Annotated in this window: 46 protein-coding genes and 1 tRNA gene (1 of these 47 running past the window's edge); 26 read left to right on the forward strand and 21 right to left on the reverse strand. The window is 66.3% G+C overall.

Annotated features, from left to right (window positions below):
• The first annotated feature begins 329 nt into the window (after window positions 1–329).
• On the forward strand, window positions 330–2,693 hold the full coding sequence (locus OXU42_11925) for a DUF1998 domain-containing protein (GenBank protein MDE0030096.1): 2,364 nt from the start codon (window positions 330–332) through the stop codon (window positions 2,691–2,693).
• Window positions 2,694–2,806: 113 nt separating this feature from the next.
• Here the strand turns inward: OXU42_11925 and trxB are convergent, their stop codons facing one another.
• Window positions 2,807–3,763, reverse strand: a complete 957-nt coding sequence (gene trxB / locus OXU42_11930) for a thioredoxin-disulfide reductase (GenBank protein ID MDE0030097.1) — start codon at window positions 3,761–3,763, stop codon at window positions 2,807–2,809.
• A gap of 112 nt (window positions 3,764–3,875) precedes the next feature.
• Between trxB and moaC the strand changes: the two genes are divergently transcribed.
• From moaC to OXU42_11955, 5 genes are all read left to right on the forward strand, one after another.
• A complete protein-coding gene (gene moaC / locus OXU42_11935) occupies window positions 3,876–4,352 on the forward strand; it encodes a cyclic pyranopterin monophosphate synthase MoaC (protein MDE0030098.1) in 477 nt (158 codons plus the stop codon).
• A gap of 139 nt (window positions 4,353–4,491) precedes the next feature.
• On the forward strand, window positions 4,492–5,178 hold the full coding sequence (radC, locus tag OXU42_11940) for a DNA repair protein RadC (GenBank protein ID MDE0030099.1): 687 nt from the start codon (window positions 4,492–4,494) through the stop codon (window positions 5,176–5,178).
• 141 nt (window positions 5,179–5,319) lie between these two features.
• Window positions 5,320–6,795: an FAD-binding protein gene (locus OXU42_11945; GenBank protein ID MDE0030100.1), complete on the forward strand. Its 1,476-nt coding sequence runs from the start codon at window positions 5,320–5,322 to the stop codon at window positions 6,793–6,795.
• Window positions 6,796–6,831: 36 nt separating this feature from the next.
• Window positions 6,832–9,297: a molybdopterin-dependent oxidoreductase gene (locus tag OXU42_11950; GenBank protein MDE0030101.1), complete on the forward strand. Its 2,466-nt coding sequence runs from the start codon at window positions 6,832–6,834 to the stop codon at window positions 9,295–9,297.
• Between the two features lie 9 nt (window positions 9,298–9,306).
• Window positions 9,307–10,380: an ornithine cyclodeaminase family protein gene (locus OXU42_11955; protein ID MDE0030102.1), complete on the forward strand. Its 1,074-nt coding sequence runs from the start codon at window positions 9,307–9,309 to the stop codon at window positions 10,378–10,380.
• On the opposite strand, the gene OXU42_11960 is transcribed toward OXU42_11955, so the two are convergent.
• The 8 genes from OXU42_11960 to OXU42_11995 form a co-directional block, all read right to left on the reverse strand.
• Window positions 10,368–10,883, reverse strand: a complete 516-nt coding sequence (locus tag OXU42_11960) for a hypothetical protein (protein MDE0030103.1) — start codon at window positions 10,881–10,883, stop codon at window positions 10,368–10,370. The two genes, OXU42_11955 and OXU42_11960, sit on opposite strands and share 13 nt — an antisense overlap.
• A 285-nt stretch (window positions 10,884–11,168) precedes the next feature.
• Window positions 11,169–13,133 (reverse strand): S9 family peptidase, encoded by a 1,965-nt coding sequence (locus OXU42_11965; GenBank protein MDE0030104.1) that lies wholly within the window; start codon window positions 13,131–13,133, stop codon window positions 11,169–11,171.
• 370 nt (window positions 13,134–13,503) lie between these two features.
• Window positions 13,504–14,001 (reverse strand): hypothetical protein, encoded by a 498-nt coding sequence (locus tag OXU42_11970; GenBank protein ID MDE0030105.1) that lies wholly within the window; start codon window positions 13,999–14,001, stop codon window positions 13,504–13,506.
• A gap of 132 nt (window positions 14,002–14,133) precedes the next feature.
• Complete coding sequence (locus tag OXU42_11975) at window positions 14,134–14,634, reverse strand: hypothetical protein (protein MDE0030106.1); 501 nt, start codon at window positions 14,632–14,634, stop codon at window positions 14,134–14,136.
• Between the two features lie 140 nt (window positions 14,635–14,774).
• Window positions 14,775–16,055, reverse strand: a complete 1,281-nt coding sequence (locus OXU42_11980; protein ID MDE0030107.1) for an MFS transporter — start codon at window positions 16,053–16,055, stop codon at window positions 14,775–14,777.
• 2 nt (window positions 16,056–16,057) lie between these two features.
• Window positions 16,058–17,371, reverse strand: coding sequence for an MFS transporter (locus OXU42_11985; GenBank protein MDE0030108.1), 1,314 nt, complete (start codon window positions 17,369–17,371; stop codon window positions 16,058–16,060).
• 48 nt (window positions 17,372–17,419) lie between these two features.
• Window positions 17,420–18,679, reverse strand: a complete 1,260-nt coding sequence (locus tag OXU42_11990) for an MFS transporter (protein MDE0030109.1) — start codon at window positions 18,677–18,679, stop codon at window positions 17,420–17,422.
• Window positions 18,680–18,682: 3 nt separating this feature from the next.
• Window positions 18,683–19,981, reverse strand: a complete 1,299-nt coding sequence (locus tag OXU42_11995) for an MFS transporter (GenBank protein MDE0030110.1) — start codon at window positions 19,979–19,981, stop codon at window positions 18,683–18,685.
• A gap of 278 nt (window positions 19,982–20,259) precedes the next feature.
• Between OXU42_11995 and OXU42_12000 the strand changes: the two genes are divergently transcribed.
• Window positions 20,260–20,694: a hypothetical protein gene (locus OXU42_12000; protein MDE0030111.1), complete on the forward strand. Its 435-nt coding sequence runs from the start codon at window positions 20,260–20,262 to the stop codon at window positions 20,692–20,694.
• A gap of 29 nt (window positions 20,695–20,723) precedes the next feature.
• Here OXU42_12000 and OXU42_12005 read toward each other — a convergent pair whose 3' ends face one another.
• Window positions 20,724–22,370 carry an FAD-dependent thymidylate synthase gene (locus OXU42_12005; protein ID MDE0030112.1) on the reverse strand — a complete coding sequence of 549 codons (1,647 nt, stop codon included), beginning with the start codon at window positions 22,368–22,370 and terminating at the stop codon, window positions 20,724–20,726.
• Window positions 22,371–22,543: 173 nt separating this feature from the next.
• On the opposite strand from OXU42_12005, the gene tkt reads away from it, so the two are divergent.
• The 3 genes from tkt to rpe are packed head-to-tail and all read left to right on the forward strand — an operon-like array spanning window position 22,544 to window position 26,466.
• Window positions 22,544–24,610, forward strand: coding sequence for a transketolase (tkt, locus tag OXU42_12010; protein ID MDE0030113.1), 2,067 nt, complete (start codon window positions 22,544–22,546; stop codon window positions 24,608–24,610).
• On the forward strand, window positions 24,607–25,752 hold the full coding sequence (gene tal, locus OXU42_12015) for a transaldolase (GenBank protein ID MDE0030114.1): 1,146 nt from the start codon (window positions 24,607–24,609) through the stop codon (window positions 25,750–25,752). The genes tkt and tal overlap by 4 nt, the downstream gene beginning before the upstream one ends.
• Window positions 25,753–25,794: 42 nt before the next feature.
• A complete protein-coding gene (gene rpe, locus OXU42_12020) occupies window positions 25,795–26,466 on the forward strand; it encodes a ribulose-phosphate 3-epimerase (protein ID MDE0030115.1) in 672 nt (223 codons plus the stop codon).
• 25 nt (window positions 26,467–26,491) lie between these two features.
• Here rpe and OXU42_12025 read toward each other — a convergent pair whose 3' ends face one another.
• Together OXU42_12025 and OXU42_12030 are read right to left on the reverse strand one after the other, a co-directional pair.
• Window positions 26,492–27,166: a carboxypeptidase regulatory-like domain-containing protein gene (locus OXU42_12025; GenBank protein ID MDE0030116.1), complete on the reverse strand. Its 675-nt coding sequence runs from the start codon at window positions 27,164–27,166 to the stop codon at window positions 26,492–26,494.
• Between the two features lie 177 nt (window positions 27,167–27,343).
• Entirely contained in the window at window positions 27,344–28,267 is a 924-nt protein-coding gene (locus OXU42_12030; protein ID MDE0030117.1) for a hypothetical protein, read from the reverse strand.
• 165 nt (window positions 28,268–28,432) lie between these two features.
• Here OXU42_12030 and OXU42_12035 point away from each other — a divergent pair, with 165 nt between their 5' ends.
• The 7 genes from OXU42_12035 to OXU42_12065 all read left to right on the forward strand — a co-directional run bounded on the left by OXU42_12035 (window position 28,433) and on the right by OXU42_12065 (window position 35,780).
• Window positions 28,433–29,761: an MFS transporter gene (locus OXU42_12035; GenBank protein ID MDE0030118.1), complete on the forward strand. Its 1,329-nt coding sequence runs from the start codon at window positions 28,433–28,435 to the stop codon at window positions 29,759–29,761.
• A gap of 73 nt (window positions 29,762–29,834) precedes the next feature.
• Window positions 29,835–30,335 carry a nucleoside 2-deoxyribosyltransferase gene (locus tag OXU42_12040; GenBank protein MDE0030119.1) on the forward strand — a complete coding sequence of 167 codons (501 nt, stop codon included), beginning with the start codon at window positions 29,835–29,837 and terminating at the stop codon, window positions 30,333–30,335.
• A gap of 89 nt (window positions 30,336–30,424) precedes the next feature.
• Window positions 30,425–30,865, forward strand: coding sequence for an ATP-binding protein (locus OXU42_12045; protein MDE0030120.1), 441 nt, complete (start codon window positions 30,425–30,427; stop codon window positions 30,863–30,865).
• The gene (locus OXU42_12050; protein MDE0030121.1) at window positions 30,865–31,215 is read left to right on the forward strand and encodes an STAS domain-containing protein; all 351 of its coding nucleotides are present in this window, start codon (window positions 30,865–30,867) and stop codon (window positions 31,213–31,215) included. The genes OXU42_12045 and OXU42_12050 overlap by 1 nt, the downstream gene beginning before the upstream one ends.
• Window positions 31,205–32,413, forward strand: a complete 1,209-nt coding sequence (locus tag OXU42_12055) for a SpoIIE family protein phosphatase (protein ID MDE0030122.1) — start codon at window positions 31,205–31,207, stop codon at window positions 32,411–32,413. Before OXU42_12050 ends, OXU42_12055 begins: the two co-directional genes overlap by 11 nt.
• A gap of 8 nt (window positions 32,414–32,421) precedes the next feature.
• Window positions 32,422–33,630 carry an ABC transporter substrate-binding protein gene (locus OXU42_12060; GenBank protein ID MDE0030123.1) on the forward strand — a complete coding sequence of 403 codons (1,209 nt, stop codon included), beginning with the start codon at window positions 32,422–32,424 and terminating at the stop codon, window positions 33,628–33,630.
• Complete coding sequence (locus OXU42_12065) at window positions 33,627–35,780, forward strand: ATP-binding protein (protein MDE0030124.1); 2,154 nt, start codon at window positions 33,627–33,629, stop codon at window positions 35,778–35,780. The genes OXU42_12060 and OXU42_12065 overlap by 4 nt, the downstream gene beginning before the upstream one ends.
• Window positions 35,781–35,864: 84 nt before the next feature.
• Here the strand turns inward: OXU42_12065 and OXU42_12070 are convergent, their stop codons facing one another.
• The 8 genes from OXU42_12070 to OXU42_12105 all read right to left on the reverse strand — a co-directional run bounded on the left by OXU42_12070 (window position 35,865) and on the right by OXU42_12105 (window position 44,982).
• On the reverse strand, window positions 35,865–37,295 hold the full coding sequence (locus tag OXU42_12070) for an ammonium transporter (protein MDE0030125.1): 1,431 nt from the start codon (window positions 37,293–37,295) through the stop codon (window positions 35,865–35,867).
• Window positions 37,296–37,385: 90 nt separating this feature from the next.
• The gene (gene glnA, locus OXU42_12075) at window positions 37,386–38,801 is read right to left on the reverse strand and encodes a type I glutamate--ammonia ligase (protein MDE0030126.1); all 1,416 of its coding nucleotides are present in this window, start codon (window positions 38,799–38,801) and stop codon (window positions 37,386–37,388) included.
• Window positions 38,802–38,816: 15 nt separating this feature from the next.
• The gene (locus OXU42_12080; protein ID MDE0030127.1) at window positions 38,817–39,701 is read right to left on the reverse strand and encodes a transglutaminase family protein; all 885 of its coding nucleotides are present in this window, start codon (window positions 39,699–39,701) and stop codon (window positions 38,817–38,819) included.
• Entirely contained in the window at window positions 39,698–40,669 is a 972-nt protein-coding gene (locus tag OXU42_12085) for an alpha-E domain-containing protein (GenBank protein ID MDE0030128.1), read from the reverse strand. Before OXU42_12085 ends, OXU42_12080 begins: the two co-directional genes overlap by 4 nt.
• 26 nt (window positions 40,670–40,695) lie before the next feature.
• Complete coding sequence (locus OXU42_12090) at window positions 40,696–42,084, reverse strand: circularly permuted type 2 ATP-grasp protein (protein ID MDE0030129.1); 1,389 nt, start codon at window positions 42,082–42,084, stop codon at window positions 40,696–40,698.
• Between the two features lie 101 nt (window positions 42,085–42,185).
• Window positions 42,186–42,261 (reverse strand) — tRNA-Ala (locus tag OXU42_12095).
• A 123-nt stretch (window positions 42,262–42,384) separates the two neighbouring features.
• Window positions 42,385–44,094, reverse strand: a complete 1,710-nt coding sequence (gene recN / locus OXU42_12100) for a DNA repair protein RecN (protein MDE0030130.1) — start codon at window positions 44,092–44,094, stop codon at window positions 42,385–42,387.
• Between the two features lie 36 nt (window positions 44,095–44,130).
• Entirely contained in the window at window positions 44,131–44,982 is an 852-nt protein-coding gene (locus OXU42_12105) for an NAD(+)/NADH kinase (GenBank protein ID MDE0030131.1), read from the reverse strand.
• A 144-nt stretch (window positions 44,983–45,126) separates the two neighbouring features.
• On the opposite strand from OXU42_12105, the gene OXU42_12110 reads away from it, so the two are divergent.
• Window positions 45,127–45,777 (forward strand): nitroreductase family protein, encoded by a 651-nt coding sequence (locus tag OXU42_12110; GenBank protein MDE0030132.1) that lies wholly within the window; start codon window positions 45,127–45,129, stop codon window positions 45,775–45,777.
• 30 nt (window positions 45,778–45,807) lie between these two features.
• Here OXU42_12110 and OXU42_12115 read toward each other — a convergent pair whose 3' ends face one another.
• A complete protein-coding gene (locus tag OXU42_12115; protein ID MDE0030133.1) occupies window positions 45,808–48,024 on the reverse strand; it encodes a xanthine dehydrogenase family protein molybdopterin-binding subunit in 2,217 nt (738 codons plus the stop codon).
• 293 nt (window positions 48,025–48,317) lie between these two features.
• On the opposite strand from OXU42_12115, the gene OXU42_12120 reads away from it, so the two are divergent.
• From OXU42_12120 to OXU42_12155, 8 genes are all read left to right on the forward strand, one after another.
• Window positions 48,318–50,018 (forward strand): amidohydrolase family protein, encoded by a 1,701-nt coding sequence (locus tag OXU42_12120; GenBank protein MDE0030134.1) that lies wholly within the window; start codon window positions 48,318–48,320, stop codon window positions 50,016–50,018.
• 204 nt (window positions 50,019–50,222) lie between these two features.
• Window positions 50,223–50,540 (forward strand): Rieske (2Fe-2S) protein, encoded by a 318-nt coding sequence (locus OXU42_12125; protein MDE0030135.1) that lies wholly within the window; start codon window positions 50,223–50,225, stop codon window positions 50,538–50,540.
• A 71-nt stretch (window positions 50,541–50,611) separates the two neighbouring features.
• Window positions 50,612–51,526 carry a ferrochelatase gene (hemH, locus tag OXU42_12130; GenBank protein ID MDE0030136.1) on the forward strand — a complete coding sequence of 305 codons (915 nt, stop codon included), beginning with the start codon at window positions 50,612–50,614 and terminating at the stop codon, window positions 51,524–51,526.
• A gap of 99 nt (window positions 51,527–51,625) precedes the next feature.
• Window positions 51,626–52,630: an ABC transporter substrate-binding protein gene (locus OXU42_12135; protein MDE0030137.1), complete on the forward strand. Its 1,005-nt coding sequence runs from the start codon at window positions 51,626–51,628 to the stop codon at window positions 52,628–52,630.
• A gap of 103 nt (window positions 52,631–52,733) precedes the next feature.
• Window positions 52,734–53,477, forward strand: coding sequence for a lysophospholipid acyltransferase family protein (locus tag OXU42_12140; GenBank protein MDE0030138.1), 744 nt, complete (start codon window positions 52,734–52,736; stop codon window positions 53,475–53,477).
• On the forward strand, window positions 53,478–55,133 hold the full coding sequence (locus tag OXU42_12145; GenBank protein ID MDE0030139.1) for a ribonuclease J: 1,656 nt from the start codon (window positions 53,478–53,480) through the stop codon (window positions 55,131–55,133).
• 27 nt (window positions 55,134–55,160) lie between these two features.
• Window positions 55,161–57,419, forward strand: coding sequence for a DNA translocase FtsK 4TM domain-containing protein (locus OXU42_12150; protein MDE0030140.1), 2,259 nt, complete (start codon window positions 55,161–55,163; stop codon window positions 57,417–57,419).
• A 24-nt stretch (window positions 57,420–57,443) separates the two neighbouring features.
• Window positions 57,444–57,671, forward strand: partial view of an outer membrane lipoprotein carrier protein LolA gene (locus tag OXU42_12155; GenBank protein ID MDE0030141.1) — the 5' end (the start) only. Its footprint extends 480 nt past the window's final position; the window shows 228 of its 708 coding nt (coding positions 1–228); its start codon is at window positions 57,444–57,446; its stop codon lies off the right edge, out of view.

Below are 57,671 nucleotides of genomic sequence, written 5' to 3' on the forward strand. Positions count from 1 at the left end.
CACAGGCGAGCTCTTCAGGTCCTCCTTCATTCGTATTTTTGTGGGACAGCAGTGAGACGGTTCAGAGAACGTTTCAGGATCAATGGCTGCCGAAGCTCCTTTCCCTCTTTACGGAGGATTCGGACAGCGGCTTCAAACGCCTGCGAGGTAGCGAGTTGACCCTAATCTTTGGCGGCAAATGGACTCACTGCGTGAGTTGCAAGTCCGTACATCGTCCCGTGACTAGCATCGGGCACTGTCTCGACTGCGGAAGTCGAGACATCAGGGAACTTGAGCCAGATGCAGACCCCGTTTTTCTCGCTCGCAAGGGATTCTACCGCAAGCCAGTCGTGGGAGCGCTGAGCGAACCACCGCGGGAACCACTGGCGCTTGTTGCGGCGGAACACACCGCTCAATTGAATGCGCCGCAAAACGAAGAGGTTTTCTCCAAGGCGGAAGAAAACGAATTACTCTTTCAGGACATAGAGCTGGGCGACCGAAGCAAGGGAACGACTGCTATAGACGTGTTATCGAGCACGACTACGATGGAGGTCGGCATCGATATCGGAGCGTTGTCGGGTGTCGCCCTGCGAAATATGCCACCGGGCCGTGCAAACTATCAACAGCGCTCGGGGCGGGCAGGCCGTCGTGGCAACGCTGTTGCCACAGTCGTAGCGTTCGGCAGCGCAGACAGCCATGATGAGCATTACTTCACTGAACCCGACGGCATGATCCGCGGCAGCGTGGTCGATCCAAGATTGACTTTGGATAATCCCGAGATCGTTCGCCGGCATATCCGCGCATTCTTGTTGCAAAACTACCACCAAGATCGACTCCCCGAAGTTGATCCAAGTCAGCGACACGACCTGTTTGCAGTACTCGGTACAGTATCCGACTTCCGGAATGGTACAGCTATCCTCAATAGGGATGACTTCGCTAGCTGGCTAGATGACAACGGGGAGCAGTTGCGTGATCGGGTATCGTCCTGGATTCCACAAGAACTCTCGGTCCACGATCGAGGCCGTCTTCTTGACGAGATGACAGTTGACTGTCTCAAGGCAGTAGACGACGCGATCAGGCTGGGGCCGGAGGAGTCCGACATCCCGAGCGGCGATGAGGATACGCAGGCGGAAGACGTTCCGGAAGAAGGCGAGGACTTTCCGCAGCGGGCCTCGAACTCCGGTAAACTCCTGGACCGTCTTCTCTACTGTGGCGTGTTGCCTCGTTATGCATTCCCGACCGATGTTGCGACTTTTCACGTTTTTGATCGTGATCGATCTTCACGATTTCGTCCGATCATGCGCTTTGCACCTCAGCAGGGCCTTCCTGTTGCGCTAACACAGTATGCTCCGAGCAAGCAGGTATGGATTTCCGGCAAATGCTATACGTCGGGTGCCATCTATTCGGTCAACTCAGATGAGCGATACTCCGCTTGGGATTCCAAACGGATTTACATGGAATGTGGCGTATGCGGTTTTGCGAAAACCTATGCCGTCGGCGAGGTGGCTAGGAACGACACGCGTGACTGTGAAGCATGCGGCGCCGAAGAAGCATTCGGTCCTGGACGGTATTGGCTCCGGCCGCCGGGTTTTGCGCATCCGATCGAGGTCCAAGAGGTTACTTCACCAGACGATGTGCCGGAAACGAGCTATGCAACTCGGGCTAAACTGTCGATGGGGACGCCGGACGAAGGGGCTGGGTGGGTACCGGTCAATGGTCGTGTTCGGGTGCTGCGATCGCGCGAGTATCTGCTGGTGTCGAATACTGGGCCAAAAAAAGAGGGTTATACCTACTGTACAAATTGCGGGCGCATCGAAGCGAGTACCGATCCTTCGCGAGTCCTGATGGGTGCCCATCGCAAGCCGTTTCCTGATGACGATGACAAACAGATCTGCGAAGGCATCAGCCCTACACGACATATCGTTCTCGGCACAGACTTCATCACGGACATCGCCCTCTTTTCGATGCGCGTTGCCCCGCCGCTGAGCCTACGGCCTGATCATTCCTCGACAGCAGCAGCTCTCAGAACGGTGAGCGAGGCTTTTGCAAGTGCGGCGTGCCAGTTGCTGGAGATCGAACCGGGCGAATTGATGGCCGAATTCCGGCCAGCGTTGACGCCGGGCGGTATGAGGGGTCTTGAGGCAGAAGTGTTCCTCTACGATACCCTTCCGGGAGGAGCAGGATTCGCCAGCCAACTCGCCGGTCGCGGACTTGATTTGATTCAATTGGCGCTTCGCGTAATGAAGTCTTGCCCCGAAAATTGTGGCGCATCCTGCTACCGTTGCCTGAGAAGCTTCAAGAACAGATTCGAGCACAGTCTTCTCGATCGGCATGTGGGCGCGGAGTTGTTGGACTATCTTCTAACCGGTGAACGGCCTCAATTCAGCCGTGAGCGGTTGCATTCGTCGACCACACTCCTCTACCACGACCTGTGCCGCCAGTCTCCCGATGGAGTGCAACTCGGAACGGGTGTTACGGTACGCGTCAGCGGTGCAACGTTAACTGCACCTATCCTTGCCGAGACTGCCGCAGGCCGGAGGTTCATTGTTGCCTTGTCGGGGCCCCTTACCCCCGACTATCCCGCCGATCCGGCGGTTGCCGGCCTTCGCTCGGACGACAAGGACATCGCCCTCGTCGTCGAAAATGAGTTCGTCGTGCGCCACAATCTTCCCGCAGCCACCCGCAATGTGCTCCAGAAGCTCAACCAATTGTAGAGGTGCCCATCCGTCGGTTCTGTGACTGGCCGGAGTACCAATCCCATCAGCCACAGACGCAGGCGCCAGCGGGAGATCTCAAGGCCATGACATGTGGGGTGTGGTTCTGCTTTCTATCCCGACTGGTGTGCGCTCTCCATCTCGGTGAGAAACCGTTCGGCGTCGATGGCGGCCATGCAGCCGCTACCCGCCGCAGTGACGGCCTGACGGTAGATGCGGTCCTGGACGTCGCCGCACGCGAAGACGCCTTCCAGGGTGGTCCGGGTGCCGTCGTGGGTCTTGATGTAGCCTAGTTCGTCCATCTCCAGGACGCCCTCGAAGAGTTGCGAGTTGGGCTGGTGGCCGATGGCGATGAAGACGCCGTCGCAGGCGAAGCTCTCGTCCTTGCCCGTCTTCACGTTCCGCAGGGTGACGCCGATGACGCCTCCGTCCTGCGCGTCGCCGTGGATGTCCGCGACGGTGGTGTCCCAGATGAAATCGATCTTGGGGTTGGCCCGGGCGCGGTCCTGCATGATCCTGGAGGCGCGCAACTCGTCGCGGCGGTGCACGATGAAGACCTTGCTGGCGAACTTGGTGAGGAAGGTGGCCTCTTCCATGGCGGTGTCGCCGCCGCCCACCACGATGAGTTCCTTGTCCCTGAAGAAGAAGCCGTCGCAGGTGGCGCAGGCGGAGACGCCGTGGCCCATGAGCCGGTTCTCGGCTTCGAGCCCCAGCAGCTTGGCGGTGGCGCCGGTGGCGATGATCAGGGCGTCGCAGGTGTAGCGGTCCTTGCCGGCTTGCAGCGCGATGGGCCGCGTGCCCAGCTCCACGGCGGTGACGTCGCCGAAGATGATTTTTGTGCCGAAGCGTTCTGCCTGTTTGCGGAACTGGTCCATCATGTCCGGGCCCATGATGCCTTCCGGGAAGCCGGGATAGTTCTCGACGTCGGTGGTGATGGTGAGTTGGCCGCCGGGCTGGGAGCCCTCGACCACCAGCGGTTCCAGGTTGGCGCGGGCCGTGTAGAGGGCGGCGGTGAGTCCGGCCGCCCCGGAACCGAGGATGATGACGCGGTAGTGGGTCTGGTCTGCCATGGGTTGCTTCTTACCATATGGTCTGTTGGCCTTGAAGGTCGGACAGCCGCGCCGGCTTGCTTTCGCGACCCCGGACGATACACTGTCCGGCGGACGGTTCGGAGGATTCATGATGGCGAAGTTGTCTCACGTCGATGAGCAGGGCCGGGTACGGATGGTGGACGTCACCGGCAAGGACGTGACCCAGCGCGTGGCGGTGGCCCGCGGCGTGGTGACCATGCGCTCGGAGACCCTGGCGGCCATCGCCGAGGGGCAGATTCCCAAGGGCGACGTCCTCACGGTGGCGCGCATCGCCGGTATCATGGCGGCCAAGAAGACCTCCGAGCTCATTCCCATGTGCCATCCCCTCAACATCAGCGGGGTCGAGGTGAAGCTGACCCCCCGGCAGGAGCCGCCGTCCGTGGAGATGGAGGCCACCGTCCGCATCGCCGGCCGGACCGGCGTGGAGATGGAGGCGCTCACCGCGGTCTCGGTGGCCGGGCTCACCATCTACGACATGTGCAAGGCCGTGGACCGGGATATGACCGTCGGCGAGATCCGGCTGATGCACAAGAGCGGCGGCAAGAGCGGCACGTTCGAGAGGCTATAGGCCGCGTCCCGCGCTCATTTCTCCTAAAGTTTCCCCCAAACACGCCGAAATATTTCATGAGCGCGGGTACCGGTGCGCCCGCTCGCCGGGACTTCCCGCTTGGACGGGTGTCCGTCTTGTGTTCGTCAACCCGGGGTTCATGATGACGCGAATCAACCAATGGCCGCTGGAGGACCGCCCGCGGGAGAAGCTGCTCGAACGGGGGGCGGAGCATCTGACGGAGGCGGAGCTGCTGGCGATCCTGCTGGGTACCGGCAGCGCCGGGCAGCAGCAGAGCGCCCTGGATCATGCCCGGCTCCTGTTGATGCATTTCGGCGGGCTTCAGGGCATCGACGATGCCTCCGTCTCCGAGCTCACGGGGCTCAAGGGCATGGGGCACGCCAAGGCCGCGCGTCTCAAGGCGTGCCTGGAGCTGGGGCGCCGGCGCGAGGACCTGCGCTGCGAGACCGGCCAGTTGCTCAGCTCGCCGGAGGAAGTGTTCCGCCACTTCCGGCCCCGGTGCGTCAACGCCAAGCGCGAGTCGTTCTACGTCGTCATGCTGAACAACCGGAACCGCAAGATCCGCGAAGTGAAGATCTCCGAGGGTTCGCTTACCGGGTCCGTGGTGCACCCGCGCGAGGTGTACAACCCCGTCATCCGCGAATCCGCCGCCGGCGTCATCTTCGTCCACAACCATCCCAGCGGCGATCCCTCGCCGAGCCGTGAGGACGTGGAGATCACGCACCGCCTCCGCCAGGTGGGCGAGGTGCTCGGCGTGCGCGTGCACGATCACGTGGTGGTGGGGCACGATCGCTTCTTCAGCTTCAACCGGGAGGGGCTTCTGTGAAGCGGCTTGACCGCTCACCGCGCTACGGAGTACGTTAACCTGTCCATTTCGTTGAGGGAAAGGCTTCGCGCCCACGCACCCTGCGGCCCTTGACGGAATAGACGGGTTCATCCGCAATAGCGTTCAGGGAGGCCAAGCAGCATGTCACAGACCAAGCATTTCTCCACGGATGTCGCCATCATCGGTTCCGGCGGAGCCGGCATCGCCGCGGGCATCGAGGCCCGCGAAGCCGGCGCTGGCGCCATCGCCTTCGAGAAAGCGGCGGACCTGGGCGGCGCCGCCATCATCTCCGGCGGCGGCTGCCTCATCGTGGGCACGCCGATCCAGAAGGAAAACGGCATCATCGACACGCCGGACCTTGCCTTCAACGACTGGGTCAAGTGGGGCGGCCCCTCGGTGGACGAGGTATGGGCGCGCTACTACATCGAGCACTCGCTCCACGACCTCTACTTCTGGGGCGAGCGCATGGGCGTCAAGTGGGTGGACATGAAGCAGCAGGAAGGCAACACGGTGGTGCGCTGGACCCGGGCGCAGAACAGCGGCCTCGGCCTGATGACGAACCTCATCGCGGCCTTCCGCGAGCGCGGCGGCGAGATCGTGCCCAACACCGAGATCGTCGAGCTCAAGCGCGACAACGGCCGGGTCACCGGCTTCGTGGGCAAGGACGCGGCCACGGGCGAGGATGTGGAGGTGGATAGCAAGGTGGTGGTGGTGGCCACCGGCGGGTTCAACTCGAACCTCGACATGGTGCTGGAGGCCAACCCCAGGCTCAAGGGCGAGCGGGTCATGGAAGGCTCCGGCCGGGGCTCCACCGGCACCGGCCACCGGCTGGTGCGGCAGGCCGGCGGCTACCTGACCCACATGGACCACATCTGGTTCTATGTCTACGCCACCCCGGACTACCGCGACCCGAATGGTCGGCGCGGTCTGGTCTTCCGCCAGGCGCCGGGCTACATCTGGATCAACCAGCAGGGCCGTCGCTTCCACAACGAGGCACTGTCCGGCGGCAACTCGGCCACGCCGGCGTTGATGGCCCAGGAACCGCGCCATGCCTGGGCCGTGGTGGACACCCCGATTGTCGCCAAGATCGAGATCGCCGACCCTTACTACCGCGCCGGCGACAAGGTGGACCGGGACAAGGTGCAGGAACTGCTCGACAACTCGCCGTTCATCAAGAAGGCGGATTCCCTGGAGGACTTGGGCCGGCGCATGGAAGTGGACGTGCCGGTCTTCCTCGACACGGTGGAGCGCTACAACCAGGCGTGCGAGCAGGGTCTGGAGAAAGAGCCCGAGTTCGGCAAGCCGCTGAAGCTCTCCAAGAAGTTCGACACCCCGCCTTACTACGCCATCCAGATCTTCCCGCTGGCGCGCAAGAACTTCGGCGGGGTCAAGACCGACATCCGCTGCCGGGTGCTGAACAAGCACTTCGAGCCGATCCCGGGCCTCTACGCCGCCGGAGAGGTGGCGGGCATGGCCGGCGGCCACATCAACGGCCGCGCGGGCCTCGAAGGGACCATGCTCGGACCATCCATCTTCAGCGGCAGGGTGGCCGGCGGCTGGGCGGCCCACGAGGCTGGCTGCGGCGACGGCTTCGTCGGCGTGCCCAACCGGGACTGACCAGCCGCGGCCAGGCGCCAACCACGGGTCACTGAAATGAGGACGGAACCACGAATCGAGAAGGTGCGGGGCTACTGCGTGCTGTGCACCGCCCACTGCGCCACCGTCGCCACGGTGGAGGACGGGCGCGTGACGCGGCTGGACCCCGACCACGATCATCCCAACGGCGGCGCCATCTGCGTCAAGGGCAAGGCGGCGCCGGAGTTGGTCTACAACGGCGAGCGCCTGGACTATCCCTTGCGGCGCACGAAACCCAAGGGCGCGGAGGATCCGGGCTGGGAACGCGTGAGTTGGGACGAGGCCCTGGATGACATCGCGACGCGGCTGCTGAGCATCCGGGAGCGCTACGGCGCCGAGGCCATCGCCATGGCCCGGGGCACCGCCAGCGGCACCTCGGTGGACGACGTGAACCAATGGTCCACGCGGTTGCTCAACCGCATCGGCAGCCCCAACTCGCTTTCCACCACCCACGTGTGCAACTGGCACAAGGATACCGTGTTCAGCTACACGTTCGGCGTGCCGCAGCCGTCGCCGGACGTGCTTCACAGCGGCGCCTTCCTCCTGTGGGGCCACAACCCGAGCTCCACGCAACTGATGCTCGCCACGGACGTCGTCACCGCTCGCAAGCGCGGCATGAAGATCGTGGTGGTGGACCCGCGCAGGGTCGGCCTCGGCAGCCAGGCCGATGTGCTGTTGCAGGTGCGCCCGGGCGCCGACGGGGCTCTGGCCCTGGCCCTCGTCCACGTCATGATCGAGGAAGGGCGGTACGACGAGGCCTTCGTGCGCGACTGGACCAACGGCCCATTCCTGCTGCGCACGGACACCGGAGAGCCGCTGACCGAGGCGGAGGTGGCGGCCGGAGGCAGCCCGGACCGGTACCTGGTATGGGACGAAGCGTCGAATCGGGCGGTGGTCTACGACCCGCGCGTCAAAGCGTTCGAGGCGGACGGCTTCCGGCCGATGGCCGCCACCGGGCCGGCGCCGAGCGATCGCTCCGGCGCGGGCAACGCAGCCGGCGTGCGGCCTGCGATTCTCGGGAGCTTTGCCGTGCCAACGAAGGACGGCGGCACAATCTCGTGCGAGCCGGCGTTCGCCGCCCTGGCGCGGCTCGCGTCGACCCACGCGCCGGAACGGTCGGAGAGCGTCACCCTTGTTCCCGCGGACAAGGTCCGCGAGGCCGCCCGCGTCCTCGGCGACAACCGGCCGGTGAGCATGTTCATGTGGAACGGCGTCGGCCAGCATACCAACGCGAGCCAGACCAGCCGGGCCATATCCATCCTGTACGCGTTGCTGGGGGACATCGACGCGCCCGGGGGCAACCTGATGCTGCCCATGGCGCCGTTTCGCGGGGTGGACGGCAAGGAGTTCCTTCCCGCCGAGGCGGCGGCCAGGCGCATCGGCCGCGACGAGAAGCCGTTGGGTCCGCCGGCCACCGTGGGCGCGTGCGCGGCCCACGACGTCTACACCGCCATCCTCGAAGACCGTCCGTATCCGGTCCGCGCCTTGATCAACCTGGGTTCCAACACCGTGCTTTCCAACGGCGACCCGGGACGAGGGCGGGAGGCCTTGTGCGCCCTGGAACTGGGGGTGGCCACCGAGCTGTTCATGACCCCCACCGCCCAGCTCTGCGACTACGTGCTGCCGGCCACGAGCTTCCTGGAGATGGAGCACCTCTGCGGCGGGTTCCGCCACCGCGTGGATGCCCGCACCCACGTCCAGTACCGGCCGAAAGCCGTGGAACCGCTGGCGGAGCGGCGCTCGGACACCTGGGTGATATTCGAGCTGGCCATGCGCATGGGCTTCGGCGACGACTTCTGGGGCGGCGACGTGGAGGCGGCCTTTGCCTACCAGTTGGAACCCACCGGCATGACCCTGGACGAGCTCAAGTCGCACGCCGGCGGGGTGACCCTGGAGAGCCCCCGGCGGTATCGGAAATATGCGGATGCCGACGGAGAGGGCCATCCGAAGGGCTTCAACAATCCTTCCGGCCGGGTGGAGATCTACTCGCACCGCATGGCGCGGCACGGGTTCCCGCCGCTGCCGGAATACCATGAGCCGGCCGTGAGCCCCGCGAGCCGGCCGGACGTCGCCGCCGAGTATCCGCTGGTCCTCACCAACGCCAAGTTCACGACGTTCGTCCACAGCCAGCACCGGACGCTGCCGAGCCTGCGCAAGGCCGCGCCGGAGCCCACCGCCGAGCTCCACCCGGATACCGCGGGCGAACACGGCGTCGAACACAAGCAGTGGATGGTCGTGGAGAGCCCCAAGGGCGCGGTCAAGGTGCGGGCCAACCTCACCGCGCGGATCATCCCCGGCGTGGTCTGCCTGCAGCACGGCTGGTGGCAACCCTGCCGGGAGCTGGAGCTTCCGGGCCACGATCCCTTCAGCGGAATCGGCGCCAATCCCAACGGGCTCGTGGACGCGGAGCACCGCGACCCCATCAGCGGCTCGCTGCCGCACCGGTCGTCCCTATGCCGGGTACGGCCGGCGGTTGACGCATAAGGAAGACACATGGTCCTCGTACTCAAGAATGAACAACTGGAAGACTTGGTGCCCATGGCGGAGGAGATCGACGCCATCGAGCAGGCCTATCGGGAGATGGGCGAGGGCGCCGCGGTCAATTCGCCCCGCGCCCGGATCCGGGTGCAGGCTCCGGGCAAGAAGCCCGGCTTCCAGTACTACTTCAACAACATCATGGGCCTCGTCCCCGGCATGAAGTCCATGGGACTCCGCATCGACTCGACCTTTTCCGACGAAGAGGAGGTGGCCGGCACCAAGCGGCGGATTTACCCCGGGGACTACGTGGGCCTTGTCTTCCTGTTCGACATGGAAGACTGCTCGCTGCTGTCCATCATGGACGACCACTACATCTCCATCTTCCGCGTGGGCGCCACCAGCGGCGTGGCGGCCAAGCACCTGGCGCGCAAGGACGCCCGGATCATGGGTCTCGTGGGCTCGGGCGAGCAGGCCAAGACGCAGCTCCTGGCGACCTGCGCCGTGCGCCAGCTCGACAAGGTAAAGGTCTACAGCCCCACCCGGGCCAACCGCGAGCGGTTCGCCGAGGAGATGACCGAGAAGGCCGGAGTGGAGATCGTGCCGGTGCACTCCGCGGAAGAAGCCGTGCGCGGCAGCGACATCGTCACCGCCGCCACCAACACGGTGGACCCCGTCATCAACGGCGAGTGGCTCGAGAAGGGCGCCTTCGTCAACAGCATCGTGGGCGGGGACAGCTACCTGTCGCGCCACGAGCTCGACGACGCCGTGATCGAGCGCGCCGGCCTGATCGTGGTGGGTTTTCGCAGGCAGGTCTTTCTCGACAAACAGGCCGAGCTGTTCCCCCGCATCGAGCGCGGCCTCATCAAGGAGGAGGACCTGCACGAGCTGGGCGAGCTCCTCACCGGCCAGTGCCGTGGCCGCGAAAACGACGACGAGATCATCGTCTTCAAGAACAACACCGGCATGGGCATCCAGTTCGCCGCCACGGCCCGCATCCTCTACGAAGCCGCCCGCAAGCAGGGCATCGGCACCGAGCTCCCCTCCGAACTGTTCATCACCGACCGCAAGGGGAAGACCTACTCGCCGTAGGCGGTGTCCCGTCCTTTTGCCGTTCGTAGCCTGTCAACCCAGAATTCGGCGGTCCAGGCCAGCGTCGAGGCCGCCATTGCGATCAGCAGACTGGCGCGCCACCATACGAGCACCGCTTCCGCGTCCCACTCGGTGAAAAGCGGCGCCGCCTCTGCCCCGATCCAGAGTAACCCTAGAGGCAGCAATAGTCGATCGGGTTTGGTCGACGGCTCAAGGAATGTCGTGTCCCCTTCCCAGGACAGCAGCAGCACGACCGTGAGGAGGTAGTAGAACAGGATTCTGATGGGAGGCTCGGCAGACGGTTCACCGGACTCTACGAGTGCCAGTCCCGACTCCACAAGTGCCAGCCCTGACTCGATGATCCATCCCACTGCCAGCAGATAGGCCGCAAGATGGGCGGCGCGCTCCAATCGCAGAAACTTTTCGTACCGATCCCGGTCGTAGGGCCTTTGTCGAAAACCCGCCATGAGCCGGAAGCACAACGGTTCTCCAGGAATAGACACCTTGACTCTCCTCGCAAGTCCGGGGCCATGCCCCAGGAGTCACACGCCCACGTCGAATGGTGAGCGTGAACCGCACCGGTGTTGTCGAACGAGCGGGAACAACTGCACGAACACCCGCACGAACCACATCCACGGTCGCCGCACCCACAGCCGCAACCATCAACCTCCAGGTCGAAGTCCTCGTGCTCGCGATCCAGGATCCATGGGATCACGACGGACCGGTTTTCCTCAGATAGGCCAACATTGCTGTTTTGTACTTCTCCTTCCTGTACTTTGAAAGCGCCATCAGTCCAGGGGTGCCGCCCGGCCGCCGAGATGCTGGGCGAGGAACCGCTCGACCCGCTGAGCGTATTTGAGCTTGTTGACAGTTTTCCTTATGCTGTGCCGCTCGTCTTGAAAGACAAGGTAGTCTAGGGGAGCGCTTCCCTTCCGAAGTTCCACGAGGAGCCGGTCGAAGTGTTCTTTCGGGACTCTCGGATCCTTGGCGCCGTGGAAGAGCAACAGGGGACGTTGGATTCGCCGGGCGTGAGTGACCGGTGAATACTGCTTGAGCTCTTGATAATCGGCCTCATTGTGCGTGTCGCCGGCGAAATGGAGCCACCAAGCCAACCTCTTAGGGTGTGTGCGGAAACCGTCTACAAGCAGGGTCAGGTCGGTCGGCGCCATGGCGCTGACGCCCGCAGCAAACTTGTGGGGCGCCTGCGCCATGGCCATCAGCGCGGCGTAGCCGCCGTAGCTGTGACCAAACACCGCGATCCGCTCAGGATCGGCATGGCCCTCGGCGATGGCCCAGTCCACCGCATCGATCAGGTCCTCCTGCATCTTCCTGCCCAATTGCCGGCGTCCCCGTTCCAGGAAACTCTTGCCGAAACCCATGGAGCCCCTGAAGTTCACTCTCAGCACCGCGTAGCCGCGATTGGCGAGAAATTGGGTCTCGGCGTCGAACCCCCACACGTCCAACAGCCACGGACCGCCGTGGATCTTGAGGACCATGGGGAGACGCTTGCCGTCGGTACCGTTCGGGACGGTCAGGAGGCCGCTGATCGCGAGTCCATCGCGCGCGTTGAAGCGCACGAGTCGTGTCTCCGAAAAAATGTTTGCGTATTTGCGCAGCCGGTGTTCGACCAGGATCTCCTTGGTTCCAGACGGCCGGTCCACGAGGTAGGTGACGGCCGCCTGTCGGTCGGTTTCGACAGCGACTATGAGGCGGGTGTGGTCCAGACTCCCGTTGGAGAATGCATGCAGAATCGGGGCCGAGCCCAAGAGGTCCTCAAAGTCCTGTTGCAACCGTTGGTCAAAGAAATGATAGGAAGGAAGTGGGTCAAAATACAGGACACCCAACGCGTCGTAACGTCGAATGTCCGTCCAAAGTTTCGCCACGTCCACGTCCGGTGCCTCGAAGACGACGCTCTGCTCCCCCGTGTCTACGTCAAGCTCAATGACCGCAGCCGTGTCCCTGCCAGCGTTGGTCAGCACGCGTATCCAGGTGGCGTCTTCTGGGTTATTCTGGACAGGCACCAGCTTGTCCCTGAACGTTCCGGTCAGCAGCGTCTTCCAATTGGCGTCCCCGCGGGCCGCCTGGAGTTTCCAGGCGCCGTCTGTGGTTTCCTGCACCCGTGCCACGACCTTGCCGCTTCGACTAACCAACCAATACGTTGTGTCTCCTTGATTTGTCGCCCGCAGGTCGTAGTCGCCGGTGTTGATATCGACTTCGTAAAGGTCGTATACGTTGTTCCGTCGGCGGTCCATCCGCACCAATACGGATCCGGGTTTGTCCAGCAACGTCAAATACCAATCAACATTGACGCCAGCGAACGGCGTGAGATCACGACCAGCATCCTGTGGCGAAAATGTATCGACCACGAACAGGTGTATCCTGAAGGGTATGTCCACGAGACGTCGCAAAAACACGTGCCTGCTGTCTAGCGCCCAGTGGAACCCGACAACGTGTTTGAGCATGTGCATGACGTAAGTATGGCCGCTACCGATCACCCGGATGTGTAGCTTGGTTTCGCCTTCGATGCGTTCAAACCACGCCAGCCGTTCTCCGTCGGGAGACAATTGGTGCCCCCAGCGCTGGACATGGTAAGTGTAGAACTCTTCGGCGGAAACGAGTCTGGGGAGTGGGGCGGCGCGAAGGGACGAATGGGTGGGCATCTCTGCAGCAGTGCCGCCGTGGCCGGAGAGTGTGAGAAGCAGAAAAATCATATAGGGAAGACGAAAAACGTGTTTCGTGACTACCGACGTCATCTCGGTACCTCCGTCGATCGCACCATTGTCAATCGAGGCTATTCAATGACAATTTTAAGGATGAAACCGCAATTTTCTTTGCCGTAAAACAGATTGGAGTGTGCCGCACGCGGAGAGGCATCAAACCCGAGATGCCGGAGTTGGCTGCGTAGTCTGGTGTCCGCTTGACGGAGACGAGCGGTGAGCCTCCCTTATGTGACCGCGATTCGTCCCACGTGGCGGGGCGGCGTGACACAGATCCCTCAGGCAACCCTGATCTGCGGTCCGGCGGGTACGAAGTAGCCGTCACGGCGGAACATGTGGATTCAGCGGCAGCACTGCACTTCACCATCAACAGGGCCACCTCAAAGATTCCTCTTGTCTCAGACCGTCATCGTCTGGGCAAAACGGTCTCGGGTTTGGAGTGAATGGCGTAGATAAATTTTTCCACCACGTAGAGAAGTAACCAACCGGAGAACAAGACAATAACAGCACCGCGCCACCAGACCAGCAGGTTCCCGAGGCGCCAGTCATTAACGAATGTTGCGGTTTCGGCCACCAATAGCAGGATCGTCAATGCGGATACGCTCAGTACAACCGAGAGGGAAAGGCTTACGAGATTCGTGTTTGCGTCCGATCTGACCGTAGGGGGCATTTTGGCCAGCGAACTGAGAACCACAAACATGACTAGCGCCGGGAGTAAAACCCGGAACGGGGCGTAGTCGAAAACCTGCCCTTTGTAACCGACGTACCAAGCAGACCACAACATCACGAAGACAGATGTAAAGAGAGTTGTGCGGTACGTTGTAACTATAACAACCCGCAATTTGTTAAGGGCCTCTTCATCATCGGGTATTCGTCGTAAGGCCGGTATAATCCTGAGTTTCATCGTTGTGTCTCGTTTCGTTACATGACGTGAAAAGGTAGTGCAATCTCTGTCATCGTAGTAGTGAAGGGGTCATCAGTGGGTAGGGGTTGGAAACAGCGTCATAAGCGGTTGACGCTGTTTCCAAAGGTGAGGTCAGTCGACTAACCCATTGGCAATGTCAGATCCGACCTCCTTGCAATCTTCGTTGGTCATGGCGGTGGCCACAACTCCGGTGGTTGCGGTGGCAATGGCGCCAATTGCAGCGCCGATGGCCGCTCCGGGACCCGTAACTGATCCAGCGAGGGCTCCACCGATGGCGCCAGAAATACCGCCGACCGTGGAAGCCTCCTGCAGCGCTGCTGCGCACTCGTCCAAGGCTGACGGCTCTTCGTCGCGACCATCGCTAGCCGATGCGCTGGCATCGTCGTCGCCCGACGACCCGTGTTCGCCGGTATCATCTCCATTGGCACCGGTGCTGTCGCACGAGCACGAACAACTGCACGACGTGCACGAACACCCGCACGAACCACATCCACCGTCGCCGCACCCACAGCCACAACCATCAACCTCCAGGTCGAAGTCCTCGTGCTCGAGATCCAGGATCCATGGGATCACGACGGACCGGTTTTCCTCTGAATAAGCCAACATTTCCATTTTGTACTCCTCCTTCCTGTATTTTGAAAGCGGACGGAACCGCCCTCACAAGTATAATCGCGGGGTGGAGCCCCGACTTTAGGAGGAGATCGCGATTTTTCCGAGAATCACGGGACGCTGTTCCACGAAGCAGCGGGAGCTCAGCCCGCCTTCACCGGCCTCCTCACCAGCAGCGTCAGCCCCGCGCACAGAACCTGTACTCCGATGAACAGGACCAGCGACAGGTCGTAGTTGCCGGTGTAGTCGTAGAGGTAGCCGAAGAACGGGGCGCCGATGGCGGCGCAGAGCAGGAGGATGGGGAGGCTGAGGCCGCGGACGGTGCCGAGGGAGATGCGCCCGAAGTAGTTGGCCCACATGACTTCCTGGAGCACGTGGGCGCCGCCGAGGCCGGAGCCGTAGAGGAAGAACGCGACGTACAGCCACAGGAGGCCGCCGGTGTTCATGGCCACCACCAGGCCCACGGCCTGGACCACGAACATGAGCGCGGTGGCCCGGCGCACGCTCACCCGCTCGCTGATGAAGCCCCACAGGAGGCCGGAGCCGAGTTGGGTGGCGGCCATGACCGTGGCCACGGACGCCGCCGCCACCATGGAGTGGCCCAGGTCCGAGATGTAGGCGAGGACGTGCAGGTTGAAGCCGGCGATGCCGATGTCGACGGTGCTGAAGATGAAGGTGATAAGCCAGAACGTGGGGGTGTGAAGGGCCTCCTGGCGGGTCCAGGTGACGTCCTCGGGGGCCGGGCCAACGGGCCGGGAGGCGGTCCGGCCGCGCCTGTCCGGGGCCGGAGCCGCGGCATAGTCGGGATCGCCGTCGGGGCGCAGCCCCATGTCCTCGGGGCTCCGGCGCATCCACAGCGCCGCCGGGATCAGGGCGAGGACGACCACAAGCCCGCCGAAGAGGATCCACACCGAACGCCAGCCGATGACCGTCAGCAGGTAGGCGACCGCGAGCGCGATGGTGGTCTTGGAAACGCCTTGGCCCACGTGGGCGATGGCCAGCGCCCGTCCGCGCCGGCGTATGAACCAGCGGGAGATGGCGACGTTGACCACGAAGTAGCAGACGAAAGCGTGGCCGATGGACACCAGGGCGACGCGTACGGCCGCGAACTCCCAGAAGTTCCGGGCGTAGCCCAGCAGCACGAAACCCGCCACCGAGATGATCGAGCCGATGACCATGAGCCGGCGCGCGCCGTGGCGGTCCAGCAGCGAGCCGATCCAGGGCGTGACCCCGGCGTAGGCTACCAGCTCGACGGAGCGCATCAGCGAGAACGTGCCCCGGGAGACCCCCATCTCGGCGGTAATGGCCTTGAGCATGACGCCCAGGGTGCTGGAGAGATAGAACGCGCACGCCACCTGCACGAGAAAACCGGTGGCGACGATGTACCAGCCGTAGAAGATCCTGGGTCTTGCCGGTGTCTGCATGCTCACGCCGCCGCTTCGGCCCCGGCCGGCGGCCGCGGCCGCCTTATCGTCAGCGTCAACATGGACGAGACCAGCAGCATGCCGATGAAAATATAGAAGGAGATCGTGTAGGACCCGGTGTAGTCATTCACGAAACCGAAGAACGGCGGACCGCAGACGCCGCACAGCAGGACGATCTGCAGGGCGGCGCCGCGCACCGTGCCCAGCGAGACCCGGCCAAAGTAGTTGGCCCACATGACCTCCTCCAGCACTTGCGCGCCGCCCAGCCCGAGTCCGTAGAAGAAGAACCCGAGGTAGATCGTGGAGAGGTCCTGCGCGTTCGCCGCCACGTACAGCCCAGCGGCCTCCACCAGGAACAGGAACGAGACGACTTTGCGGACGGTGACGCGCTCGCCGACGAAGCCCCACAGCAACCCGGAGGCCGCCTGGGTGCCGGCGATGACGGTCATGGTCAAGGCGGCCTGAAAGCCGCCGTATCCCAGGTCCGAGACGTAGGAGACGACGTGGAGGTTGAGGCCGGTGATGCCGATGTCCACCATGCCGAATGCGACGATGATCAGCCAGAAGGTGGACGTGCGCCGCACCTCGTGCCGCGTCCAGCGGACTTCGGGTTCCGGCTCATTCCCGGTACCCGCCGTCCATCCCTGCGCGCCGCCCGCGGTCCCCATCGGCTCGCGGACGGGGGCGCCGTCCGGATGAAGGCCCATGTCCTCCGGGCTCCGGCGCATGAAGATCGCCACCGGGATGACCGCGAGCAATACCACGAGCCCGCCGAACAGGGTCCACACCTGGCGCCAGGCGATGAACGTCAGCAACCAGCCCACCACCGCCGAGATGGCGATCTTGGCGATGCCGTGCCCCAGATGGGAAATGGCCAGGGCGCGCCCGCGCATCCGCACGAACCACCGGGCCACCGTGACGTTCACCACGAAGTAGCATACCAGTGCGTGGCCCACGGCCATCAGCGTCATGCGCACGGATGCGAACTGCGTGAAGGAAGCCACCTGCCCCAGCAGCAGGAATCCGATGGCCGAGAGGACGGCGCCGGTGACCATCATGCGCCGCGGTCCGTATTGGTCCAGCTTGGCCCCGATCCAGGGCGCCATGACCGCGTACAGGAGGTGTTCGCCCGAGCGCAGGAGCGAGAAAATGCCCCGGGAGACACCGAGATCGGTGGTGATGGGCTTCAGGAAGACGCTGAGGGTGCTGGAGAGGAAGAAAGCGCAGGAGATATTGGCCAGGAAACCGGCGGCGACGATGTACCAGCCATAGAAGAGGCGCGGTTTCCCGCCGGGATAGGTGGAATCAGAGGTCACGGTGCATGCATCTCTCCGAGAGTTTACTAGGCAATCGCCTCCCCGGAGTCAATCATTTCCCTTCGCCACGGCGGGGTCGTCCGGCCACAGCCGCCGGTCGAAGCGGCGCATCCAGTCGAGGCCCGTCACCCAGACCGCCACCACCGAGGAGATCAGGAGCCCGTTGGCGACGTTGAACGAGGCAACGTAGTCGCCCGTGAGATCATGCAGCGCACCGCCCAGCCAGGCCCCGGCGGCCCCGCCGAAGCCCACGCTGGCGACGGAAAGGCCGAAGATGGTTCCGAAGCCCCGGCCGGAGAAGATGTCGGCGGTGATGGCGGAGAGGATCACGGCGCGGGAACCGAAGGCGATGCCGAAGCCGCCGACGTAGACGTAAAGCAGCCACGGGTGCGCCGTGTCCGTGGCCAGGGTGAGGGCGGTGACGCCGACGGACGCGCAAACGATGTTGAGGGTGTAGGCCGCCCGCTTGGTGAAGGCGTCCGCGATGTAACCGAAGGTCACGCGGCCGGCCGCGCTGACGAACGCCATCACGCCGAAGACGCCGGCGGCCCAGATGTGACCGTAGCCGATGTCCACCACGTGGGCGACCTGATGGGTAATGACCAGCACGGTGCCGATGGACCCCAGCAAACGCGAGACGAAAAGGCTCCAGAACTGGATGCTCCTCAACGCCAGGCGCACCGACCACTGGCCGGCCGACGCGCCGCCGCTTCCCGTCGCCGCCCGCGCATCGTGCGGGCTCGGGCGGTAGGTGCTCCACACGAGCGGCACCACGGCGATGAGGATGGCCGCCGCCAGCACCTGGAACACCCGCGGCCAGCCCCAAAGGGAGATCAGCCACTGACTGAGGGGAGAGAGGATGAGGGTTCCCACTCCCACCGCGCCGTAGACGATGCCCAGCACCAGCCCGCGGCGGGTGGGGAACCACTCCGACACCACCACTACGTGGGGCACCACGCCGCTGGCCGCGAATCCCAGCGACATCACCACCCCGAAATAGAGATACAGCTCCCACGCGGTGCTCACTTGGCTACAGAGGACCAGGCCGGCCGCCAGGAGGACGCCCCCGGCGGCCACGACGCGGCGCGGTCCCAGGCGGTCCGTGAGCCGTCCGATGAACGGCGACACCAGGGCATCCATGATGAGGCTCGCGGACTGAAGCCCGGCGGTGACGCCCCGGCTCCACTGAAACGTATCGAGAAGGGCCACGAAGAAGACGGCGAAGGACGTGTGCAGGCCGCGGACGAAGCCGAAAGTCAACGAGGCGGCGCCGGCGACGATCCACGATGGGTCGGGTTTTCGTAGCATGAACTATCTCACGGACTCCCGCCGTCCCGGGTGGTCCGGCGGGGTCCCCGGCTTCCGCGGATGGCGGAGCAGCAGGACCAGGAACGCCGAGACCAGCAGGCCGGCGATGAAGGAGCTGAAAGACAGGAAGTAACTGCCGGTGTAGTCGTAGAAGAATCCGAAGAAGGGCGGGCCGGCGGTGGTGAACACGCGCGTGATCAGGAAGCCCAGTCCGCGCACCCGGCCCAGGGAGATGCGGCCGAAGTAGCTGGCCCACAGGAGCTCGCGGATCACCAGGCTTCCCCCCAGGCCGAATCCGTAGAGGAGGAACCCCAGGTACACCGAGGTGATGCCCGACGCCGACAGCGCCAGGCCGAGTCCGCACGCCTGCACCGCGAACTGGGCGACGGCGGCCTTGCGCACGTCGATGCGGTCCGCGGTGAGGCCCCAGAAGAGCGTCGCGCCCATCTGCGTCAGGGCCATCATCCCCATGACCGTGGCGGCCACCTCGGGCGAGTAGCCGATGTCCGTGATGTAGGGATAGACGTGGAGGTTCAGTCCGATGATGCCGACGCTGACGATGCCGAAGGAGAAGACCAACAGCCAGAAGGTGCTCGTGCGGACGGCTTCCTTGCGCGTCCAGGGGATGTCCACGGTGGGTGCCGGGAGGCTCTGCCGTTCCGGTGTCCGCCCGTGGGGAGGCTCGTAGGGGGCAAGGGCGCCGTCCGGCAGAAGCCCCATGTCCTCGGGACTGCGCCGGACCACCAGGAACGCCGGCAGCACCACCATGGCCCAGGTGAGGAGTCCGAACACGAGCCAGGTGTGGCGCCACCCCACCAGCGCGAAGAGCCACACGGCGAGGAGCGGCATGGTCGACTTGGCGATGCCGTTGCCGGTGTTGGCGATGGAGATGGCGCGCCCGCGCTTGCGCACGAACCATCGCGAGATCATCACATTGACCACCATGTAGCTGATGAGGGTGTCGCCCATGGTGACCGGGAGCCAGCGCAAGACCATGAACTGCCAGAACTCCTGCACTTGGCTCAGCAGGACGAAGCCGGCGCCTCCCACCAGCGCGCCCGTGATGATGAGCCAGCGCGCGCCGTAACGGTCGATGAGGGGGCCCACCAGGGCGGCCACCACCGAGGACAGCATGACCTCGCCGCTGCGGATGAAGGAGAAGACGCCCCGGGAGATACCGAACTCCGCGGTCAGGGGCTTGAGAAAAACGCTGAGGGTGCTGGAGAGGGCGAAGGACGAGCCCAGGTAGCAGATGAAGCCGACGCCGACGATGTACCAGCCGTAGAAGATCTTGCGCGTCACGATATCGAGTGGTTCGAGGCAGCCTTTGAAACGGATAGTTCCCGTTTACTGGTGCGCTTGGGGAATGGCAAACGGCGCGCTCGCGCACATCCCGAGTACCGTTCACGTAAACGGGCGCCGGCGGATGTACGGTCCACGAAAAAAGGCATGGTTCCAGGTGAAATGGCGCAGAATTTCTTGACTTGGGTCGTGTCGCGCCTTAACCTTAAACCGAGAACAAATAGTTGGAAAAAGAAAAGGGAACCGGTCTCGGTCTAATGAGGAAGGACGGTACCGAGATGAGGGAAGAAACGAAAACCACGGAGGTTGCCGGAACGGCCGCGGAGGCTCGGGAACAGCCCCGGGAACGCCTCGCGGCGGAAGCGTTCGACGCGGTCATGCTGTTCGACGCCGACGGTGTGGACGCGGCACAATACGCGGAGACCATCCAGCGCAAGACGCCGCTGGAGCCCGAGAAGCTCCTGCTGCTGGCTCTGCTCGAGGACGCCCTCTCCTGCTACCGCAAGTACCTGTTCGCCCGGACCGCCAAGAGGCAGACGGAGTTCCGGGAAGCCGAGGAATGGATCTTCGATACGGAGGACACCCGCTTCGTCTCCTTCGACAACGTCTGCGGCATTCTGGGCATCGAGCCCAGCTACCTGCGCCGGGGGCTTCGGGAGTGGAAGGCGGACAAGGTCGCGGCGCGCGCCAGCGCCATGGGCGAAGCCGCGTGACACACCCGACCGGGGCGAGCGCGCGTCCGCTACCGCCCGGATTTCTTGAATTCCGTGCGCAGCTCGGAAGCGAGCCGCCCCAGCCGGTAGGTCTTCCAGTCGATGAACTTGGCGTAACCCGCCAGTCGCGGGTGCACCCTTCCGATCTCACGCCACATCTTCTGCGTGATGTCCCGGTAGTCGGGATGCCCCTGGGGCAGCGTCCGCAGCTCGCCGATGTGCACCGCCTCCCGCAGGTTCATCTTCATGTACCAGCGCACCCGATAGGCGAACGGCACCACGTACTGGGCCTCGCGCGGGTGGTCCGCATGAATGCGGTGGTGGACTTCCGCCGCCCGCTCCATGCAGCGCCGGTACGCATCGCCGAAGCCGGCCTCGACGATCTCGGGCGGCGTGTCGTAGCCGTGCGCGGTGGTGAAGTCCTGGCGTTCCTGGGTGAGCAGCCGGTGCCGCTGCAGGTCCCGGTAGATGCCCAGGTTGCCGATGATGTCGAAGGTGTAGAAGACCTGCTCCAGCGCGCGTCCCGGCTTCTCGCGCCGGTGCCGGCGGTCCTTCATGTAGGCGTCGAGCACCGCCTGCCGCCGTTCCTCCGGCATGTCCGCCGCCAGCTCGCGCAACCGTGACAGGGGTTCGCGCGTGTGCGGGTACAGGATGGCGGCGATGACCCGCTCCTCCGCCTGGCGGTCGTAGTCCACGAGCGTCACGTTCCCGGTTTCCCGCGCCGTCTCCGTGACCAGTTCCCGCGCCAACGCGCGCGTCCCGCTGAAAGTTTCCGACAGCCAAGCGCTCGCCCGCGCCCGCTTGACGAACGACGGGATGAGCGCGTCGAGCTCCCCGCGCATGGCGGAGCCGAGGTCGCGTATTTCGGCGAGGTCACTGGAGTAGCACTTCGACAGCAGGTACTCGTAGGCCTGTCCGACGCCGAAGAGCCCGACGTTGGTGCGTGTGGCCGCCGGCAGGTAGCCCCGCAGGATGTCGCACGCATGGGCGCGCACGGTGGAACGGTAGGCGCTCTCGGCCCACCTGGCGAGCTTCTCGTCCTTCCGCGCGTCGGCGTAGGAGATGGGGTCGCCGGTTCGCGGGTTGCGCAGTTCCGTCTCCTCCAGCGGCAGGGACTTGCGCACGTGCTCGATCACCGGCTCCATCTGGCGCGAGTACGAGTCGAACAGAAGCTCCATGAGCTCCAGGTAGTCGCGCCGGTGCGGCGAAGCGTCCAGGGTCGGCTCGACGTAGTACAGGTAGCGGCCGGAGGCGTCCTTGCGGTCGAAGCGCACGTAGCGGGTGGACTTCTCCAGCGGCGCCATGCCGATGCGCGCGTCCTCCAGGACCTTGGCGGCCACGTTGGAGATGTCCTCGCAAGCCACGTGGGCGCCGCCGAGCTGCGCCACCGAGTCGTCGCCGTAACCCACGAGCACCCGGTCGTAGAAGGCGCGGGCGCGCCGCACCGCCGGGTCGTCGGGTGCCGCGGGCTCCGGTACCCCGAGGGCGGGGGAGAGGTCGGCGTCTCCCAGGAACTCGTCCAGGAACGTGCGCCGGAGGTCCCTGGCCGAGCGGCTGTAGCGGGAAAACAGCGCTCCGGCCACCTCCTGGGGCAGGCGCAGGCCGAAGACCGGCCGGTCCACGTTGGTGAAGAAGGGCGCGAGCCGCTCGCGCTCCGCGGGACTGAAGGGTTCCATGGATGTCGGGCTCGATCGGAAAGAATTGAGTTAACAGTTGCGGATCGGCCAGATCAAGTGAAAAGCTGGTGAAATGGCGCCCGAAGGCACCGGTCCGCATTGTGCGCGGCCCGGATCATCTGGCACACTTGAGTTGAGAACAAGAAGCTCACGCGCCAAGGAGTCCATCGTCCATGAGCGACGCCCGTCTCGACGAATTGTGCATCAACACCATCCGCACCCTGTCCATCGACGGAGTCCAGCAGGCCAATTCCGGTCATCCGGGCACGCCCATGGCCATGGCACCGGTGGCCTACTGCCTGTGGCAGCGCTTCCTTCGTTTCGATCCCGACGATCCCATCTGGCCCAACCGGGACCGCTTTGTGCTGTCCGCGGGCCACGCCTCCATGCTCCTCTACTCGCTGCTGCACCTGACCGCGGTCAAGGCGGTGAGCAAGGACTACGAGACCCTGGGGGACCTGTCGGTGCCGTTGGAGGCTCTGAAACAGTTCCGCCAGCTCGACAGCCGCTGCCCGGGTCATCCCGAGTACCGCTGGACTTCGGGGGTGGAGACCACCACGGGCCCCCTAGGCCAGGGCGTCGCCACCAGCGTGGGCATGGCCATCGCCGGAAGCTGGATGGCCGCGCGCTACAACCGGCCCGGCTTCGAGGACCTGGTCGACTTCGACGTCTACGCCCTGTGCGGCGACGGCTGCATGATGGAGGGGGTGTGCAACGAGGCCGCGTCCCTCGCCGCGCACCTCAAGCTCTCCAAGCTGTGCTGGATCTACGACAACAACCGCATCACCATCGAGGGCCACACCGCCCTGGCCTTTTCCGACGACGTGGCCACGCGCTTCCTGGGCCACGGCTGGAACGTGGTGCGCGTGGGCGACGCCAACGACCTGGAGATGCTGGAGCGGGCGTTCCGCACGTTCCACGACACCACCGACCGGCCCACCCTGATCATCGTCGACAGCCACATCGGTTACGGCTCGCCCAACAAGCAGGACACCAGCGGCGCCCACGGCGAGCCGCTGGGGGTGGAGGAGGTGAAGCTTACCAAGAAGCGCTACGGCTGGCCGGAGGACGCGCGCTTCCACGTTCCCGACGGCGTGCGCGAGCATTTCCGGGCGGGCATGGGAGAACGCGGCAAGGCCCTGCGGGATGCCTGGTTCGCGCGCATCGAGGACTACCGGGCGCGCTATCCGGAGCTGGCGGACGAGCTTTACCGGATGCAGCACCGCCAGCTTCCCGAGGGCTGGGACCGGGACCTGCCGGAGTTCCCCGCGGACCCCAAGGGGCTGGCCGGCCGGGACGCCTCGGGAAAGGTGCTGAACGCGCTGGCGCGGAACGTGCCGTGGCTCATGGGCGGCGCCGCGGACCTCGCCCCGTCCACCAAGACGCGCCTCACCTTCGACGGCGCCGGCGATTTCTCGGCCGAGAACCGTGCCGGGCGCAACCTCCACTTCGGCGTCCGCGAGCACGCCATGGCCTCGGTCATGAACGGCATGGCGCTGATCAAGGTGCGCGCCTTCGGCTCGGGCTTCCTCATCTTCAGCGACTACGCGCGCGGCGCCATCCGCCTGAGCGCCCTCATGGAGCTGCCGGTGGTCCACGTCTTCACCCACGATTCCATCGGCGTGGGCGAGGACGGGCCGACGCACCAGCCGGTGGAGCACCTGGCCTCGCTCCGGGCGGTGCCCGGCCTGATGGTGCTGCGCCCGGCCGACGCCAACGAGGTGACCGCGGCCTGGAAGGTCATCATGGAGCGGCACCACGAGCCCGCGGTGCTGGTGTTGACGCGCCAGGCGCTGCCGACCCTGGACCGCGAGCGTTACGCCTCGGCCGACGGCGTAACCCGGGGCGCCTATGTGCTTGCCGATGCACCCGGCGGCAAGCCCGAGGTGCTGCTGCTCGCCACCGGCAGCGAGGTGTCGCTGTGCGTTGAGGCCCACGAGACCCTGACCGCGGAGGGCGTCCGGGCGCGGGTGGTGAGCATGCCCTGCTGGGAACTGTTCGACGACCAGGACGAGGACTACCGCGACAGCGTGATCCCGCCGGAGGTCACGGCACGGGTGTCGGTGGAGCAGGCGTCGGTGTTCGGCTGGAGCAAGTACACCGGCCTCACCGGCCACCAGATCGGCATGCGCTCCTTCGGCGCCTCGGCGCCCCTCAAGGACCTGCAGAAGAAGTTCGGTTTCACCGCGGCCGACGTGGTCGCCGCGGCCAAGGCGCAGCTCGCACGGAGGAAAACATGAACCCGTTGAAAGCCCTGAACGAACACGGCCAGTCCGTCTGGCTCGACTTCATCCAACGGAAGCTGCTCACCGGCGGCGAGTTGCAGCGCCTTGTGGAAGAGGACGGCCTCAAGGGGGTCACGTCCAATCCCGCCATCTTCGAGAAGGCCGTGGCGGACAGCGACGACTACGACGATCTCATCGCGCGCATGGGCGGCGACGGATCGGCGGACCCCAAGGCCGTCTACGAGGCCATCGCCACCCGCGACATCCAGGAGGCGGCGGACGTGCTGCGGAAGGTGTACGACGAGACCGACGGACGCGACGGCTACGTCAGCCTGGAGGTGTCGCCCTACCTGGCCCACGACACCGAGGCGACGGTGGCCGAGGCCCGGCGCCTGTGGAACACGGTGGCGCGGGACAACCTGATGATCAAGGTGCCCGGCACGCCCGCCGGGGTGCCGGCCATCGAGCGCCTGATCGGCGAGGGCATCAGCGTCAACGTGACCCTGCTGTTCGCCCGGGAAGCCTACGAGCAGGTGGCCCAGGCCTACATCCGGGGGCTGGCCAGGGCGGCCGCCGACGGCCGCGACGTGGCGCGCATCGCCAGCGTCGCGAGCTTCTTCATCTCGCGCATCGACTCGCTGGTGGACGACACCCTCATGAAGCGCATGGAGACCGCCGACGAGCACGAGAAGGAACGTCTGCGCGCTCTCATGGGCCAGGTCGCCATCGCCAACGCCAAGGTGACGTACAAGCGCTACAAGGAGATCCTCCAGGGCGAGGGCTGGCAGGCGCTGTCGGGCAAGGGCGCCCGGCCCCAGCGGCTCCTGTGGGCCAGCACCAGCACCAAGAACCCGGACTACCCCGACGTGCTGTACGTCGACGAGCTGATCGGCGCGGACACGGTCAACACCATTCCGCCGGCCACGCTGGACGCCTTCCGGGACCACGGCAAGGCGCGGCAGAGCCTGGAAGAGGACGTGGAGGGAGCGGCCGAGACCATGGCGGCCCTGGAGGCGGCGGGCGTGTCCATGAAGGAAGTGACGGACAAGCTCCTGGACGACGGGGTGCGGCTCTTCTCCGAGGCGTTCGACAAGCTGCTCGCGGCGGTCGAGGCGGAATGCCGGAAGGCGGCGGACCGGGGCGGCGACTCGTCCTGAAGGATCGAAGGGCGCGCGGCGCCACAGGCGACCAAGGCAGACATGAGCAAATTCGAGATACTCCCCTCCATCCTCTCGGCGGATTTCCGCACCCTCGGACAGCAGATCGCCGAGGTGGACGAGGCCGGCGCCGACGCCATCCACGTGGACGTGATGGACGGCCGCTTCGTGCCCAACATCACCATCGGCCCGCTCATCGTCGAGGCCGCCCGCCGCAGCACCGAACTGCCCCTGGACGTGCACCTGATGATCGTCGAGCCGGAGCGCTACCTGGAAGACTTCGCCAAGGCCGGTGCCGACACGCTGCTGGTGCACCAGGAGGCCTGCCCGCATCTCCACGGCACCGTGCAGCAGATCAAGTCCCTGGGCAAGAAGGCCGGCGTTGTGCTCAACCCGGCCACGCCGCTGGCCACGCTGGACGAGATCTTGCCGGAACTGGACCAGGTCCTGATCATGAGCGTGAACCCGGGCTTCGGCGGCCAGAGCTTCATCGAGAGCAGCGTGGACAAGCTGCGCCGCCTCCGGCGCACGCTCGACGAGCGCGGCCTGGAGACCGCCGTGGAGATCGACGGCGGCATCGGTCCGGACAACGCCGCCCGGGTCGTGGCCGCCGGCGCCCGCCTGCTGGTGGCCGGTTCCTCCGTCTACAAGGCGCCGGGAGGCGCCGCCGAAGGCGTCAGGCGCCTGAGGGCCAGCGTGCCCACGGAGTCATAGCGCGCGCGTTCCCTTGATTTTCGCTTCACTGCGGCGGGAACCTGACATCGACCCGCCGCTCTTCCCCGGCTTCCACCACCACCCGCCGCGACGCTTCCCCCAGCCGTTCGTGCCAGAAACGGGCCTCGTAGGTCCCCGGCGGGATGTCCTCGATCACGTAACGGCCGCGCGAGTCGGTCACCGCGAAGAACGGGTTGGACGAAACCACGATGTAGGCGCTCATCCACGCGTGGTGCAACTCGCAGATGATCTTCAGGAGGCCGGGCCGATCCAGGGTGCGCTTGACCCGGCGCCACCAGGGCAGCCCGTCGTTGAACACGGTGCGCGGCCCCAGGCGCGCGTGCGCGTCGTGGAGGATGGGGTCGCTGTTCAGGAGGAGGAGGGTGCTGCCCACCTGGGCCGCCTGCACGTGGGGGGCGAAGCGGCAGCCGATGTTGTCGAGCTGGATGGCGCCGGGTGGCCGTGCGTGGCCTTCAAGACCCGTCCCGCTCAGGGTCACCACGACGTTCTTCAGGCCGCCCTCGGGACCGACAACGAGACTCTGGTCGGGAACGGCGGAGCCGCAGAAGGCCCGTTCCTTGTGGACGCGCAAAACGCCGGGCCGTGGCGGGTGTCCGCCGATGCGCAAGGTGCCGGCCAGCGCGCCGGTGTTGCTGGAAAAGCGGTTTGGTTCGGGGACTCGGGATTCCGCGCGGTCCAAGGCTTGGCCCGCTGCCGGTGACGCGGCGGTCAGGATGAAAAACGCGAGGACCAGCCGGAAGAAAGGGAAACGGGAAGGCTCGATCGGGCCTTCCCGTTTCCCTGATGGTTTGCCGTAGTGTAACTGCCTCACCCGGAGGCGCTCAAGCGGCTCTGCCGAGCCTTCCGCCGGCGTCCGCTATACCGCGTGGCCGCTCGACTGGACCTCCGGGTTCACCAGCTCCACGGCCGGCTTGTCCTCGTCGAGCAGGCCCCAGCTCTTGATCCATGCGGCGGTCCGCTCCAGCTCCTCGGCGGGAATCGGCGCCGGATCCACCACCACGAGGCGGCTCTCGCGCAGGTCGTCGACGGTCAGGGCGGCGATCTCCGGATCGTCCTTGTGGTAGTCGATGAAGTACTGCAGGTACTTTCTCTTGTCGGCGTTGACCCGGCGCACGGCCTCGCGCACCGCGCGGTTGAACATCGCGTAGGTCTCGGCGTCCACGGTGTCCGCGGCGACCTCGGTGCCGTGCAACGAAGCGGCCACCACGATGCGGCACCCCTTCTTCTCCGCCAGCGTCAGGTACGGCTCGGTCAGCGTGGTGGACTCGATCTCGCCCTTCATCACCGATTCCAGGCGGTAGCGCGAGCCGCGCGGCGCCTGACAGAGGTTGATCTGGTCGCGGGTGAGGAACCCCTCGAGCATGTGCAGCGCCAGGTAGTGGGTGCCGAAGTAGAAGGGTACGCCCACCAGGCGGTTGGCGAGTTGCTGGGCCGTCTGCACCGGCGAGTCGGGCCGGACCACGAGCCCGGCGTACGCGATGATGGAGCGGCGGCCGATCTGCCGGCCGTTGTCGACCACCGAATCCTGCACGCGGCAGTAGTTGCCCCACTCACACGCGTTGTACATGTCGGCCTTGCCCTGCTCGAAGAGCATGCCGTGGCTCGCATGCGGGTTCGCGTCCTTGGGGTTGGTGAGGTCGGTGTGGGTCTGGATGTCGCCCGTCCCTCTGTCGGCGAACTCGACCTGCAGGCCTTCCTTCTCGAACAGCCCTTCGTTGTAGGCCACCAACTCACACAGCCCTTGAAACGGCGCGGTGCTCTCCAGAACCAGCTTCTTCATCGTTCGCTCTCCTTTATCTTAGAGTTCTTCAGGGGTTACGCAGAACCATTGCTCACTGGAAAGTGCATACCACAAGTCCAACCCGGATCGCAAGAAGCCGGGTGTCAGGGGTTTGACAGGAGAGTTGTCTCCGAACTTCCTTCGTGCCACACTCGCTCGTGCGCCATGCCAGAGTCTTCTTCACGACCGGCCGCCCCGCGAGTCCAGACCGGGCAGTCGCCGGGCGCCGCCCACCAGGACGGATCGTACAAGGACGTCGCCCAATCCACCGTCTCCTTCGGGGCGTTGCGCCACCGCCACTTCCGCGCCTACTTCTGCTTTACGATGCTGTCCATGATGGCGGACAACATCGAGCACGTCATCAGCTACTGGGTCATATTCGAGCTGTTCCGGTGGCCGGAGCTGCAGGGCTTCGCGGTCATCAGCCACTGGTCGCCGTTCCTGCTGCTGTCCTGGTACGTGGGCCTGCTGTCGGACCGTTTCGACTGCCGCCGGGTGATCCAGTGGGCCATGGTGCTCTACTTCGTGCTGACCATCGCCTGGGCCTGGTTCATCATCACGGGCACGCTCACGGTAGGGATCACGTGCGCGCTGCTGGTGGTGCACGGCGTCGCCGGAGTGCTGTGGAGCCCGGGCAGCCAGCTCATTTTGCACGACATGGTAGGGCCGGAGTTCCTCCAGAGCGCGGTGCGCCTCAACGCCACGGGGCGGCAGTTGGGGATCCTCGCGGGGCCGGCCGTGGGCGGCTGGATGATGTGGCAACTGGGCCCGGCATGGGGCCTGGTGGTGAACGCCATGTTCTACATCCCCCTGACGCTGTGGCTCTTCACCGTCCCCTACACGGGACACGGCGCCAGCACCAAGACCGTGAAGGCGCGCCGGACCACCTGGGCGCGTTCCCTGGAGGCCCTGCGCGAGGCCCGCACCAATCGCGTCATCGTCTCCATGGTGTGCCTCGTGGGCCTCTCCTCGCTGATCGTCGGCAACGCCTTCCAGGCGCAGATGCCCGGCTTCGCGCTCAGGCTGGGCCAGGGCGAGGCGGGCTACAGCGTGCTGCTGGCCGCCAACGGCGCCGGCGCCTTCGCGAGCGGCGTGCTGCTGGAGAGCCGCGGGTTCCTCCAGGCGCGGGCGCGCACGGCCGTGCTTCTGGCCATCCTGTGGTGTACGGCCCTCGGCATGTTCGCGTTCACGCCGTACTTCTACGTGGCGGTGGGCCTGCTTTTCCTGGCCGGCTTCCTGAACCTGGCCTTCCTCACCATGTCGCAGACGCTGGTCCAGCTCATCTCGCCGGCGCACCTGCGCGGGCAGTTGATCGGCCTGTTCATCATGTCCGGCCTCGGGCTGCGCACCTTCAGCGGCTTCACCGTGGGGGTCATGGGCGGCGTCGTCGGCATCCAGTGGTCCCTGGGACTGAGCTGCGCCGTGCTGCTCGCGGTCATGCTCTTCCTGCTCGTCGTCACCGCCCGCGCCCGCGACGACGAGGCCGTCGCCTGAACACGCGCGGCATCGGGCCGGCCGAGGTCCTGGCCGGCTTGCGCGCGTGCCGGCGGCGTGGCACACGAACCCCATGCCTTCCACCAAGACCCCGTCCACGAAGACCCTCTACCTGGCCAATCCCTACGGCTTCTCGGCGCAGCAGCGGGAGGGGCCGCTGGCGGCGCTGACGACGGCGCTGGAAGCGCTCGGAGTGGAGGTGTGGGAGCCGTTCGCGCGCAACAACCAGGTGGACAAGGCGGGGGCCGGCTGGGCATACCGCATCGGTCAGGCCGATCTCCGCGATGTGCGCGACGCGGACGGGCTGTTCGCGGTGGTCAACGGCTGTCCCCCGGATGAGGGCGTCATGGTGGAGCTGGGCATGGCCATCGCCTGGGAAAAGCCGGTTTTCCTGTTTCGGGACGACTTCAGGCGCTGCACCGACAGCGAGGCGTATCCGCTGAACCTGATGGTCTTCACCGGGCTTCCGCGGTCCGGCTGGGAGGCCTACTGGTACACCTCGGTGGAGGACATCGGCAACCCCGACAAGGCGCTGGCGCGGTGGGTGAGGGAAGGACTCCCCGGTGGTTGTTGACACGGTATCGCTTGATCTATTAACTTCTCACTGGTTCAAATAGTGACTCCAAGCAGAATAGAACACGTACGCTGTTCGAGATGACTGTCATGAAGACAGCGCTTCCCCGGCTTTCCCTCGACCTTGAGCCCGAGCTTTCGTCAGCGCTCAAGGACTTGGCCGAGGCGGTTGCGCGTTTTGGCGAGGCCAACGGACTTTCCGAGGCGCAGATTCACAACCTGAGCCTGGCCCTGGACGAACTGGCGACCAACACGATTTCGTACGGGTTCGCGGATGCGGACCGGCAGGAACTGCGCGTGGAGTTGCGCATCGAGGCCGACCAGGTAGTGGCCCAACTCGATGACAGCGGCATCGCTTTCAATCCGTTCGAGGAAGTCTCCGAGCCCGATCTCCATGCCTCCATCGACGACCGTCCCATCGGCGGCCTCGGCGTCTTCCTGACCAGGACTCTTTTCCCGAATCCCGACTACCAACGTGTTGACGGATACAACCGAATTACTCTACGCGCCCCCGTGAAAGGAGACAGTTGATGGCAACCGGAAGCGTTTTGGACCTCACCACCGAGACCGAGGGCGACACCACGGTCGTCATTCCCGCGGGCCGCATTGATGGCAGCACGGCCAGCCCTTTTCAGGAGTCTCTGCTGAAGCTCATCGAAGGAGGCAAGGGCTCCCTCGTCGTGGACTTCGAGAACATCGAATACATCAGCAGCGCCGGGCTCCGGGTTCTGCTGCTGGCCGCGAAACAGTTGCAGGCGGGGGGCCGAAAGATCGTCCTCTGCGCCATGCGGGACCACATAGCCGAGGTCTTCAAGATCAGCGGTTTCAGCGAGATCCTGGCCATTCACCCGACGCGGCAGGACGCCATCGATGCCGGATAACCTCGAAGAAGCCATCTCCGAGGCTCTGGCCGAGGCGACGGACGGGCCCATCAAGATCCTGGTGGTGGACGACGAGGTGGATCTTGAGGCCCTGGTGCTGCAGAAGTTTCGCCGACGCATCCGCAGGAACGAGTTGGTGTTCGAGTTCGCGCACAACGGGCAGGAAGCCATGGAGAAGCTCGATGTGGACGACGAAATTTCGATGGTCATCTCCGACATCAACATGCCCGTGATGGACGGCCTCGCGCTGCTCAAGCAACTGAACGAGACCCGCCCCAACATTCGCTCGGTGATCGTGTCGGCCTACGGCGACATGAACAACATCCGCACGGCGATGAACCGCGGGGCGTTCGATTTCGTCACCAAGCCCATCGACTTCAACGATCTCGAGATCACCATCGACAAGACCCTGAGGCACTTGGCGCTGGTGCGCGAGGCCTTGTCCAACCGGGATCAGTTGGTGGCCCTGAGCCGGGAGCTGGACGTGGCGCGGGACATGCAGGCGTCGGTGCTGCCGCGCAGCTTTCCCTCCACCGCGCGCTACAACACGCACGGGCTCATGGTGCCGGCGAAGGAGGTCGGGGGCGACTTCTATGATTTCGTTCCCCTGGGAGAGGACAAGATCGGCGTGGCCATCGGCGACGTGTCGGGCAAGGGCGTCCCGGCCGCGCTGTTCATGATGGCTTGCCGCACGCTGCTCCGAAGCCACGCGCTGGAGGGCGGACGGCCGGACGAGGCTCTCGCCTACGTCAACAACCTGCTGGCCGACGACAACGAAAGCTGCATGTTCGTCACCCTGTTCTACGGCGTCTTCGACTCCGGGAGCGGCGTCTTCAACTACTGCAACGGAGGCCACAACCCTCCTCGCCTCGTGCGCAGGGGCGGGCAGGTGACGGCCCTGCCCACCACCAGGGACGTGGCGCTGGGCGTGCTTCCCGGCCACGCGTTCGGCCAGGAAACCCTCCAGCTCGAGTCCGGCGACCTGCTGTTCTTCTACACGGACGGTGTTACCGAGGCCGAGGGACCGGGATCGGAGGAACTCGGCGAGGACCGGCTCGACGCCCTGCTCGCCACGCTCGACGACACCTCGTGCGACGACGTCACCTCCCGGGTGCTCGACCAGGTGCGTGAGTTCGCCGCCGGGAACCCGCAATCGGACGACATTACCTGCGTGGCATTGCGCTATCTCGGAGGCTAGTGAGGGGGTTGGCGCGATACGTGGCGGCATGGCTGCTGCCGGCCTTGGCCATCCTCGCGTCCGTGGCCTTGGCGCCGCCGGGCGAACTGTCGGCGCAAACCCCGACCGCGAGCGCGAATGCCCAAGGGGTTCGCCCGGACGCCGTCGTGTTCGGGCAATCCTGCGCCTTGAGCGGCCCCGCCAAGGCCTTGGGAGAGGGGATGCGCCTGGGCATTGCGGCGGCCTTCGAGGAGGCCAACCGGGCCGGCGGCATTCACGGACGGCAACTGCGCCTGGAGACCCGCGACGACCGCTACGAGCCCGAGGCGGCCATCGCCAACACCAACCATCTCATCGGCGAGAAGCGGGTCTTCGCGTTGATCGGCGCCGTGGGGACGCCCACGTCGAAGGCGGCGGAACCCATCGCCACCGAGGCCGGCGTTCCCTACGTCGGCGCCTTTACGGGCGCGGAGTTCCTGCGCGACGCGCGCCGGCGTCCCACCGTCATCAACGTACGCGCCTCCTACTACCAGGAGACCGAGGAGATGGTCGAGCGCCTCACCCGCGACCTGGGAGTGCAGCGCATCGGCATCCTCTACCAGGACGATTCCTACGGGCGCGCCGGGCTCGCGGGTACGCTTCAGGCACTCCACCGGCGCGGCATGACGCTGGTGGCGGAGGCCACCTATCCGCGCAATACCCGGGCGGTCAAGACCGCGGTGCTGGACCTGCGCGAGGGCAGGCCCGAGGCGGTCATCATCGTCGGCGCCTACGAGCCCGTGGCGGAATTCATCAAGTGGTCCCGCTACCTGGACTTCAATCCCGTCTTCGTGAACATTTCCTTCGTCGGCAGCTCGGCGCTGGCAAGAGCGCTGGGTCCGTCGGGCGAGAACGTCATCGTGACCCAGGTGGTGCCCTTTCCCCACGACCGGTGGATTCCGGTTGTCGGGCAATACCATGAAGCGCTGCGCGCGGTGGCCGCCAGCGCGGAACCGGGCTTCGTTTCTCTGGAGGGATACCTGACCGGAAGGGTCGCCGTGGAGGCGCTGCGCCGGGCCGGACCGAACCCCACGCGCGAGGGGTTCATCCGCGCGCTGCAGAAGGCCGGCACCATGGATCTCGGCGGCTTCCTGCTGCTTTACGGGGAGTCCGACAACCAGGGCTCCGACCGGGTGTACCTGACCGTGATCGACGGCTCCGAGCGCTTCCGTTCGATCCGGCATCTGGAGCGGCCTTGAGTCTCGCCAACCTTCTCGCACGCGTCGAGAGCCGGCGTATCGGCCTCGGCGTGAAGATGTACGCCGCCTTCGGCGCGGGAGTGCTGCTGATGCTGGCGGCCAGCGTGGTGGCGCTGGTGTCGTTCGGCGTCGTGAGCAACTCGCAACGGCACATTACCGAACGGAGCGTGCCCAGCCTGGTGGCGGCCATTCGCGCCGCGCAGCAGAGTTCGGCGCTGGTCGACGCGGCGCCGCGGCTTGTTTCGGTCTCGTCCGCGGAGGAGCTCACCGAGGTCAGGGCAGCCATCGCCAGGGACAAGGAACTGCTCAACAATCTGATCGAAGAGCTGCGGGAGCAGGATTCGCTGGAGAATCAGCAACAGGCGGATACGCTTCGTTCCCTTGCCGATGCCCTCACCACGACGCTGGAAAAGATCGAGCGGTCGTCCTCGCGACGACGGGAACTCAAACGCCGGCTGGACACGCGGGAAGCCGAGATCCCGGTCATGACCCGGCAGATCGACCGCATCCTGGTGCCCGAGATCGACGGTCAGGCTTTCTTCCTCGCCACGGGCCTGAGGGAACTCGGCGACAGCCCCGCACCTCCGGCGGAACGAACCTCGTACGCGGAACAGGTACGGTACCGCGATCTGCTGACGCTGCACACGCAGGCCAACCTCGCCGCGAGGCTGCTCGCGGAAGCCACGGTGCTGAACGACCGCACCTTGATCCAGCCCGTCCGAGAGCGCTACAACGCGGCGCTCGGCTCGTTCGAGCGCGCGTTCCGTTCTTCCGAGGCCCACGCGTCCCCCACGCGCATGCTCGACTTCGAGTTCGAACGCCTCAAGTCCCTGGGGCAGGGGGCCGAGGGAATCTTCGACCTGCAGGAAGCCATCTTGCGCCAGGCGGAAATGGAGGCGCGTTACATCGACGAGAATCGCGCCACCGCGGCCAGCCTGCTGGCCACCATGGACCGGGTGGTGGCGGTGGCGGACCGCCAGGCGGACGCGGCCAGCGACGCCTCCACCGCGGCGGTGAGCACCGGCATGGTGGTGTTGGTGCTGCTCAACGTGCTGAACGTCATCGGCGCCGTCGCGCTCGGCGTCTTCGTCGGCCGCTATCTGATCCGGCGCATGACCGGGCTGGCGGCGTCCATGCGTTCCATGGCCGAGGGCAACCTCGAGGTGCCGGTGGAGGTGAGGGGCAACGACGAGGTCACCGACATGGCGGAAGCCCTGGAGGTATTCCGGCGTCACGCCCTGGAAGTGCAGCGGCTCAATCTCGTGGAGAAGCTGGCCGACGAGCTGAAGGACAAGAACACCGAGCTGGAGCAGACTCTCCAGGACCTGAAGACGGCCCAGAACCAGGTGGTCATGCAGGAGAAGCTGGCCTCCCTGGGGCAACTCGCCGCCGGCATCGCGCACGAGATCAAGAACCCGCTCAATTTCGTCAACAACTTCTCGGAGGTTTCAGGCGAGCTCATCGAGGAGGTGCGGGAGGTCCTGGGCGAGGTCCGTGAGAAAGTGCCGGAGGACGCGCGGGATGAGATCGAGGGAATCCTGGACGACCTGACCTCGAACCTCGAGAAGATCAACCAGCACGGCAAGCGCGCCGACGGCATCGTGCGCAGCATGCTGGACCACTCGCGCGCCCAGTCCGGCGAAAGGCGCTCGGTGGATCTGAACGCGCTGCTCAAGCAGTACGCCGACCTCGCCTATCACGCCATGCGCGCCAAGGACCAGCAGTTCAACGTGACGTGGGAAGAGGACCTCGATAGCGGGATGGGGGAGATCGAGGTCGTGCCCCAGGACTTGAGCCGAGTCTTCCTCAACCTCATCACCAACGCCTGCCAAGCGACCTTCGAACGGGCCAGGAATTCCGACGGCGGCTATCAGCCGTGTATCCGGTTGTCGAGCAAGCGCGAAGACGATCGAGCCGAGTTCCGCATCAGGGACAACGGCCCCGGTATTCCGCAGGACATGATCAAGAAGATCTTCGAGCCCTTCGTCACCACCAAGCCTACCGGGGAAGGCACCGGACTCGGCCTGTCCCTCTCCCAGGACATCGTGTCCCAGCACGGGGGCCACTTGGGCGTGAAGTCGGAGCCGGGCGTGTTCACGGAGTTCTCGGTCACGATCCCGACTGAAGGAGCGGAAGCCGCCACGGCCTGACCTTCATGGACCTCCAGGCCGCCCGGTCGTCGGTCGATTGCCCGCCGGGAGACATCACGGCCATTCCCGGCGGGCGTCCGCGTCTCAGCCGCTGCCACGAACTTCGTCGGCGTCGTCGGGATCGGGCATGACCACGAACTCGGGATAGGCTTCGATGCCGAGCTCGCCGGCGTCCTGGCCGAGCTCTTCGACCGATAGTGAAACCCGCACTCCCATGAGCTGCCTCAGCACCATCCAGACCACCCACGAAACCGCGAACACGTACACGCCGATGGCCACCACTCCCAGGAGTTGAACGCCGAAGTTGCCGCCGGCCACGATGCAGGTCGCCAGGGTTCCCCAGATGCCCGCGAACAGGTGCACCGGAATCGCGCCCACCACGTCGTCCACCTTGAGTATTTCAAGCAGCCGCAACCCCGCGACGCAGATGCCGCCGCCGATGGCGCCGATGATCACCGCCCAGTAGTGGCTCGCGAAGTCGGGCCCGGCGGTAATGGCCACCAAGCCCGCCAGGGCGCCGTTGAGGCCGGCCATCAGGTCGACCCGTCCGAGCAGGGGCCGCTCGATGACCAGAGCGACCAGGAACCCGGCGCCGCCGGCCAGGTTGGTGTTGACCAGTATGTGGCTGATGGCCACCGCGTCCGTGGCGCCGCCCAGGGCCAGTTGCGATCCGCCGTTGAAGCCGAACCACCCGAACCACAGGATGAAGACGCCCAGGGTGACGATGGGGATGTTGGACGGTGGCGTCGCCTTGACGCTGCCGTCGGCCCGGAACTTGCCGCGCCGGGCTCCCACGACGATGGCGCCCGCCAGGGCCGCCCAGCCGCCGGTGGAATGGACGATGGTGGAGCCGGCGAAGTCCTTGAAGCCCATGGCGCCCAGCCACCCGCCGCCCCAGGTCCAGGCGCCGACGATGGGGTAGATGACGCCCGTCAGGAGGATGATGAAGACGAAGAAGGTCCAAAGCCTCACCCGCTCGGCGAGGGTGCCGGAGACGATGGACGCGGTGGTGGCCACGAACACCATCTGGAAGAACCAGTCCGACATGGTTGCATAGCCGGAGGATTTGAGGACCGCCTCGGTGGCCGCCGCCTTTGCCGTGTCGTCGGCGCTCAGCAAGGCGATTTCCTCACCCGTCGGCCCGTAGAAGGGCGTGAAGCTGCCGATGACGCTGCCGACGTCGACGTACATCAGGTTGTAGCCGATGAAAAAGTACATGATCCCGGCGATGGCGTAGAGCCCCATGTTCTTGAGGCAGATCATGGACACGTTCTTGGTGCGCACCGAACCCGACTCGAGCATGGTGAAGCCCGCGCACATCCACATCACCAGGCATCCCCAGATGAGGAACGAGAAGGTGTTCAGGACGAATTGCAACTCCTTGTCCACGGCCGCTTCCGCGGTGGTGGCCAACCAGAAGAAACCCAACGCGGCGGCGAGGCCGCCGGCGATGGCCAGGCGGCCGAAATGCCCGCCGAGGAAGGAAACCTTCGTGGAAATCCCGTATCTGCTCATGTTAGCGGCACCTCCGTTCTGGTCGATTCAGTCTGCAAACCCAAGGCCCGTAACGATACTCGTCACCGCGCCCGTCGCCTCGGACAGACACTAGATGTGGTAGTAGTGGAAGAACTCCGCCGGCACGGGGTGGAGAAAGACATCCCTCGATTCCTGCTCCTTGAACGCGATGTAGTGGTCGATGATGTCCTGTGTGAAGACTCCTCCCTCCAGCAGGTAGTCGTGGTCCGCGCCGAGGGCCGCAACAGCTTCCTCCATGGACGTGGGGACGGAGGGGATGTTGGCCGCTTCCTCGGGCGAGAGCTCGTAGATGTCCGCGTCGGTGGGGTCACCGGGGTCGATGCGGTTGCGGATGCCGTCAAGCCCCGCCATCAGCATGGCCGAGAACGCCAGGTAGGTGTTGGCGGAGGGGTCGGGGGGACGGAACTCAAGGCGTTTGCTGGCCGGCGAGGTCTCGTACGTGGGGATGCGCACCGCCGCGGAGCGGTTGCGCGCGGAGTAGGCGAGGTAGACCGGGGCCTCGAAACCCGGCACCAGGCGCTTGTAGGAATTGGTCGTGGGGGCGCAGAAGGCCAGCAGGGACGGGCTGTGCTTGAGCAGGCCGCCGATGTAGTATCGCGCCAGCTCCGACAACTCCGCGTAGCTGCCGGCCTCATAGAAGAGCGGGGTGTCGCCGAGCCACAGCGACTGGTGCACGTGCATGCCGCTGCCGTTGTCCCCGAACAGCGGCTTGGGCATGAACGTGGCGGTCTTGCCGTGGGCCCTGGCCACGTTGCGCACGATGTGCTTGTACCACTGGGTCTCGTCGGCCTTCCGGCGCAGGGTCTGGAAGCGGGTGGCGATCTCCCCCTGGCCGCCCGTGGCCACTTCGTGGTGGTGGACCTCGAACTCCATACCCACTTGCCCCATCTTCTCCGCCATCTCCCAGCGCAGGTCGGCTAGCTGGTCGAACGGCGGGATGGGCGAATAGCCCTGCTTGGGCGGGATCTTGTAGCCCTGGTTGCGATCACCCTCCTCCCGCGCCGAGTTCCAGTCGGCCTCATCCGAGTCCACGATATGGAAGGACGAGTTGGGCTTGAGTCCGAAGCGCACGTTGTCGAACACGAAGAACTCGAGCTCCGGGCCGAAGAACGCCTTGTCGGCAATGCCGGTGGCGGCAAGATGGGCTTCCGCCTTGGTGGCGACCCAGCGCGGATCGCGGCTGTAGCGCTCGCCGTTGACGGGGTCGACCACGTCGCAGATGAGCTTGAGCGAGGGCTCCGGCTCCACCGGATCGATCCGCGCGGAGTCGAGGTCGGGCACCAGCAGCATGTCCGACTGGTCGATGGACTGGAAGCCCCGCAGGCTGGAGCCGTCGAAGCCCTGGCCGCGCTCGATGAGGCTTTCCTTCACCTTGGAAGGGGGTATCGAAAAGTGTTGCCAGCGGCCTATGAGGTCGGTGACGAGAAGGTCGACGCGCCGAACGCCGTTATCGGCCATCAGTTTCTGGACATCCGAAAGTGTCATGGTCGCTCCTTATGTTCAGGTCCACAGATCTTGATCGGGCGAGTCCGCGTCATCAATGCGTTCGATTACCACTTCCGTGTCGAGGACGGAACCGGCGGCGCCACGAAACGTGCCGCGAGTCGGCGGCACGTCGGCGTAGTCCCGCCCCACGGCTACGCGGATGTGACGCTCGTCGCCCTCGGTGTCGTTGGTGGGGTCGAAGCCGATCCACCCGGAGCCGGGGAACCAGGCTTCCACCCACGCGTGGCTCTCGCCTTCCGCCAGCCCCGCCACGGTCGGTCCCAGGTAGCCCGAGACGTAGCGGCACGGGATTCCCCACCCGCGCAGGACCGCCGCCATCACGTGGGCGTAGTCCTGGCACACGCCCCGGCCGGTCTCGAGAATGCGGTCGATGGGCGAATCCACCGTGGTCTCGCCGGGTGCATACTCCAGCACGCTGTAAAGCGTGGCGCAAAGTTCGCGAGTGCTGACCAGCGGGTCGTCGCCGGGCGCGATGCCGTGGGTTTCCAGAAACTTCTCCAGGGTCGGCGTCGGCGCCACAAAATGGCTGGGGTGCAGCATCGGCCAGAACGCGACGTTGTGGGCGGTCCGCCCCAGCCGTGTCCAGGCCTCGGAGTCCAACCGTTCCGGCGCACGCCCCAACGGCCCCAACTCCACCGTCGAGCGGGCGACCACGCGAAGTTCGTCACGAACCCGCGGCCGCTCGAGGAAATGCCCGGTGTTGCCGAAGGGATCGGTGAACTCGAACAGTGTGCCGTCCGGCTGGGTCTCGACGAAGAACTCCCGCACCAATTGCACGCGGTCACGGAGAGGGCAGACGTAGAGCGTCATCACCGAGTCCTCCGCCGGCGCGGCATAGCGAAAGCACATGCGGTGCTCGATCCGGTAGGTCACGGTCACGTGGCGAGCTCCTGCGGGAGAGAATGGGTGACGTAGGCGGCCATGGTGAGATCGTGGAGCACGCGGCCGTCCTGTGCCACGGAGCGGAAGAATTCGCCGGCCTCTCCGGAAAGGCCGGTGGGCTCTACCTCGATGGATGCGGCCAGGCGCAGCGCCATGCGGTGCGGCGCCGCCATGGGGTAGCGGGCGCCCACCGGATCGATTCCGGCCAGCAGACGGGCGATGCGCTGGGCGGCGAAGCGCAGGGAGCGAGGGACCTCCGGGTCCTGGGTGAGGAGGCCCAGCGCCTGCTGCCGTTCGATGTTGGTGGAATGGCGCCGGCAGTAGACTTCGTAGGCGCTGCACACGCGCAAGAGGTCCGCCCACGACAGCGCGTTTGCCCCCGCGTCCTCTCGGTTGAACTCGACCCAGCCCGCCAGCAGCTCGGCCTGATGCTGCAGCCGCTCGATGAACCGGCCCAGCTCCAGGAAGCGCCACGCTTCGTCCCGCGGCATGACCGCCTCTACGACTCCGGCCAGCAGATGCAGCCGATCGACGGCCTCGCCCACCAGGGCCGACGGTCCGCGGGTCCATGCGGTGGTGAAATCGCTGTCGCGTATCCACAGGTAACCCTGGTTGAGGCAGGTCCAGACCGGCAGCGGCAGTTCCGCCCGTACCCGTTGGCCGTTCTCTCGCGCGTGCTCCCAGCAGGACAACAGCGAGTCGGGGTTCGCCCGTTCTTCCACGAGCTTGCCGGCGAGGGTGTAGGCGTCCGGTATGACGACCGTTTCGGCGTCGTCACCGTCGACGTGCGAACTCACGGACGGTTGTCCGAGGATGCGGTACACCGCCTGCCACCCCAGGGTCAACTCGTCCACCGGCCGGTCCGGGAGGCGGTTGAGCTGAAAGCGCAGCAGCCGCGCCGTGTGCTCGATGCGCTCCGCGTGACGCCCCAGCCAGTAGAACTCGGCCGCTAGGCGTGCGAGCATCGTCCGTTCCTCTTCGCCGACCGCACTCAATCCTCCACGATCCACAGATCCTTGCAGCCCCCGCCCTGGCTGGAATTGACCACCAGGCTGCCGCGGCGCAACGCCACCCGGCACAGCCCTCCCGGAACGACGTGCTGCTCGTCCCGGCCCTGCAGCACGAACGGACGCAGGTCGACGTGGCGCGGCTCGATGGCGCCGTCGATGAAGCACGGCGCGCGCGACAGGGCGAGCACCGGTTGCGCGATGAAGTTGGCGGGATCGGCGCGCAGCCGCTCGGCGTAGCGGGCGCGCTCGTCCGCGCTCGCATGGGGGCCCACCAGCATGCCGTAGCCTCCGGCTCCGCCCACTTCCTTGACCACCAGCTCTTCCAGGTGCTCCAGGGTGTAGGCCAGGCTCGACGGCTCGCGGCACAGATGGGTCTCGATGTTGGCGAGGATGGGTTCCTCGCCCAGGAAATAGCGGATGATCTCCGGGACGTACGCGTACAGGCTCTTGTCGTCGGCCACTCCGGTGCCGGGCGCGTTGGCCACCACGACGTTGCCGGCGCGATACGCGTGGAAGAGCCCCGCCGCTCCCAGGACCGAGTCGGAGCGGAAGTGCACCGGATCGAGAAAGTCGTCATCTATCCTCCGGTACAGCACGTCCACGCGGCGCAGGCCCGAGGTGGTGCGGGCATAGAGCCCGCTGTCGCGCAGGAGCAGGTCCTGCCCCTCGACGAGATCGATGCCCATCTCGCCGGCGAGAAAGGCATGTTCATAGTACGCGGCGTTGTGCATGCCGGGGGTCAGGATCGCGACATTGGGAGTGTCTTGAGAGGGTCGCAGCGACGCCAGGGTGGCGTAGAGCAGCTCGGCGTAGTCCGAGACCTCGCGCACCCGGTTCGCGCGGTAGAGCCGCGGGAAGGCCTCCTTGATGGCGTTCCGGCAGGCAAGCATGTACGACACCCCGGAGGGCACCCGCAGGTTGTCCTCGAGCACGGCGAAACCGTCGTGGGTGCGCACCACGTCGGTGCCGCAGACGGCGACGTAGACGTCGTGCGGTACCTTGACGCCGCGCATCTCCATGCGGTACTGCGGACAGCCCAGCACCAGGTCGATGGGAACGATCCTGTCCCTGAGGCACCGTCCCTCGTGGTAGACGTCCTTGAGAAAGAGGTTGAGGGCCGCCAGCCGCTGTTTGAGCCCGCGCTCGAGGTGGTCCCACTCCGCCGCCGTCAACACCCGCGGGACACAATCGATGGGAATGATCTGTTCGGTGGCCTTGTCGGCATCGAGCACCGTGAACGTGATGCCTTCGTGGAGGAAGTGCCGGTAGACGCCGTCCTGGAGCTTGACTAAATCCTCTGGCCCCAGTTCCGCCAACGCCGCGTGCAGTCTGCGGGACGCGGCGCGCGGATTGCCGCGAGGCTCGAACATTTCATCGTAAAAAAGCGTATCCAGGTCGTAGCCTGAAAAAACTCCGCCTCCCGCTGCTCGAAGCTGCGACACACCGCCTCCGGACGGATTCCTGGAAAACGTGGTGGAGCCGACCGGGATCGAACCGGCGACCTCTTGAATGCCATTCAAGCGCTCTCCCAGCTGAGCTACGGCCCCACGCCCGGGAACTGAGGCGGTCACGGACCCGTCAGGGTCCTCGACCACCGGCTGGATAGGAAAGCATAGCCGAAACGCGGGCCGGGAGGCAAGAGGGTGGGGGGCGGGTCCCGGTGGGGCGCATCAGGAGCGGCCGGGCCGGCCGACCTTCAGCATCTCGGCGGCGTGCCGTTCCGCCTGGGCGGTCACCTCGACCCCCGCCAGCATCCGCGCCAGCTCGCCCACGCGCTCCGCCTCCTCGAGCTTCCGCACCGTGGTGAACGTGCGGCCCTCGTCAACGGTCTTCTCCACCACGTAGTGCGAGTGCGCCAGTGCGGCGATGGGGGCGAGGTGGGTCACGCAGATCACCTGGTGGGACCGCGCCACCGCGGCGAGCTTGCGGCCCACCATCTCGGCCACGCCGCCGCCGATGCCGGCGTCCACCTCGTCGAACAGCAGGGTGGGGATCTCGCTCCCGGTCAACACGACGGACTTGAGCGCCAGCATGAGGCGCGACAGTTCGCCGCCCGAGGCGGTCCGGGCCAGCGGTCGGACCGCGTGGCCGGGGTTCGGCGAGAAGAAGAACTCGGGGTCGTCGACCCCGTCCGGTCCGATGCGCCTGCCCCCCATGACGAACGGCGGCTGGTCGGGGGTGTCGCCGCGCGCGTGGAAACGCACCTCGAACGTCGTGTTGGGCAGTCCGATCTGGCCGGCTTCCTGCTCCATGCGGCGCTGGAGCGTCCTGGCCGCGCGCTTGCGCAGCCGCGACAGTTCCTCCGCCGTCGCCCACGCCGAGTCCCGCGCGACCTCGAACTCCCGCGTCAGCGCGGCCAGATTCTCCGTGCCGCGGTCGATGACCGCGAGCTCCTCCTTCGCCCGTTCGGCCAGCGCCAGGATCTCTTCCACCGGCGCGCGGTACTTTCGCCGCAGCCGGCTGATCTCGGCCAGGCGGTCCTCGATCCGTTCCAGCTCGCGCGGGTCGAATTGCAGCCGGTCCGCGTACTGGCGTATCAGCGCCGCGGCCTCGTCGAGCTGCGCCGCCGATCCCTCCAGCAGCGTCACCGCCTCGGACAACGCGCCGTCGATCTCCGCCATGTCACGGAGGCGCGGGATGAACCGTCCCAGCGCTCCCACCACCGCGTTGTCATCCTCGTAGAGGAGGCTCTCGCCCTCCTTGCAGGTCTGGTAGAGCTTCTCGGAATGGACGATCAGCCGGCGCCTGTCCAGCAGCGTTTCTTCCTCGCCGGCTTCGAGCCTCGCGTCTTCGATCTCTTCCGCCTGGGCGCGCAGGAAGGCTTCTTCCCGAGCCGCGTCCTCGAGCTTCTCCCGGAGGTCGCACACCCGCTGCCAGGCGTCCGCGAACGCCGTGAAGCGCTCCTTCATGGCGGCTGCCTTGGGCTCGAGGCCGCCGTGGGCATCGAGCAGGGCGAGGTGGGTTTCGGTGCGCAGCAGCGTGTGCTGCTCGTGTTGCCCGTAGATGTGGATGAGGCCGGCGCCGATTTCGGCCAGGAGCGTGCGCGCGGTCAGGGCGCCGTTGAGATAGATGCGGCCGCGGCCCCCGCGGGTTACCACTCTCTTCAGCACCAACTCGTCGTCGTCCCCGCAGCCGGCCGCCTCGAGGGCGCCGCGCGTGGGCGCCGGCATGTCCGCGAACAGGGCCTCCACGGTGGCGTCGGTCTCACCCTCGCGGATCAGGTCGGACGACGCCCGGCCTCCCAGGATGAGGTTCAAGGCGGCGAGGACCATGGTCTTGCCGGCGCCAGTCTCGCCCGTAAGCACGTTCAGCCCGGGCTCGAGCTCCAACTCGGCCTGGTCGATGACGGCGATGTTGCGGATGCGGAGCTGCTGCAGCATGGAAGCGACACCCGGCGCGACGCGTCACACGTCGCACTAACGCTCTCCCCACTTGAGCTTGTTGCGGAGCACGTCGAAATACGACCGCGTCGGCATCCGCACCAGCGACACGGGCGACTTGTGCCGGCGCACCTCCACGCGGTCGCCGTTGTTGAGGAGTATGCCCTCCTGGCCGTCGGGGATCAGGATGACGGTGTCTCCGGAGGACCTCAGGGTCGACCGGATGCGGGCGTCGCTGGCGATGACGATGGGCCGGTTGGTGGTGAGCGTGTGCGGACAGATGGGACAGAGAATGATGGCGCTCATGGCGGGATGAAGGATCGGGCCGCCGGCCGCCAGCGAATACGCCGTCGATCCCGTGGGCGTGGAGATGATGAGGCCGTCGGCCCGGTACGTGCACAGGTAATCGCTGCCGACGTAGGTTTCCAGGTCGATGATCTTGGAGCGGGCGCCCTTGGTGATGACCGCGTCGTTGAGGATGCGCAGGTGCCGTACGCCATCCTTGCCCGCGATGCTGACCTGCAAGGTCATGCGTTTTTCGATGGTGTAGTTCTCGGCGATGGTGCTGGTGAGCACCTCTTCGAGCTCGTCCAACGCGATCTCGGTGATGAACCCGAGGCCCCCGAGGTTCACTCCGACGACGGGCACCTCCGGCCGTTCCACCAGGCGGGCGATGCTCAGGAGCGTGCCGTCCCCGCCCAGGACGACAATCAGGTCGGCACGTTCGGCCATCTCCTCCTTGCGCGCGACGCGCCCGCCCGCGGTGCCGAACTCGGCCTCCACCAGCACCTCCATCCCGCGGCCCTCCAGCCACGGAATGGTCCCGCGCATGATCTTCTCGGCCTTCTCCTCTCCGTACTTCGCGACGATTCCGACGACTTTGATCATGGTCCTGCGGCAGAAGTACCACAGGGTAGTCAAGGATGCCATCTTGTGTTTGAACGTGGTGAACGCCGGCGGAGCCGGCCTTTGGACTTCATGCGGGGTCGCGCGCGGCGTTCGGAGACACGCGGGTCGGCCGCGAAGGAGGCGATGGTGGACATACGGGAACTGCTGGACGTGATGGCGGCGCGCCGCAGCGTGCGCGTGTACAGGAGCGGGCGGATCACCGACGAACAGTTGCGGCTCGTGTTCGAGGCGGCCCGGCTCGCGCCGTCCGGGGCCAACAGCCAGCCATGGGAGTTCATCGTGACCCGGGACCGGGCGAAGATGCGCAAGGTGCGCGCGATCTACTCCGCCGAATGGAAGCAGCGCAAGCTCGAGGATCCGGTGAACTACAAGGGTCTCAAGAAGGACTACGTGGGCGACGTGAGCGCCCTGGTCCTGGTGTGCGGCGACGCCCGCACCCGGCGGGTCTACCTCACCACGCGCCAGCCCTCGGACCGTGAGAAGCTCTTCCAGGCCAACGTGGCCAACGCGGTGGAGCACATGATGCTGGCCGCGGCGAGCATGGGCTTCGGTACGGTGTGGGTCTCGGTGCGCAAGGAAGTGGAACCGGAGCTGCGCGCGCTGTTCGAGGTGCCGCGTCCGCTGCGCCTGCTATGGGTGATGCCCGTGGGGCGCCCGCGCGCCTGGCCCAAGCCCAAGCCGCGCCGCAAGCTCGACGACTTCGTCCACTGGGAAACCTACGACCGGAGCAAGCTGCGCCCCGAGTCCCGGATCACGTCCTGGCCCAAGTCGTAGAACGTCGTCCCGAAACGCCATTCCCGCCCTTCACCCTTCCCGCAGCGCGTTGTAGACCTTCTCCGCCGTGATGGGCAGGTCCAGGATGCGCACCCCCACCGCGTTCTCCACCGCGTTGGCGATGGCCGGCGCCGTGGGCACGATGCTCATCTCCCCAATGGCCTTGGCGTTGTAGGGACCGGGGCCGGTCTGGTCCTCCACCAGCACGGTCTCCAGCGGCGGCAGGTCCTTCACACAGGGCACGCAGTAGTCGCCCAGGTTGAGGGTGGTGACCCGCGGCCCGTCCTTGACCATCTCCTCCATCACCGCGTAGCCCAGGCCCTGCACGAAGCCGCCGTCGATCTGGCCCTGGTGGCCCAAGGGGTTGATGACGGTGCCGACGTCGTGGGCGGTCACCACCTTCTTCACGTCCACGGTGCCGGTCTCCCGGTCCACCGCCACCTCCGCCACCTGCACGAAGAAGGCCGGCACCGGCGAGCGCTCGGGACGGTAGGACTTGCGCACCGACAGCGCCTGCTCCTCGGCGATGAGCTTTCCGGCCACGTCCGCGAATGCCAGGGACGCGCCGCCGGCGCTGAAGCTGCCGTCCGCCAGGGCCACCGCGTCGGGCCGGCAGCCCAGGGCCTGGGCGGCGGCCTCGGTCATCCGGTCGCGCAGCTCCTCCACCGCTTCCACCAGGCCGCGCCCCACCATGGCGGTGATCTTGCTGCCGCCCGGCTCGGCGTCGGTGTCGAAGGTGTCGGTGTCGCCGCGCGCCACCTGCACGCGGTCCGCCGGCAGGGTGAGCATCTCGGCGGTGATCTGGCGCAGCAGGGTGTGCGTGCCGGTGCCGATGTCGGGGATGGCGGTGAGCACGGTGACGCCGCCGCCGGCGTCGCAGGTGATCTCCAGGTTTACCGTGCCGCTGCCGCCGGTGTGGCGGAAGGAGAGGGCCATGCCCCGGCCTGTGTCCGGGCCGGCGGGCGCGTCGTTCCATCCCGCCGCCTCGAGCGCGGCCTCGATGGTCTCGCGGCAGCGGATCTTCTGCATGCCGCGCTTGTTGGGCAACTCGTCGCCGTCCTGCATCAGGTTTCTGAGCCGCAGCGCCACCGGGTCCATGTCCAGCTCCCGCGCCAGCATGTCCAGCAGCGACTCGATGGCGAACACCGTCTGCGGCTGCCCCGGCGACTTCATGTAACCGCCGGGCACCCCGTTGGTGTAGACGTTGCGGGTGCGGATGGCGTAGTGGGCGATGCGGTAGGCGTTGACGATGAAGGTGCCGTCGATCTCCGAGGGCTTGAAGCCGGAGTAGGCGCCGCTGTCGAAGTAGATGTCGCTGTCCAGGGCCGTCAGGGTGCCGTCGCGTTTGGCGCCGAGCTTGACGCGCATCACCGAAGGGTGGCGCGGGTCGCCGGCCATGAGTTCCTCGGTGTAGTTCATCACCATCTTCACCGGGCGCCCCGCGGCCTTGGAGAGGTAGTAACAGACCGGCACGTCCATCTGGGAGCCCTTGCCGCCGAAGTCGCCGCCGAGGGCGACGCCGTGGACGTGGATGTTCGCCTCTTCCAGCTCCAGTTGCGCGGCCAGCATCTGCTTGAGCCGGAACGGCGCCTTGCACGACGCCCACACGTCGATGCGGTCCGGGTCCCCGGCCGACACCACGGTGGCGTGGGGCTCCAGGTACACCTGGTGCACCCCGGGCGTGCGGAAGGTGTGCTCGACCACCACCTCGGCCTGCGCCATCCCTTGCGCCACGTCGCCGGCGCTGTGTTCCTTGAGGGACAGCGCGTTGGGCCGGTCCTCCGGCCGGCCGGGCACGCCGGCGTAGCCCGCGAGCCCCTCGTGGATCACCGGCGCACCGTCCGCAAGGGCTTCCTCGATGCCGGCCACCGCGGGCAGCTCCTCGTATTCCACCTCGATGAGCGCCAGCGCCTCTTCGGCCGCGTCCGCCGTCTCCGCGGCCACCGCGGCGATCTTGTCGCCGATGAAGCGCACCTTGTCACGCGCCAGCACCGGCAGGTCCTGAAGGCTCACGCCCACGCGGAAATCGGGCACGTCGGCGCCGGTCAGCACCGCGCGCACCCCGGGCACTTGCCGCGCCCGCGACGCGTCCACCCGCACCAGCCGGGCGTGCGCCATGGTGCTGCGCAAACACTTGCCCCACAGCGCCTCCGGCGCGTCCACGTCCGCCGTGTACACCATCCGCCCGGAAACCTTGTCCGGCCCCTCCACGCGTCCTACCGGTTGCCCTACGACCTTGAGATCCATGGTTGCTCCTGTTGTTGCCTTGGTTGAAGCCCCTGCGAACTTCTCCGGCCATCCGTCGCGGGACAGATCCGGTGCGGCATCCGGGTCAAAATCGCGGGTAGCAGAGTCCTCTTTCCCGTTCATTGGGCCCTTCCTGTCTGTGCCGCCTTGGTATTGTCCGCGGAGTTTGACACCATCGGTTCAGGTTGCACAACCCCGCTCGATTCAATATGCTGCATCCGCCGACAGCGTGTCGCGGCAGGGTCTTGCGCGGCGCGCCATCCCCAGGCGCAACCACGAAGGAGGACTTGTCCATGGAATATGATCTGCTGATTCGCGGCGGGCGCGTGGCCGACGGTTCCGGGCTGCCGTCCCATACGGCGGACGTGGGCGTGAAGGACGGCAAGATCGCCGGGGTGGGCCGCCTCAGCGGCTCGGCGAACCGGACCATCGACGCGGCCGGGCTGGTGGTGTCTCCGGGCTTCATCGACCACCACACGCACATGGACGCGCAGATCCTCTGGGATCCCTACGGCACCTCCGAGCCGCAGCACGGCATCACCTCCATCGTCATGGGCAACTGCGGCCTGGCGCTGGCGCCGGTGAGCGACGGCGGCGAGGACGCGCTGGTGAAGAGCTTCGTGCGCGTGGAGGCGATCCCGCGCTTCGCCCTGGAGAAGGGCGTGACCTGGGGCTGGCACAGCTACGGCGAGTACCTGGACTCCCTGGAAGGCCGGCTCGGCATCAACGCCGGCGGTTTGGTGGGACACATCGCGGTGCGCCAGAACGTCATGGGCGAGGAATCGGTGGAACGCACGGCCACGGCCGGCGAGGTGCAGACCATGAAGGGCCTCGTGCGGGGGGCCATGGAGGCGGGCGCGCTCGGGTTTTCCACCAACCGCAACGAGCGGCACATGCGCGAGGACGGCAAGCCCGTGGCGAGCCGGCTGGCGGACAACGACGAGCTGTACGCCCTGTGCGACGTGCTCGGCGAGATGAACAGCGGCATCATCGAGACCATCCTCGGCCGCAACAAGCTGGAGCACTTCGACATCTACCACGACCTGGCGAGCCGGACGCAGCGTCCGATCATCTGGCAGAGCGTGCACCACCGCTGGGCGGAGCCCACGCTGTGGCAGGAGCAGTTGGACGCGGTGTCGCGCATCTTCCGCGACGGCTACCGCGCCTACGGCCTCAGCCAGACGGTGCCGCTGGTGCGCCACTTCAACCTGCGGAACGCCCAACTCTTCGACGAGTTCCCCACCTGGAAGAACATCATGTTCCTGCCCGTGGAGGCGCGCCTGCAGGCCTTCGCCGACCCGGCCACGCGCGCCAAGCTGCGCGAGGACCTGGCCACCAAGCGCTTGACCAACTTCCACCGGCGCTGGGACATCGTGCAGGTGGAGAAGGTCGCCAAGGAAGAGAACAAGCGCTACGAGGGCAAGAGCGTGGCGGAGGTGGCGGCCATGCGCAACCAGGACCCGGTGGACGCGTTCCTCGACCTGTCGCTGGACGAGGATCTGCTCACCACCTTCCAGAACGCCAACACGGGCGGCGATCCCCAGGCCATGGGCGAGATCCTGCGCAGTCCCTACGTGCTGGTGGGCACCTCGGACGCCGGCGCCCACGTGATGTACGGCGCGGACTTCGGCTACGGCACCACGCTGCTGGGGCTGTGGGTGCGCGAGCGCGGCATCATGACGCTGGAAGAGGCGGTGCACAAGCTCACCTTCCACGTGGCTTCGGTTTACGGTCTGGAAGGCCGGGGGCTGATCCGGCCGGGCTACGCCGCGGACCTCACCCTGTTCGATCCCGAGACCGTGCGCGCCTACGAGCCCGAGTGGGCCGAGGACTACCCGGCCGGCACCAAGCGGCTGATCCAGCGTTCCGACGGCATCCACTACACCATCGTCAACGGCGGCGTGATCTACGAGGACGGCCGCCTGAGCGGCGACCTGCCCGGCCAGGTACTGCGGGGCGGCGGTTACGCGCCCAGCCGCGCGGCGGCCGCGTAGGGCCGTCCCGTCATGTCATTCCCGCGCAAGCTTGCCCTCGACCCCGATCGGGGGCGGGAATCCAGGGGTGGGGAGGTGGGGAAACGCCGCTGGAGCGCCCCACCACCGCCCCTGGATTCCCGCTTTCGCGGGAATGACGGAGGGTGGGCGGGAGTGACGGTTCGGATGGTGCTTCATGGAAGCTGAGTCGGTTCGGAGGAAAGCGTGGGAGTGACCTACATACCGGTGGCGCGCGCGGATGAGCTGGAGCCGGGGCAGCGCAAGGCGGTGGAGTTGAACGGGCGCGCGCTCGTGGTGACGCGCCTGGAGAACGATTACTTCGCGTTCTCGCGCTACTGTCCGCACGAGAGCGCGGACCTGATGAACGGCCCCATCCTGGCGGGCAAGGTCCGCTGCGACAACCACGGCTATTGTTTCGACCTCAACTCGGGGGAGTGCGTGCTGCCCAAGGGAGCGGACCCGCTGACGGTGCTGCCGGTGGAGGAGCGCGGCGAGGACCTCTGCATCCGCATCGAGTGGTAGTCGCGCGCCGGCCCGCGCCGGAGCCGGGCGAGACGCTGGCACCGTCCTGCAACCTAGCCCTCCGCCACGACATGAACCGATTCGATGCGATCCTGCTGATCGCTTTCGGCGGCCCCGAGAACCCCGACGAAATCCGTCCGTTCCTCGAGCGCGTGACCGAGGGGCGGGGCATCCCGCGGGCGCGCCTCGACGAGGTGGCGCACCACTACGAACTGATCGGCGGGCGCTCGCCGTTGAACGAGCTCACACGCAGGCAGGCGCAAGGGTTGCGTGAACGGCTCCAGAGGGACGGCCGCGCGACGCCCGTCCACGTGGGCATGCGCAACTGGCGCCCGTACCTGAACGAGACCCTGGAGGCGCTCGCGGCCGACGGCTGCCGGCGCGTGCGCGGCATCGTCCTTTCCGCCTTCCAGACCGAGGCCTCTTGGGAACGCTACATGGACAGCGTGGAGGCCGCGCTCGCGGCCTTGGGGGAACGGGCTCCCAAGGTCGAGTACGCCGAACCCTGGGCCGGCCATCCCCTGTTCATCCGCGCCGTGGCCGACCGCGTCGCCGCCACCCTGGAAGGTCTCCCGCCGGCGTCCCGTGGCGCCCCGTTGGTGTTTACCGCCCACAGCGTTCCTCGTTCCATGGCCGACGCTTCGCCCTACGCGGAGCAGTTCGCCGGCGCCGCGCGGCGGGTGGCCGAGGCCGTGGGCGGCACGCGCTGGCATCTGGCGTACCAGAGCCGCAGCGGGAGCCCCAGGGACCCGTGGCTGGAGCCCGACGTGTGCGACGTGATCGAGGAACTCGCCCGGGCCGGCGAGAAGGCGGTGGTCGTGGTGCCCATCGGTTTCGTCTGCGACCACGTCGAGGTGCTGTACGACCTCGACGTGGAGGCCCGCCGGAAAACCCTCGACCTGAGAATGGCGTACCATCGGGCGCCCGCCGTGAACGACCACCCGCTCTTCATCGACATGCTCGCGGCAGTGGCGGAGAGTTCCTGAGCACCCCGCTCCCGTATTGACCGTGCCCGTTCCTGCCTATAGGATGGCACTGCGGACGGCGCGGGTGCCCCGCTCATGCCCGGCCGCGGGGAGGGGATCATGTTCCGCCGATTCCTGAGAGTGCTTGCGGCAGCGGCCGTTGCGGCGCTGACCCTCGTTTCCGCGGTTTCCGCGGACGATTCCAGGACGATTCGCGTGGCCTTCGCCGGCTTCGGCGCCAGCACGGTGGTCACCTGGATCGCCAGGGACAACGGCCTGTTCGGCAAGTACGGCCTCGACATCGATCCCGTGTACATCGACGGCGCCGCCGCGGGCGGCGTGCAGAGCCTTTTGGGGGTGGACATCTTCGTGGCCTCCGAGGACGTGATGCCCACGCTGGAGGCCATCAGCGGCGGTGCCGACCTGGTGTTCGTCGGCGGCCACGCGAGTCCCGAGAACTACCGTTTCGGCGTGGCGTCGTACGTCGACGACCTGGCTCAGCTCAAGGGCAAGAAGGTCGGTGTCTCGAACCTGGGGCGCAAGTCCGATCTGATCGCGCGCATTCTCCTGAGACGCGCGGGACTGAATCCGGTGGACGACGTGGAGATGGTGCCCATCGGCTTCTCTCCCCAGAGGGCCGCCGCCCTTTACCGCAACGTCGTCCAGGGCGCGCCGCTGGTGCCCAACGTGGCGGCGCAGGTCCGACAATGGGGCGTCAAGGTGCTCGACCTCGGCCAGGTGCACCTGACCACCGACCTGCTGGTGACCAGCCGTTCCTTCAGCGAGGGCCGTCCGCACGAGCTGCGGCGTTTTCTCATGGCCTATCTCAACGGCATCCAGCACTTCCTGGCTGAACGCGCCGACACCATGCGCCTCATCGACAAGTACGTGACCATGACCCGGGGCGCGACCCTCCCGGCCACGTACAACGCGCTGGCGCAGCGCCTGGAACCGCTGCCCGTCCCGCGCATGGAGGGGGTGCAGGCCCTGATCGACGCGGTGGCGGTGACGGACGCGCGCGCGCGCCGGCTCGACCCGCAACGCTTCCTGGAGCTGGACGCGCTGAAGCGGCTCGACAAGGGCGGCTTCGTCAAGGGACTCTACGCGGAGAAGATCAAGCTCTAGGCGACTGCCCGGCAAAATTGCAATCACCGGCCGTATCCCCTAGAATGAAGGCACTCTGGGCTTTGGGCCGCTTCCAAGCCCGGCCGGATTCGCCTTCAAGCGCATGTATACGCTCAAGCTGGCCCTGATCCTCTGTTTAAGCCTTCTGGAGAGCATTCCCATCATTGTCCTCGGACTCGCCGACCCCTACGGCAGGCGCGTCTATCCGTTCTTCCGTTTCTGGTCCTGGTGCATTCTCAAGACCGGCGGCGTGGCCGTCCGGGTGCGCCGGACCGGGGACCTGGACCCGGCCCGGGCGTACGTCTTCATGGCCAACCACCAGAGCAACATCGACATCCCGGTGCTGGTGCAGGCGCTGGCGCCGATCCAGTTGCGCTGGATGGCGAAGCGCGAGTTGCTGCGTGTTCCGTTCTTCGGCTGGGCGCTGTGGGCGTCCAAGCACGTCCTGGTCAAGCGCAGCCGCTCGAAGGACATGGTGGCGGCCATGGACAGCGCCCGCGACAAGCTCGGCCGGGGAATTTCCGTGGTGGTGTTCCCCGAGGGCACGCGCAGCATGGACGGCCGGCTGTTGCCCTTCAAGCGCGGCGGCTTCCGCCTGGCCGAGAAGGCCGGCGTGCCCATCGTCCCCATCGCCGTGAGCGGGTCGGGCCTCCTGATGCCGCGGGGCGATTGGCGCCTCCGCTCCGGCGAGGTGGAGGTCCACATCGGCGAGGTCATCGCCGCCGAGGCCGAGGGCGACCGTTCACGCGGACAGATGGAACGCGTTCGCGAGGCCATCGCCGCGTGTCTGGCGCCGCGGCACGAACCCGACCCGGCCGAAGGCCGCCGGACCCGGCAGGCGCAATAGATGGACCCCTTGAGAGTCATACCCCTGGGAGGCCTGGGCGAGTTCGGCAGCAACATGCTGGCGCTCGAATGGGGCGACGACGTCATCGTGGTGGACTGCGGCGTCATGTTCCCGAGTCCCGAGCAACTGGGCATCGACCTCGTCATTCCCGACATCAGCTACCTCGTGGAACAGGGAAAGGTCCCCCGGGCGATCATCCTCACCCACGCCCACGAGGACCACATCGGCGCGTTGCCCTATGTCCTCCAGCACTGCCCGGTGCCGGTTTTCGGCACGCGCCTGACCCTGGGCTTCGTGCGCCACAAGCTGCGCGAGCACCGGCTCGAGGAGGCCACCGAGCTGGTGGAGATGGTTCCGGGCGAACGCTTCTCCGTGGGGCCCTTTGCGATCGAGGGGATTCCGGTCACCCACAGCCTGGTGGACTGCGTCGCCCTGGCCATCGAGACGCCGGTGGGCATCGTCGTCCACAGCGGCGATTTCAAGATCGACAACACTCCGGTGGCAGGGGAGAACTTCGACTTCCACCGCTTCGCGGCCTATGGCGACCGCGGCGTCCTGCTGCTGCTTTCGGACTCCACCAACGTGGAGAACCGGGGCACGACGCCCTCGGAGCGCAGCGTCGGGCAGGGGCTTCGGGGCATCTTCGCCTCCAGTCCGGGCCGTGTCTTCATCTCCACCTTCGCCTCCCACATCCCGCGCATCCAGCAGGTGGCGGAGGTGGCGGCGGATTTCGGGCGCAAGCTGGTGCTCAGCGGAAGGAGCATCATCAACAACACCGGCATCGCTTCGGACCTGGGCTACCTGCGCCTTCCTCATGACGTGATGACGGACGGCCAGAGCTGGCAGGACGTGGCCGGCGACCGGCTCTGTTTCCTCACCACCGGCAGCCAGGGGGAGCCCCTTTCCGTGCTCCACCGGGTCGCCTTCGACGAGCACCGCACCATCCGCCTGCGGCCGGGCGACACGGTGGTGTTGTCGGCGCGGTTCATCCCGGGAAACGAGAAGATCATCAGCAACCTCATCAACCACCTCTACAAGCGCGGCGCCCAAGTCCACTACGAGCGCACGTCGGAAATCCACGTTTCGGGGCACGCGAGCCAGGAAGAGCTGAAGACCATGCTCCAGCTCACCCGGCCGCGCTACTTCGTGCCGCTACACGGGGAGTACCGCCAGCTCTCCAAGCACGTGGAGTTGGCCCGCGCCGTGGGCATCCCCGCCGGCAACTGCTTCCTGCTGGAGAACGGCGACGTGCTGGAGCTGGACGGGGAGGATGCCTGGCGCGTGGAGCCGGTGTCCACCGGCAAGGTCTTCGTGGACGGCAAGGGCGTCGGCGACGTGGAGGACATCGTCATCCGCGACCGCCGGCACCTGAGCGAGGACGGGCTCGTGCTGGTGGCCATGGCGGTGCACCCGCGCACCGGCGAGGTGACCGCGGGGCCGGACCTCCTGGCGCGCGGCTTCATGCGTTCGGAGGAAGAAGACGACGTCCTCGGCACGGCGAAGGATGCGCTGTGGGCCTATCTCGACGGCTGCGGCGCCGAGACGCGCACGGACTCGGTGGAGTTGAAGGAAGGCATCCGCCGGTCGCTGCGGCGGTTCTTCGAGAAACGGCTGCACCGCCGCCCGGTGATCGTGCCCTATATCATGGAGATGTAGGCGAATGGAGATGTAGGCGAGTCGCTCATGGAGAACGGCACTCGAATCAATCGTGAACTGTGGGGCGTGGTGGCGCTGGTGGGCGCCTGCTTCGCGGTCCTGAGCCTGGCTTCCTACAGCCCCCTGGACCGTTCCTTCAACGTCCCGTCGGGCTCGCAGGATACCCTCAACCTCGGCGGCATGGTGGGCGCCTACACGGCCGATGCGCTGCTGCAGGGGCTGGGTCTCACCGCCTACCTGGTGCCGCTGCTGCTGGTTTGGCTGGCCCTGCGCCTGTTCCGCCGCGAGCCGCGCAGGCTGCGGCTCCTCCAGCTCTTCGGCAGCGGCGTGCTCCTGTGGGGCCTTGCGATCCTGATCAGCCTCGTGCACGAGGCGGAGCTGGCGCGGGACGGCGGCGGCGCCCTGGGGGGCTTCTCGCGGGCGTTGCTCACGGAGATGTTCGGCTATGCCGGGACCTGCGTGATCACGGCGTTCCTGCTCTTGCTGGCGGGCATGCTGCTGTCCCAGACGTCCATGCTCAACTGGTGGGGTGGTCTTGCCGGAGCTCCCGGCCGGCTCCGCTCTTCGATGGACGCGGCCGCGGCGTCCGCGCGCCGGCTGACGCCGGGACGGGAAGCCCGCGCCAACGTCAAGAAGGAGCACAAGGATTTCGAGCCCCCGCCGATCATCCTCGACGAGGTCATCAGGCAGGAGGCGCCGGAGGAGCCCAGGGCGCGGAGCAAGAAGGCCAAGGTGAAGGCCAGGGCCAAGGCGAAGCGCATGCCGGAGCCGGATCAGTTCGTCTTCCCGGAACTCGGTAACGGCTACACCCTGCCGCCCATGGCGTTCCTCGATTCGCCCCCCCGGGAAAAGACCGGCGTCGACAAGGCCTCGCTGGAAGCCAATTGTCTGGTGCTGCAGCGGAAGCTTCAGGACTTCGGCATCGAGGGCGAGGTGCTGGCGGCGCGGCCCGGACCGGTCATCACGGTGTACGAGTTCCGCCCCGCTCCCGGCGTCATGGTGCGCCGCATCGTGGGCGTGGCCGACGACCTCGCCATGGCCCTGAGCGCGGTGAGCATCCGCATCCTGGCGCCGATCCCGGGCGAGTCCGTGGTCGGCATCGAGGTGCCCAACACCCGGCGGGAGAAGGTCTTTCTGCGGGAGATCCTGGAAGACCCGGTCTACGCCGACTCGGGCGCGAGCCTGCCGCTGGCCCTGGGCAAGGACGTCGCCGGCGCGCCTTTCGCCACCGACCTCTCGCGCATGCCGCACCTGCTGGTGGCGGGCGCCACCGGCACGGGCAAGTCCGTGTCGCTCAACTCGATGATCCTGAGCATCCTCTACCGCGCCACGCCGGACGACGTGCGCTTCATCATGATCGATCCCAAGATGCTCGAGCTGACGCCGTACGAGGGTCTGCCGCACCTCCTGACGCCGGTGGTGACCGATCCCAAGGAGGCGCGCGCCGCCCTGTTCTGGGCGGTGCAGGAGATGGACCGGCGCTATCGCCTGATGCGCGACAAGGGCGCGCGCAACATCGACAACTACAACCGCATCCTGGAGAAGGAGCCGCCGCCCGCCCCGCCGTCCGCGGACCCCTCCGAGGCGGAGCTGGGCGGACGCCTGGACGGGAGCGAGGAACTGGAGCACGCGCGCCTGCCGCGGGTGGTGATCCTCATCGATGAGTTGGCGGACCTGATGATGTCCGTGGGACGGGACATCGAGGAGCACATCACGCGCCTGGCCCAGAAGGCCCGGGCCGCGGGGATCCACATGGTGCTGGCCACCCAGCGGCCGTCGGTGGACGTGATCACCGGGCTCATCAAGGCCAACTTTCCCGCCAGGGTGTCCTTTCAGGTGACCTCGCGCATCGACTCGCGCACGATCCTGGACGGCCAAGGAGCGGAGCAGCTCCTGGGTGACGGCGACCTGCTCTTCCTGCCGCCCGGCACGGCGCGGCTGATCCGGCTCCACGGCCCCTACGTGTCCAACCGGGAAATCGGCAAGGTCACCGATTTCATCAAGCAGCAGGGGAGGCCGGAGTACCGGCCGGACATCCTCGAGGCGGCCGCGGAAGGAGGCGGGGATTTCGACGGCCTGGACGATGATTACGACGAGATGTACGACCAAGCCGTCATGGTGGTTACCGAGACCCGGCAGGCGTCCATCTCCATGGTCCAGCGGCGCCTCAGGGTGGGCTACAACCGCGCCGCGCGCATGATCGAGAAGATGGAGCGGGAGGGGGTCGTGGGGCCAGCGGAGGGGGCCAAGCCGCGCGAGGTTCTGGCGCCGAAGATCGAGGAATGACGAGACAGACCATGGAAGCCCGACATGCGTAGACACCGCGACCTTGACGGCGGCCGCCTGTTGCGGTTCCGGAGCACCTGCCGGCCGGCTTTGGCGGTAGTGCTCGGATGCGTGGCGGTCCTGACGGCGTTGGCACCGCAAGCCGGCGCACGCAACGCGGCGGAGGTGGTGCGGGAAGTGCAGCGGCGCTACGACTCCACGCGGGACTACAGCGCCGAGTTCCACCAGACCACCGAGTACCGCACGCTCAAC

The sequence above is a fragment of the Deltaproteobacteria bacterium genome, assembly GCA_028818775.1.
GTDB lineage: Bacteria > Desulfobacterota > Binatia > UBA9968 > JAJDTQ01 > JAJDTQ01.

Bases quoted from the DNA above. Each gene is read 5' to 3' on its own strand.
- recN (MDE0030130.1), bottom strand. From the start codon at position 44,094: ATGCTGCAGCAGCTCCGCATCCGCAACATCGCCGTCATCGACCAGGCC.
- OXU42_11970 (MDE0030105.1), bottom strand. From the start codon at position 14,001: ATGAAACTCAGGATTATACCGGCCTTACGACGAATACCCGATGATGAA.
- OXU42_11975 (MDE0030106.1), bottom strand. From the start codon at position 14,634: ATGGAAATGTTGGCTTATTCAGAGGAAAACCGGTCCGTCGTGATCCCA.
- trxB (MDE0030097.1), bottom strand. From the start codon at position 3,763: ATGGCAGACCAGACCCACTACCGCGTCATCATCCTCGGTTCCGGGGCG.
- OXU42_11955 (MDE0030102.1), top strand. From the start codon at position 9,307: ATGGTCCTCGTACTCAAGAATGAACAACTGGAAGACTTGGTGCCCATG.
- OXU42_12150 (MDE0030140.1), top strand. From the start codon at position 55,161: ATGGAGAACGGCACTCGAATCAATCGTGAACTGTGGGGCGTGGTGGCG.
- OXU42_12140 (MDE0030138.1), top strand. From the start codon at position 52,734: ATGTATACGCTCAAGCTGGCCCTGATCCTCTGTTTAAGCCTTCTGGAG.
- OXU42_12105 (MDE0030131.1), bottom strand. From the start codon at position 44,982: ATGATCAAAGTCGTCGGAATCGTCGCGAAGTACGGAGAGGAGAAGGCC.
- hemH (MDE0030136.1), top strand. From the start codon at position 50,612: ATGAACCGATTCGATGCGATCCTGCTGATCGCTTTCGGCGGCCCCGAG.
- tkt (MDE0030113.1), top strand. From the start codon at position 22,544: ATGAGCGACGCCCGTCTCGACGAATTGTGCATCAACACCATCCGCACC.
- OXU42_11965 (MDE0030104.1), bottom strand. From the start codon at position 13,133: ATGACGTCGGTAGTCACGAAACACGTTTTTCGTCTTCCCTATATGATT.
- OXU42_12090 (MDE0030129.1), bottom strand. From the start codon at position 42,084: ATGTTCGAGCCTCGCGGCAATCCGCGCGCCGCGTCCCGCAGACTGCAC.
- OXU42_12005 (MDE0030112.1), bottom strand. From the start codon at position 22,370: ATGGAACCCTTCAGTCCCGCGGAGCGCGAGCGGCTCGCGCCCTTCTTC.
- OXU42_12085 (MDE0030128.1), bottom strand. From the start codon at position 40,669: ATGCTCGCACGCCTAGCGGCCGAGTTCTACTGGCTGGGGCGTCACGCG.
- OXU42_12070 (MDE0030125.1), bottom strand. From the start codon at position 37,295: ATGAGCAGATACGGGATTTCCACGAAGGTTTCCTTCCTCGGCGGGCAT.
- OXU42_12030 (MDE0030117.1), bottom strand. From the start codon at position 28,267: ATGAAGAAGCTGGTTCTGGAGAGCACCGCGCCGTTTCAAGGGCTGTGT.
- OXU42_12145 (MDE0030139.1), top strand. From the start codon at position 53,478: ATGGACCCCTTGAGAGTCATACCCCTGGGAGGCCTGGGCGAGTTCGGC.
- OXU42_12040 (MDE0030119.1), top strand. From the start codon at position 29,835: ATGCCTTCCACCAAGACCCCGTCCACGAAGACCCTCTACCTGGCCAAT.
- moaC (MDE0030098.1), top strand. From the start codon at position 3,876: ATGGCGAAGTTGTCTCACGTCGATGAGCAGGGCCGGGTACGGATGGTG.
- OXU42_11980 (MDE0030107.1), bottom strand. From the start codon at position 16,055: ATGCAGACACCGGCAAGACCCAGGATCTTCTACGGCTGGTACATCGTC.
- OXU42_12035 (MDE0030118.1), top strand. From the start codon at position 28,433: ATGCCAGAGTCTTCTTCACGACCGGCCGCCCCGCGAGTCCAGACCGGG.
- OXU42_12110 (MDE0030132.1), top strand. From the start codon at position 45,127: ATGGTGGACATACGGGAACTGCTGGACGTGATGGCGGCGCGCCGCAGC.
- OXU42_12120 (MDE0030134.1), top strand. From the start codon at position 48,318: ATGGAATATGATCTGCTGATTCGCGGCGGGCGCGTGGCCGACGGTTCC.
- OXU42_12000 (MDE0030111.1), top strand. From the start codon at position 20,260: ATGAGGGAAGAAACGAAAACCACGGAGGTTGCCGGAACGGCCGCGGAG.
- OXU42_11945 (MDE0030100.1), top strand. From the start codon at position 5,320: ATGTCACAGACCAAGCATTTCTCCACGGATGTCGCCATCATCGGTTCC.
- radC (MDE0030099.1), top strand. From the start codon at position 4,492: ATGATGACGCGAATCAACCAATGGCCGCTGGAGGACCGCCCGCGGGAG.
- tal (MDE0030114.1), top strand. From the start codon at position 24,607: ATGAACCCGTTGAAAGCCCTGAACGAACACGGCCAGTCCGTCTGGCTC.
- OXU42_12055 (MDE0030122.1), top strand. From the start codon at position 31,205: ATGCCGGATAACCTCGAAGAAGCCATCTCCGAGGCTCTGGCCGAGGCG.
- OXU42_12115 (MDE0030133.1), bottom strand. From the start codon at position 48,024: ATGGATCTCAAGGTCGTAGGGCAACCGGTAGGACGCGTGGAGGGGCCG.
- OXU42_11950 (MDE0030101.1), top strand. From the start codon at position 6,832: ATGAGGACGGAACCACGAATCGAGAAGGTGCGGGGCTACTGCGTGCTG.
- OXU42_12135 (MDE0030137.1), top strand. From the start codon at position 51,626: ATGTTCCGCCGATTCCTGAGAGTGCTTGCGGCAGCGGCCGTTGCGGCG.
- OXU42_12050 (MDE0030121.1), top strand. From the start codon at position 30,865: ATGGCAACCGGAAGCGTTTTGGACCTCACCACCGAGACCGAGGGCGAC.
- rpe (MDE0030115.1), top strand. From the start codon at position 25,795: ATGAGCAAATTCGAGATACTCCCCTCCATCCTCTCGGCGGATTTCCGC.
- OXU42_11990 (MDE0030109.1), bottom strand. From the start codon at position 18,679: ATGCTACGAAAACCCGACCCATCGTGGATCGTCGCCGGCGCCGCCTCG.
- glnA (MDE0030126.1), bottom strand. From the start codon at position 38,801: ATGACACTTTCGGATGTCCAGAAACTGATGGCCGATAACGGCGTTCGG.
- OXU42_12045 (MDE0030120.1), top strand. From the start codon at position 30,425: ATGAAGACAGCGCTTCCCCGGCTTTCCCTCGACCTTGAGCCCGAGCTT.